This window comes from Streptomyces griseus (assembly GCF_900460065.1).
Taxonomy (GTDB): Bacteria; Actinomycetota; Actinomycetes; order Streptomycetales; family Streptomycetaceae; genus Streptomyces; species Streptomyces griseus.
In genome coordinates this window covers 1-55,828 of the sequence record NZ_UAVD01000006.1, presented here as the reverse complement: position 1 = coordinate 55,828, position 55,828 = coordinate 1, and the positions used below count along the sequence as shown (strand labels likewise).

The following is a 55,828-nucleotide window of genomic DNA, read 5'->3' as shown; positions in this document are numbered from 1 at the left end:
GTCGTGGGCAGCCCCCTGGACTTCACGTTTCCACAGCAGCCACCTTCCCGCGACGAACTCGCTTTCCTGCCGACGCAGTTCGCGGAGATGGCGGGTCGCGCCAAGGGGCGGCGCTGGTCGGATGCGGACCCTGAGGGGTACGCGCGCTGCGGCGATCAGCTCGACGCGCTCGCAGGCTTCCTCACCGGCCGGGGAATCACCGTCCACCGCCCGGACCCGCTGACCGAGGACGAGCAGGCGGTGTTGGCGGACTTCTCCCCCCTCTCCCTCCAGATCTTCGTACGCGACCCGATGATCGTCATCGGCGATCGGGTGATCGAGGCATCGCTGCGCCTGCCGCACCGGTTCAAGGAACGCTTCGGCCTGCGGCCGGTCATGGCCGAGCTGGTGCGACGGGGCGCCCGCCACACCGTGGTGCCACCCGGCTGTCCCGTGCCGTTGGCCGAGGTGGCGCGCGCCCGGGGCCCCTTCCTGGAAGGCGGCGACGTCATGATCTTCGGCGCCGACGTTCTCGTCGGTGTGGGCAGGGGCTGCTTCGCCACCGACGCCGGAGGCGTCGACTGGCTGCGCTCCGAACTCGGCGACGCCTACCGCGTGCACGCCGTGCCCCTGCACCCCCGGGTCCTCCACCTGGACGACGGCCTGGCCGCCGTCCGCGAAGGGCTGGCCGTCGTCGCCCCGGAGCAGTTCACCGACGGGCTCCCGCCCCTCCTCGCCGACTGGGAACTGGTCCCTGTGGGCCTCGATGAGGCGCTCGACCTGCTCGCTGCGAACGTGCTCGTCCTCGGCCCCGGCGAAGTCGTCATCGACAGCCGCGTCCCCTGGCTCGCCGACGCGCTGGTTCGCCACGACGTCACCGTCCACACCCTTGAGTTCGACGCGGTCACTCCCTTCGCGGGCGGCTTCCGCTGCTCCCACCATCCTTTGTTCAGGCGAACCCCTCCAGCGTGATCAGCCCGGTCGCTGCGGCAGCACGTGATCTTCGATGACGTGACGGGAGCGGGTCTGCGCCGCACGGGTGGATTCGCGACCTACCCGCCTCCTGTATGGCGCAGCAGGAGGTCGCCTCGGCCGGCACAGGTCTCGACGCTCGACGGGGCAGTGGGCCTCTCCTCCTGCGATCCGGGTGTCTGGCCGCAGACGGCGTTCGGGACGCCGAGGCCCGAGACCGCTTCTGGGCGGACGGGCGCGCACTTCTTGGTCCGGTACGCGCCTGTACGACGGGAAGTGCCGCTGTCACGCTGGAAGTCGGAGGTAGGTCTCGCTCGGCAGCTCCGACTGCCGGAATGGACTGACGGGGGAACAGCGGATGCCAGGCTTCCTATCCGATCTGCCCACTTTCTGGGCCTTCGCGGCAGTGTGGGGTGGTGCTGTTGCGATGTTCATGGTGTTCTCGTTGGTCCGCCTCCGCTTCGTACTCCGGCGTGACCGGCAGGCCATCAGCCGCTTCTTCGAGGCTGGTGAGGCGATGCCCCTCCTCGCGATGCATCACCTCGAAGGTGAGCGGGCCGCGACGTACGCGGGGATGCTGGTGCTCGCGTCCGAGCCACGCCCACGGGCGACCGGGCGCACGGAAGTGGAGGCGCATCCCCTGCTGGCCTCACTGCGGACGGCCGTCGATGACGCCGGAGGGAGCGGCACCCTGGCGGAGGTGAGGGCCTCACCCCGCTTTCCGGCCTTCCGCTCCGAGCTGCGGCGGGCAGCGGCGCGTGCACTTCCCTCACACCGGACACGCGACGTGCCCGGTGCGAGGGAGGGGTGGGCAGCGGTATGCGGTCTGATCGCCGTCCTGGCCCTCGGCGTGGGCTTCTACGGTCGCCAGGCCGGTGGGAGCGGGCTGTGGTTCATGATCGCCCTTGCGGTACACGCGCCGGTGGCGGTCTGGCTCTTTGTTGCGGACGGGCGGAGAGGACCGGATCAGTGGCCCGAGTTCACGGCGTTGTGCCAGCGCTGCGTCACCGAGGCGGGTGTTCGTTCCCCCGAACCGGAGCGAGCGGCCGGGAATGGCTCCCCGGCAGCCTCCGGCTGGGCCGGTGACGGTGGCGTCGGCGCGTCCAGTTCATGCGGCGGCGGATGTGGGGGCGGGACATGAGTCGGTTCCTGCAGACCAGCGTGTCCGGTGGACTCTCAGGCGGTGTGGGGCTGGTAAAAGAAGGCGTCGGCCGGACGGGTCCGTCACTCCCCCGCACGTCGACGCTCCGGGCCTGAAGGTTGTTGCGGAAGGTTGGGCGTGGGCAGGGCCGGGTGGTGTTTGACCTGGTGGTCCAGACTGTCATGGCGGGGTTGTGCATGGGGGCGACGGCTTGGACGGCGTGGTGGAGTCCGTCTGCTAGAACTCCACTGCAGCGACGACTCGGTGACGGTCACGTCCATTCTGTACCCGGGTCGATGACCCAGTGATGGGTGTCCAGAACGCGACCGGCGAACTCCAGGCTCTGCTCTCCGACGAAGGTGAAGCCGACGGCGCGGCAGATGCCGTTGGACGGCAGGTTGCTGGTAGCGGGGAAAGCGTGGATAAGCCCCCAGCGGCCATCCTCATTGGCCATCTCCAGCAGTGCCCGCACGGCTCGCTTGCCGTAGCCCTGCCCCTGGAAGGCGGGCAGAACCATCCAACCGACCTCGGAGATGTACTGGTCATCGACTTCGTGAGACCACAGGGAGACGGTTCCGGCGACGACCGATGGGTCAGCCGCTTCGGGGATGATCATTTTGGTCCAGGCGGTGTCCTCGGCAGCCAGGCGAACATCGCGCCCCACCTTCTCCTCCATGCCTTCTCGCGGCAGCGGACCCCCGAGGTCTTTCATCATGGCGGGATCGCACCGCATCCGGATATAAGCGTCGACATCCGCGAGCACCACATTACGCAACAGCATTCCGGACCTCCTGGTTGGCGGCAATGCCCGAAGTGATCACGCAGCTCGCACTGCCGGCGTCCATACTCCTCTCCCCTCTGTGATCCGGTGCGACAAGAGCCATATGAAGGCGCCGAAGCGAGCTGGGCGGATAGCGTGTGGAGGTTCATGGAGGCAGCGGTCTTTGGGGGAGAATTGAGACGCAGTCGGTTGCCTGTGGAGAATATGGGCGACGACGACCTCTGGATCTTCGTCGAGCCGTACGGTGAGGACTACTGGCTGAAACCCGGGGATGTCTTCACGGTCGCTCCGGAGGTTGAGGGGATCGATGTCTGGTTCTCTACCGCTGTCTGCCCGGAGGGCATCACGGTGTGGCTCTACGAGGACGGTGACCCGACCAAGGTCGTCCTGAAGTACACCGTGAGTGACGCGGACGGCACACGGCTGGAGTGCGGGCACCAGAGACCCCCGAAGCCGGCGGGCTGGAGCACGCCCGAGCCGGGCTGAACTCCTCGCTCATCGGTTGCGCGGCAAGTGTGTGCAGCTGGGCAAAGCCCAGCATCGCGTGGTGGACGCCGTTGCCTTGCAGATGGCAGTCGCGGAGGATCTTCCAGGTCCCGATGCGGGCGAAGGTGTGCTCAACTCGGGCGCGGTCGAGCGACGGTAGTTCTTGGACTGCTCCGCCACGCTGTGGTCCCGTGTCGGCACCATGTGCCGTCCCCGATCAGCACCGTGTCTCTGCGGAAGCCGCTCCGGGACCGCCCACTGGTCTACTGCGGGTTGGCCTGGAGCAGGGCCGAGGAAGCGTCGGCCTGTGCGGCAACCGTGGCGGAGCGCATGGGGCTGGTCTGCTTCGATGTGCAGCAGGACCGGCTCAGGCCGTGAGCAGGATCGGCGAACGGCGGTGGCCGATGAGGGTTGCGGCTATGCCGACGAAGGCGAGGAAGTCTTCGGCACGGCTCAACGAACGATCACGCCGAACGAAAAGATCTCACGGGGCGGTTCGTGAGCATGTGAGCGTTTCCTGTCTTGGAGGGCGCTCATCAGCGGCTACTTCGAAAGGCGCTGCCCGGTGGGGCCACAGGCGATACTCGTCCTGTGGACTGGTTGGAGCGAGCTCGGGCGGCGGAACAACTTCGACAGTGGGACGAGGCGATCGCGCTCGTAAGCGCTCACGCCGAATGCTTCTCCGACGATCCGGACATGCACGACAACCATCTGTGGCACATGGATCTGCTGGTCCGAGCGGAACGGATTTCAGAACTTACGAAGCGCGCCCTCACGGATAGCCACGCACGTCGAAGACTCAACAGATCGCTTCGAGAGCGGGGGATGGAGGCGGCACTGTGCGGCCGCGCCGAAGACGGCGACCGTGACGCCCTGTACGTCCTTGTTCGACTGATGTGCGAGACGGGTCGGGTACGAGAAGCTCAGAAGGTAGTTGCGGACATCGGCCCGGAGGACCAGTACGCACGCCAGATTGTGGCTGAGAGTTGCGGGACATAGGTGTCCGGCTAGGGCTTTCTCGCGAAGCTGCCGGTGCCGACCTCGGTGAGGATGCCGAGTTGACCAGGCGTTTCAGCTTGGCTCGGGTGCAGGTCCGGCACGACAGCCGGGAGCCGGTCGGCGAGGCCGGTAACGGTCCTGCGGGTGATCGCGAGGTGCTCCAGGTGTGTCTCGGACTCCCGCAACCGGCTCTGCAAGTCGTCGATCTGTGCACGGAGACCGTCCGCCAGGGCCCGCGCGGCGTCTTCCTGAAGGTCCAGCTGCCTGGGAATCCGAGCAGCCGTCACTGTCACTAGGCAGTGAGTGCCAGGTCATGGATCATGAAGTGGAGTTGCACATCGTCCATTGACTCCGCCCACAGTCCCTCGGCGTCGAGCACGGAAGCCGCGACCATCCGAGCCTCAGCGACGAGTTCGGGGTCGTACGTGAAGCCTGGCCATGGAAGGACGGGGTAGTCGTTCTCCTCGCCGAACTGCCGAACCCGCTCCATGTCGCCCAAGGCGGCGTGCGGGAGTGACTCGTTCGCCCAGGACCACAGCCAGGTCTGCTGGGCAACGCTGACGCTGCCGATCACTGTGAGCCGGCCGGTGAGGAACACCTTGCCGTCGCGCGACCACGTGATCTGCGCGTCGTCCATCGACCAGTCGTATTGCACGTCCCCGGACAGGCCGAAACGCTCGACCATGAGTGCCTGTCGCGAGCGGGCACGCTCCCGAGCCGCGAGCACGACCGCCTCCCAACCGGAGTGGTCATGCTTCGAGCGGTCGTCCACATTGCCTCCTCGTGCAGAACTGTCGGCAAGATCCTGCCACCCCCGCCCGTGGCCAGGACGACCGGGTGAGCCTGTTCAATTCAGCCGGCCGCTCCCACGGCCGGCGCAAATCCCGCGCAAGCGGGTGGGCGAGGCGGAGCTGAGCGTGCGCGGCCAGAAGGAACGCCTGTCGTCGTCCGGCCGCAACCACAGCGAGACGTCTGCGGCCGGCACCAGCCGACCGCCACCGGCTCGGGAAGAGGGACACGGGTTCATGTCCGCCGCAGTCCGGGCGACGTTGGATCCGACCGTGGTTGATCCCGGAGTGCAAGGCCTCGTGCCTGCGCCGATGCTCGGGAGCGAGCGCCAGCTCCACGAAGGTATGGAGAAGGAGACGCCTCGCCGCCCCACGAGCTCATTCTGAAATGATCGCTTGGGCAGCTTCTTACGGATCACTGCGCGACACACGAACTATTGGTGGTGTGATGACCTCATGCGACCTGAGCACTGTGTGACCAGGAACCACATCGAGGTGTGGCGAGGACGAGTGCTGCCGTCGGGGGCGGAACGGATCAGGTTCGGGACGGTGCTGCGCGGCTCGCTCCTGCCGATCCTGGTCTGGGCCGGAGTCGCGTGCTTGGCGTCCTTCGTCTACGACCCGCTCGTAGCGGCGGTCCTCGGCGGTCTCTTCGCGTTGTCGCTCATCGTGGGGTTCGCGTTGCGTCGCAGGGCGAAGCACTCGGTCCGCTGCAGCGTCTACGGTGCGCTGGGCGGAGTGCTCGACAAGTCCATGGCCGGTTTCTGAGGCGTTGCGGCACAGGCGGCCCGCCGTTGTTGAGCGTGACGGCCGACGCCCAGTGGGTCGGCATCGAGCCTCGGTTGCCGGACCGGACTCCACATCGCAGCCGTCCTCATCCGGTCAGCGCGATGATGCAAGAGAAACGGCCTGGGTGACGCGGACCCGCAGTACGTACGGTTCGCCGGACCGGATCGCCTGCGCCTGCTCCCTCAGGTCCGCGTCGGTGAAGCCGAGCAGCGCCTCGTCTGCGGCCCGGCGCAGCAGCGGTAGGACCTCCGAGACCGGTCTTCCCTGGTAGGTGTCGGCCAGCTCGGCGAAGGCCTCCTGGTACGGACGACGGGCCCGGACCTTTGTGCTGTCGGTGAGCAGCCGTCCCAGGGCCGTGCTGTTCACGCTGATCTCGCCCATGTGCCCGCTCCGCTCGCTCACTGGGGCCCGGTTCCTCCGGTACCTGTCTTCGACGGTACGGGCGGGGACTGACAATCCCGGCCGGCTCTGCGGTGCGGGCCTGCTGCCCTGCCCTGGTGAACAGTGGGCGGTATCGGGTGCAGCACGTGCAGCGCCGCTCGTGCTCGCTCGGCCCGGTCGACGGCCAGGCCGTCGGCATGCAGCGGTCATGCCGGTGTTCCCGACGGTCTGTCTGGCCCGGCTGATGCGCTGGACCGGCGTCACCGTCTGTGGGTCTCAGGTCACTGTGGACGGATCGGCTCTGCTACTCAAGAAGCACCTCGGGTGCTGATGGGCGCGGGTGCCACCCATCCTCCGAAATATCACTCTCCGTGGTGAATCGGGTGCGATCTGCTGTGAATTCTTGCGTGCGGGTTGCCCGCCTGGGTACAGGTATGAGGCATGACTTCCTCTTCGTCGGCGTCGAAGCCCGCGCAGCCCTTCATCGCCCGGCAGAACGCCGCTCTCCGCGAGCGCCTGCCGTTCTCGGACACGCAGGATTTCCAGGATGCCGCTCGGGGCCTGATCGGACGGCGGGAGCCGAACGCGGTGACAGCCCAGGACGGCCACGTCGTGTGGGACAACGACTCCTATTCGTTCCTCACGGGCGAGGTACCCGAGACGGTCAACCCCTCGTTGTGGCGTCAGTCCCAGCTCGTGGCCGAGCACGGGCTGTTCGAGGTCGTCGAGGGCATCTACCAGGTGCGGGGCCTGGACCTGTCGAACGTGACGTTCGTCGAGGGCACGACGGGCATCGTCGTGATCGACCCGCTGCTGTCCACGGAGACCGCTGCTGCCGCGCTCGCCCTGTACCGCGAGCACCGCGGCGAGCGCCCCGTCACCGGTGTGGTCTACACCCACTCCCATGTGGACCACTTCGCCGGCGTCAAGGGCGTCACCACCCAGGACGACGTGGACGCGGGCCGGGTGCCGGTGCTGGCACCGGAGGGGTTCATCGAGCACGCGGTGGCGGAGAACGTGTACGCGGGTACCGCCATGGCGCGGCGCGCCGCCTACATGTACGGGGCCGCGCTCGCCCGGGGCCCCCAGGGCCAGGTCGGTGCGGGCCTGGGACAGACCACCGCTACCGGCACCGTCAGCCTCATCGCTCCGACCCTGGAGATCACCACGACGGGCCAGGAGGAGACAGTGGACGGGGTGCGGATGGTCTTCCAGATGGCCCCGGACACCGAGGCGCCATCGGAGATGCTCATCCACTTCCCCGATCTGCGGGCTCTGTGCACGGCCGAGGACGCCACCCACACCCTGCACAACCTGCTGACGCTGCGCGGGGCCGTGGTCCGCGACCCGCACAACTGGTCGCGGTACCTCACCGAGACGATCGACCTGTTCGCCGACAGCACGGATGTGGCGTTCGCCTCGCACCACTGGCCCACCTGGGGCCAGGAGAACATCAAGCGGTTCCTCGGCATCCAGCGCGACCTGTACGGCTACCTCCACGACCAGACGCTGCGCCTGATCAACAAGGGCTGGACCGGAACCGAGATCGCCGAGCACCTCCAGCTCCCGCCCGCCCTGGAGAAGACCTGGTCCACCCACGGCTACTACGGCTCGGTCAGCCACAACCTCAAGGCCGTCTACCAGCGCTACATGGGCTGGTTCGACGGCAATCCCGCCCACCTGTGGCAGCACACCCCCACCGAGGCCGCCAAGCGCTACGTGGATTTCATGGGCGGCGCCGACACGGTCGTGGACAAGGCCCGCGCCTCCTTCGAGTCCGGTGACCTGCGCTGGGCCGCCGAAGTCCTCAACCACGTCGTCTTCGCCCGGCCCGACCACGCGGCGGCCCGTGAACTCCTCGCCGACACCTATGAACAGCTCGGCTACGGGGCGGAGAACGGCACCTGGCGCAACTTCTACCTCTCGGGCACTGCCGAACTCCGCCAGGGCCAGTTCGGCACCCCGACCGTCACCGCCTCCGCCGACATCATCGCCAACCTCAGCCCCCGACTCCTCTTCGACGCCCTCGCCGTCCAGATCAACGGACCCAAGGCGTGGGACGAGCACATCACCATCGCGGTCGCCCTGACCGACACCGGCGAGGAGTACCGGCTGCGGCTGGCCAACGGCGTGCTCACCCACACCGCCGCCCCTCAGCGGGACGCCGCCGACGTCACCCTCACCACCACCAGCCGCCGGCTTCCCGCGCTCGCCCTGGGCAAACTGATGCCCCAGGCACTGGCGGACGCAGGCATCCGGACCGATGGCGACACCTCAGTCCTCGAACGACTCGCGGCCGTTCTCGACCCCGGTGACAGCGACTTTCCGATCGTCACACCCTGACTCGGACGGACACGGAATCCGGGGCATCGCCCAGGCCGGCACCGCCGGGTGACCGGCCCCTGTCCCGCACCTGGCGCAGCGAGATGAATCGGCCGACCACAACGGACCGCGACCGGTGCGTCGTCGCCACCCGGTTCCCCCGAGGGTCCGGACGCGCGCCGTCACCCACCTCTTTCCCCTGGAGAACTTCATGAGCACGATCGTCACCCTGACCGACGGGACCTTCGACGCGAAGGTCGTCAAGGCATCAGGTCCCGTTCTGGTCTCCTTCCTCGCCGAGTGGTCCGGCCCGTGCAAGATGGTCGAGCCCGTTCTGAAGGAGATCGCAGCGGAGTTCGCCGGCCGGCTGACCGTCGGCAACCTCAACATCGATCAGAACACCGGCACACCACCGAAGTACGGCGTGACGGCCGTGCCCACACATCTGCTGTTCCGGGGCGGCAAGGTCGTCGGCACCAAGATCGGCCCGTGGAGCAAGGCCCAGCTGGTCGAATGGCTCAGGGAGAACAAGGTGTGAGCTGAGCGGGCGCACGCGGCTGCGATCCGCTCGCGCTCAGCCTCGCTCTCGCCCCAGGCCGACCCGCCCGCCCGGCACGGCGCCCGGCCGCAGATCCGTGACCGTCGGAGCGGCGGGTCCGCTTACTAAGTGAGCGGCGGCGGCAGGCCGGCCACCAAGAAGCTGCGGGCGGGAGCCGCGTCGGCCCATATGAGCGGAGTCCGTCGGGGTAGGCGAGGTCGGCACACGCTCCGGTCCGAGGCGACCCCTTCGAACCGCCGACAGGTGTCCGATAAACGTATCCCTGGTTCCTCATGGCGGTGACGCCATGCACTCAGCATCTTCACGCCCACTTCCCTGAAAAGTGACCTGTGTCACTAAAGATCAGGTAAAGGCCGTGGTGCAAAAGCACAACTTCCCCGGCGGAACCCCCGCCGAAGCGGAGCGCCGGGACCGCCCCGGCGGCAGGCCGGAGCGACCGTCAACGTCGTCCATTCCGTGGGACACGCCCGGTCGCCGACCAGGCAACCGCGTTCGCTCATCCTTCAAGAAGAGTCCCCCCATCGCACACCGAACGGCGAAGACACCCCACTTGTCCGTCGTTCCCGCGTCATCGAGGTAGCCAACGTGTCACTCGAATCCATAACCGAGAACGTCGACGATGCCGTCAGCGGGTTCTTCGAGCCCATAGCCAAGTGGCTCGGAGAGATCGTCTTCTACGCCGTCCCCGTCGGCGGGACGGACCTCCCGCTCATCGTCGCCTGGCTGGTGGTGGCGGGCCTCGTCTTCACCGGCTGGTTCGGGTTCGTCCAGCTGCGAAAGTTCCGCCTCGCCGTCGATGTGGTGCGCGGCAAGTACGACGACACGGACTCGGCGGGCGAGGTCAACCACTTCCAGGCGCTGACCGCCGCCGTCTCCGGCACGGTCGGCCTCGGCAACATCGCCGGTGTCGCGGTCGCCGTCTCCATCGGTGGCGCCGGGGCCACGTTCTGGATGATCCTCTGCGGCCTCCTCGGCATGGCCACCAAGTTCGTCGAGGTCACCCTCGGAGTGAAATACCGCGAGGTCCACTCCGACGGCACCGTCTCCGGCGGGCCGATGCACTATCTGCCCAAGGGGCTGGCGGAACGCTTCGGGAAGAACGGCAAGGCATTCGGCAAGGTCCTCGCCGTCCTCGCCTCGATCATGATCCTGTTCTTCGGCCTCTTCGGCGGCAACCTGTTCCAGGTCAACCAGTCCTACGCCCAGCTCGTCTCCGTCACCGGCGGCGAGGACGGGGCGATGGGCTCCTCGGCCGGGGCGCTCTTCTTCGGCATCCTCGTCGCCGCCCTGGTCGGCATCGTGCTCCTCGGCGGCATCCGCTCGATCGCGTCGGTCACCAGTCGGCTCATCCCCGCGATGGCGGGTATCTACATCGTCGCCTGCCTCGTCGTCATCCTCGTCAACGTCACCGCCGTGCCCGCCGCGATCGGCACGATCATCGAAGGCGCCTTCAACCCCGAAGGCGTCGCGGGCGGTGTGCTCGGCGCACTGATCATCGGGTTCAAGCGGGCGGCGTTCTCCAACGAGGCCGGTCTCGGCTCCGCGCCGATCGCCCACTCCGCGGTCAAGACCAAGCACCCCGCCAGCGAGGGCCTGGTGGCGCTCCTGGAGCCGTTCATCGACACCGTCGTCATCTGCACCATGACCGCGCTGACCATCGTCATCGCCAACCCGGCCAGCTGGGGCGAGGCCCGCACCGACGAGTCCATCGGTGGCGTGACGATCACCTCGGACGCCTTCGAGACCGTGCTGCCCTGGTTCCCGTACGTCCTGACGGTCGCCGTGCTGCTCTTCGCGATCTCCACGGTCCTCACCTGGGGCTACTACGGTCTCAAGGCCTGGACGTACCTCTTCGGCCGCAGCACCGTCAGCGAGACCGTCTACAAGTCCCTCTACACGCTGTTCGCCGTCGCCGGGTCCCTGCTCACCCTGCAGACCCTCATCGACCTGGCCGACGCGGTGCTCTTCTCCCTGGCCGTCATCAACATCATCGGCCTCTACCTCCTCGCACCCGTCGTCAAGCGCGAGTTGAACACCTTCCTCGCCTACGTCCGCGAGCGCGAATCGACTCCGGCCGCTCGCGATGAGGACGAAAGGCTCAAGACGGGTCACTGACCGCCCAACTCGCCTGCGGGCGCCGCCCTTCGGGCCGGTGCCCGCAGGGCCTGATGGCGCTCAGGACCAGAACCGGGCGAGGCGCTGTCGGACGGGTTCTGGCGGGACATCAGACGGGCTGGGCGCCGTGCCCTTCGCGGGCGGGGAGCACCGCACCGGTCCAGAGAGGACGCTCATCCCGTCAGCACCGCCGCCGGTGACGGTCCCGCAGGCATAGTTGAGGAGACTGTCGCCCCAGCAAGGGACACCTCATGTCTGCATCGCCCGTGTTCCGCAACTACGTCGAGATCATTCTCGACGGCCTGGCCGACGAACCCGGCCACCCGGTCCTCGTCTCCGACGAGCACCGACTGACCGCAGGAGAGTTCCGGTCGCTGGTCCATCGGCTGGCTCGTGCTCTGCGCGAGCGCGGAGTCGGCCCCGGTCGGACGGTGACGCTGTTGTGCGGGAACCTCCCGGAGACGATGGCCGTGCGGTACGCGGTCAACCTGCTGGGCGCGCATTTCAACCACCTCTACAACCGGCTCTCCGCCGATGTGCAGGCCCTGATGATGGCCGATGTCGACACGTACGCGTTCGTCGTCGATCCTCGAATGACCGGCCGGGCGGTGGAACTCCTCGGGCTGGTACCACCGGTGGAGCAGGTGCTGTTGCTGGGTTCCGCGCCCGCGCGTGCGGGCCGGGAGGCGGAGCAGCCGGGCGAGGACCTGCTCGCGCTCGCCGCGAAGCAGCCGGACACCCCCGTGGTCGGCGGGGCGCGCGCCGAGGACTTGTGCTTCATCCGTCATTCGGGGGGCACGACAGGTCATCCCAAGGGGGTCCGCAGTACGTTCGGCAGGATGCAGGAGGGTATCGCGCGGACTCGGGAGCTGTTCAGTGGCACGGGCCGGCGGGATCTGGTGTGCACGCCGTTGTCGCATGCCGCCGGGTTCATCGCGGACGGCACCCTGTCCGCCGGGGGCACGGTCGTGCTGCACTACTCCTTCGATCCGGCCGACATCCTCGCCACGATCGCCAGGGAGCGGATCACCAACGTGATGCTCCTGCCGCCGCTGCTGTACCAGGTGCTCGACCACCCGGACTCCGAGCACGCCGACCTTTCGAGCCTGCGGCAGATCACCTACGGCGGTACGCCGGCCTCACCGGCCCGGATCGCCGATGCCGTGCGCCGCCTGGGCCCCGTTCTCCAGCAGGGGTACGGCCAGTTCGAGGCCGGCGCGGTCAGCGTGCTGCCGGCCTCGGAGCACGACCCCGATCGTCCGGAGATCCTGCGCACGGCCGGACGCCCGGTACCCGGCGTCGAGGTCGAGATCCGTGACGAGACCGGACGGGTGCTGCCGGTCGGCGAGATCGGGGAGATCTGTGTCCGCTCCGGCCAGCTGATGGAGGGCTACTGGAAGAACCCCGAACTCACCGCCCGGGTGCTGCGGGACGGCTGGATGCACACCGGCGATCTGGGACTGCTCGACGAGCAGGGCTACCTGAGCGTCGTCGACCGGATCAAGGACATGATCCCGGTGGTCGGCGGCCATGTGTACACCACCGAACTGGAGGACTTCCTCAACACCCACCCCGCCGTACGGCAGAGCGCCGTCTACGGCGTGAAGGGCGCGGGCGGCCACGAACGCGTCCACACCACCGTGGTGGCCGCCCCCGGTGCCACCGTTACGCCGGAGGAGCTACGGACCTGGGTCAGGGACGGCCGCGGTGCCCTGTACGAACCCGATCACGTCAACTTCGCCGACGCCCTGCCGCTGACGGATGCGGGCAAACCCGACAAGAAGTTCCTGCGGGCCGCGGCCGTCGCCGACCGGACCTGAACACCGGAGTGCGGACGGGGCCCCCGAGCGCCCCGGGCCGACGTCTTCGGTCTCTTCACGGAGTGACCCCGAGCAGGACGCCCACGCACGCGCCGTCGGCGTACCGCGAGACGGGCGTGACGGGCTGTGTCACGGCTGGTCCTCTTTCGGGGTGTGGGGGCGGAGGGTCAGGCCTCGGTCGCGGTGGGACCGGTGGCGGCCGTCTCGGCGTTGCGGCGGGTCTTGGCCCAGCCGGTCTTCCCGCGCAGGAGGCGTACGGAACCGCGCGCGGAGACGATGAAGAGGTGGTAGGCGTACAGCCACAGGGTGATCCCCCACAGCACTCCCGTGAGGCGCGAGCGGTCGGGGGCGAACTCCTTCCGGTAGACCGGGCCCCACAGGACGAAGGGCACGACGGACAGGATCCCGAGCGCCAGCGCCAGGGGCCAGGCGGCGAACAGCACGGCGCCCGTGACACCGGTGAGGAGGATGAACACCAGGACGGCGGTCAGGGCGAGGACCGTGAGGTGTGCGATCGGCTGGAAGAACGTGTAGAGCGATTCCAGCACTCCGCGGGCGCGGTAGTGGCGTGAGCCGATGATCCGGCCCGCGTACCGTACGCACTGGATGTTGCCCTGGGCCCAGCGGGTGCGCTGGGTCAGGAACCGGCGGGTGCGGGGCAGGGCCTCCTGGGTCACCCAGGCGTCGGGAACGTGGGTGACGCGGTAGCCGGCCAGGCGCATCTGCATACCGAGTTCGTAGTCCTCCAGAAGGGCGTCCTGTTTCCAGGGGCGGCGTTCCGCGGCGGCGATCCTGTCGAGTGCGGTGAGCCGGGTGAACTGTCCGTTGCCGCCCAGGCCCACCGAACCGGTGCGGCGGCGCAGGAGCTGCATCGCGGTGTTGGAGGCGGCGAACTCCGCGTCCTGCATCCGGATCAGCAGCCGCGCGTAGGCGTTGGCGATCCGGCCGCGCTCGGGCAGCGGGCGTGCGTCGTCCACGTTCCGCATCCTCACACCGATCTGCACGCCGCCCGTCTCCGGGTCGGCGAAACCGTCCGGGCCGCTGACGTGCGCCGGGGCGTCGGGAGACAGCCGTCCGTCGGCGTCGACCACGCACACGACGACCCGGGAGCGGTCCGCCTCGCCGAGGTGGGCGTTCATCGCCTCGTACGCGGCGTTGAGCGCCGCGCCCTTCCCGATACGGGCGTCGGGGCGGCGGCGGGAAACGAGCCGCACGTAGGTGTCCTCAGCCGCGAGTGCGGACACGATCGGTCCCGTGCGGTCGTCGCTGGCGTCGTCGATGACCCAGACGTGGGCGGCGGGGAAGTCGGTCCGCAGACGGGTGACCGTGGTCGCGATCACGGTTTCCTCATCCCGGCACGGAACGAAGAAGTGCCAGTCGTGGTGGGCGGGATCGCCCGGCTCCGTGGGACGGCGACGGGCGTAGGCGTGCCGGGAGCCGGCCCAGTAGAGCAGGAAACCGCCGAGGAGGAGGAAGGGGAAGAGATAGAGGAAGAACTCCGGGATCACGCGAACCTCCAAGGGGTGTCGAAGTGGGGGGACGGCTTCTGTTCGGTCCCGGGCGGCGCCGAGCGCGCGGGCGCCGGGACGGATTCTTCGGCGGTCAGGCGGCGACCAGCGGACCGGGAACGGCGGTACGCGGCGTGTCGGACGGGATCACCCGGGTGATCAGCTCCGCTATGCGGCGGGAGGCCGTGCCGTCGCCGTACGGGCTGGGGAGGGATGCCAGGCGGCGCAGTCCCCGCGGTCCCTCGGCGAGGCGGCGGCGCGCCGCCTCGCCGATACCGGGGCCGGGTGCGACCAGTTCGGCGAAGTCGGCGAATGCCTCGGGCCGTTCGGTGGACCGGCGGACCACCACGAGGGGGCGGCCCAGTACGGTCGTCTCCTCCTGCACTCCCCCGGAGTCGGAGACCAGGAGCGCGGCGTGCCGGGCGAGCGCGAGGAACGTGCCGTACGCGGTCGGGTCGATCACCGTCATCCCGTCGAGGAGCGACCGCAGGCCCGCGGCCTCGATCCGGGCCGCGGTGCGCGGGTGCAGCGGGAGGACAACGCGCAGCGTTCGGCTGATCGCGCCCAGCTCGCCCAGCACCGCGCTCAGCGCGGCCGGGTCGTCGGTGTTCTCCGGGCGGTGCACGGTCGCCAGCACGTAGCCGTCCGCTTCCAGACCGAGGCCGCCGAGCAGTCGCGCGCGTTCCCGCCGCGGCGGGAGGTTGTCGCGGACCGCCTCCACGACGGTGTTTCCGGTCACCGCGATCCGCTCGTCGCTGACGCCTTCGGCCAGCAGCAGCGCCCGGTTCTGCGGGGTCGCCGCGCACAGGACGTCGGCCAGCCGGTCGATGACCACCCGGTTGTGCTCCTCGGGCATCGCACGGTCGTGGCTGCGCAGCCCCGCCTCGACGTGGATCAGCGGGATCGACCGGGCGTTGGCCACGAGGGCGCCGGAGAGGGCCGCGTTGGTGTCGCCCTGGACGACGACCGCGAGCGGCGGCTCGGCGGCGAATCGCTCGTCGAGCGCGGCCAGAGCCGCCGCGACCTGCACGGCTCGGGGCTGCCCGCCCACACCGGTCAGATACTCCGGTTCGGGGAGACGCAGCTCGTCGAGGAAGGCGCCGGACAACGCGTCGTCGTAGTGCTGTCCGGTGTGCACGACCCGGGCGGCGGGGCCGAGCAGGCGGATGAGCTCGGCGAGCTTGACCAGCTCGGGACGGGTACCGAGGACGACGGCGACCGTACGATCTGTGGAGGAAGTCATGACCCGAGCTTTGCTGGACACGGTTGCCGCAACCGGTGCGCTGGGGTTGCTCGAAGGTTGCTCAATCCGTTTCCAACTGATTCGGGACCTTGGTCCCGGTATTTCGTCCCGGAGATCAGGGGCCCTTCTCCCTGTCGGAATCGGCCTCTTCCGCGGAAATGAAGCGGTATCCCAGCCCCCGCACCGCCTCGACCGGGTCCCGCCCTCCCGGGCCGGCGGCCCCGCGCAGCTTCCGGCGCAGACGGAGCACTCCGAACTTGACCCGCTCGCCGTCCACGGCGCTCTCGTCGCCCCACACCCGTGTCAGCAGCTGTTTCGTCGTGACGACCCGGCCCCGGTTGCGCACGAGGAGCTGGAGCAGCCGGTACTCGATGTCGCTGAGCCGCACCTCACCGCCGTACCAGACCACGGCCCTCCGCTCGGGAACGAGCCGCAGGTGCTCGCCCACCCTCTCGCCGGCCCACTGCCGGTGCCCGGCACGACGCAGCAGCGCCTCGACGCGCGCCACCAGCTCCTCGCCGTGGAACGGCTTCACCACAAAGTCGTCGGCTCCCCCGCGCAACGCCCTCACCCGGTACCCGACCGCGTCCAGGGCCGAAACCACCAGAACCGGCAGATCGCTCATGTCACGGGCCCTGGCCATCACCCGCCAGCCGTCCAGACCGGGCATCATCAAGTCCAGGACCATCAGGTCGGGCCGCTCGGAGAACAGCAGGCGCAGGCCCTCACGGCCGTCAGCGGCGCTCGCCACCTCGTACCCCGCGCTCACGAGCAGTCCTCGCAGCGCCACGACGGTCGCGGCGTCGTCCTCCACGATCAGCAGCTTGGGCACCGTCCACCACCGGAGTCGAGACGGGCCGACCCGGGCCCCCGGTGCAACGGCCGGCCTCCTCCAGTCAACCAGCATGGGCACCCTCCCGCAGCCGGAGCGATGGGGGGCTCCGGCCGCTTTCCCCGACCGCTTCGTCCCGCAACGCTTTCCGGGGAGCCGCTCCTCCGGGACACTGCCCGAGGCCGCGACCCGGCGTGTTCGAGGGAGACGACGCGCCGGCCCTCCGGCAGACGCCACGGCGACCACGCCGTGGGACAGCCGCATCGCACCGACAGCAGCGTCGAGGGACCGGTCCGTCTGTTGTGGGGCGCCCAGGAGAGTGGCGCCCCACAACAGCCCCTCCCCACGAGCCTTCCACCGCGGGGAGGGAGGCGAGGCGCCCCGCAGCCGCCGGGGAACCTCGCCGTGCGCGGTGCCTCCTCCTGACAGCCGCTCACATCGGGTATTCGCCGCCGCCGGGACGCCGGATTGGTCGGGACCGGCACACCACCCGGTCGGCCCCATCCCCGGGCGGAGCACCAGGCGCCGGGGCATGACCGGATGAACTTTCTTCCCCGCCGACCAATCCGGTCGCGCGGCGGCTCCGGATAGCAGACATGACGATCAGAGCGGCACGCCCGATCCGCCCCACAGCGAACGTGGCCCTCGACCTGCTCCACGGACGAGCGCTCTGATCCCGAGTCACCCCCTGCCACGGGGCGACACCTGACCCGACATCAGCACTGCGGAGCATCGCCACCAGTCGCCGGACCACACCCCTCGGCGAACACGCAGAGTCATCAACCAGACACGCCAGGAGATAATGTCGTGACCGCCTTCCGTTACCGCCGCGCCGCCCTCGCCCTCACCGCGGCGACCGTCCTCCCCCTCGCCCTGAGCGCCTGTGGGGGCGGCGGTTCGTCCGACACCGCCGACAAGGCCGCGAGCTCCGCCCCCGCGGAGGAGAAGTCGAGCGCACCGGCCGAGGGCGCCGTTCCTGCGGACGGCCCGTTCGGGCCGGCCTGTGCCTCCGTCCCGAAGGACGGTGCGGGCTCCTTCGACGGCATGGCCCAGGACCCGGTCGCCACCGCGGCCTCCAACAACCCGGACCTGTCCACCCTGGTCACCGCGGTGAAGAAGGCCGGCCTCGTCGACACCCTCAACAACGCCCAGAACATCACGGTGTTCGCGCCGACCAACGACGCCTTCGCCAAGATCCCCAAGGCCGACCTCGACAAGGTCCTGGCCGACAAGGAGATGCTCACCAGCATCCTCACCTACCACGTCGTCGGCGAGAAGCTCTCCCCCACGCAGCTGGAGAGCGGCACCTACGACACCCTCCAGAAGTCCCCCCTCACCACCCAGGGCTCCGGCGAGAACTACACCGTCAACGACACCTCGAAGGTCGTCTGCGGCAACGTCCCCACCGCCAACGCCACCGTCCACATCGTCGACACCGTCCTCATGCCCAAGGCCTGACCAGCAGCGGTCTACGCCGAGCCCCGAGTCGCCCCCCAGCGGCTCGGGGCTCCTTCCGACGCCGACAAGGGCTGACGACGGCAGTGTGACGACAGGACCTGGGCCGCTTCGGTCCGGGTGGTGCGGCGCTCGCATGACTCTCACACCAGGGGGCGTGGCCGTGGCCGTGGCCGGCTCCGGTTTCGGGGGTAGATCCATTATCCCGGTGCGACGGGGTGCCTGTCACCGTTCTCCAGAATGATCTTAATACCCCATTTGCGCCCCTAGGCTTGGCGGGACGGTCACCAAGTACCGACCTGACAAGGGAGTTGAGAGTGGCGAACGACGTTGCCGCACTGACGGCGGAACTCACGGACATGGCTGCGGCCGATCACCGGTCGGCGGTCCACGCGAACAGCGACGACCCCGCCGAGCAACTGGCCTGGCGGCGGCTGACCGCCCGGCACGGTGACCGGCTCAACGAGATCATGGAGGAGTACGGCTGGCCGACGGCGGACCTGGTCGGCGAGGAGGCCGCACGCGCGGCATGGCTCGTCGCCCAGCACGCCGACCGGCAGCTCGACGTCCAGCGGCGCGCCCTTCAGCTGATGCGGCAGGCCGTGTCGGAAGGCTCGGCCGGCCCGCGCGAGCTCGCCTTCCTGCACGACCGCACCCTGGTCAACGAGGGAGGCAAGCAGATCTACGGAACTCAGATCGCCGGAGTGAAGGACGGGGCGCCGGTCCCGTGGCCCTGCGAAGATCCCGAGCGCGTGGACGAACTCCGTGCGGACGTCGGCATCGAGCCCTTCGACGCGTACGTGGCCCAGTTCTCCGTGGCGTGACGCCCCTCGCGGACGGCGGTTCGTCAGCGGCAACGGCACCGGGGGCGATGTGGACTTCCCAGCCGACGGTTGCAACGTCCTCGGCCTCCGGAGGCGCGCCCGTCCGGGCCGTAGCCCCCCGGTCCGCGTAGGGATGCCGGGGGGCCAGGGAGTGTCCCCCGGCTCCCCGAACGGGTGGGACCGCGTCGAGCGGCGGCAGGAGCTGGGGGACGTCGTGCCGGTCGGCACCGGTGATCGTGACGGCCGGCGGGGTTCCGTGCCGGTCGGCGATCGGTTGTCGAGGTGCGCGGTTGGTCTCAGGTCAGCGTGCTGCGGTGCAGCGGTTCGCCTCGGGTCAGCGTGCCGAGGTGTAGGCGGCGAAGAACGGGGTCTTCACCGGGGCGCCACCCGGGCCGAAACAGGCCACGTAGAGCCGGACCGTGCCGCCGGCCCTGTCCCACGGCGTGTGCAGGCCGCAGTATTCGGGGCTTTTCCCGTAGGCGGTGACCTGAGCGGTGTCCGACGGAACGGCGATCGACGGCAGGCTCACGACGAAGGGCGCTCCCGAGCCGCCGAGGGTGTTGGTGGCTCCGCTGGAGTTGTAGTTGGTCAGGGCGGGCAGCGATCCGTTGTACCAGAGGTAGCCGAAGGACCTCGGCGGAAAGGCCGGTCCGTGCACCGCTCGCTGGTAGGAGTAGCTCAGGGTCCACTCGGTGTCGTACGGAACGTCGGAGGCGTTGTAGCAGGCGACCACGACCGTCTGCCCGGCCGTGCCCGGCGCCCAGTCGGACACCTTGCACCGCGCGCCCTGTTTCGGGTCCACTGCCGTGGCCTGGAGGTTCCCCGCGTGGGTGGCCTGTCCGAGGCCGGGGAGCCACGCCTTCCAGAGACCGGTGGAGCCCTTGCTCACCGCGTTGGCGGCACCTGTCGAGTTGTACTGCGCGAGAATCGCACCGCTGCTGTCCGCGTTCACGTAGCCGTAGGAACCGGTGGGCGTGGTCGGGAGACCGCTGCTGCTGGTGTACAGGACAGTGAAGGTGGAGTTGGCCGGCGCGCCGCTGGGGAGGTAGCAGGTGACGTAGACGTCCTGGCCTGAGCCCACGGGCTTCCAGTCGGCGATCTGGCACCAGCGGGCCGAGCTGCTCACGGCGGTGGCGTGGGCGATGCCACCCGGTCCGCCGATCAGGGGGAAGTGCACGACATAGGAGCCGAGGCCGATCTGGTCGACCTTGACGGGGTTGGTGGACGGGGAGGCCCAACTGCCGTACTGCCGTGACGGGTCGGGGACGTAACCGGGCGGCGGGGTCGCGTTGTCCAGATACGAGAAGCCCCAGCGGTCCGGTACGGCGGCGTGGGCGGGGCCGGCCACGGGTACGGCCGCGGCCAGCAGGGCGGCCAACAGACCGAGTACGAGCAGGACGGCTTGGCCGGGTCTTCTCGACGGGGCTGAGGTGCGGACGTGCATGGGCGTGCCTCCTGTGCGGTGAGGGGGGTACTGCCTGCGCGATCCGGTGCTGTGGTCCCGAACGTCCGAGATGCGTCGTGGGGCGGGGAGCGCCCTGGTACGGCCCTCGGCGGCTCTGCGAGGACGGGCGGTGAGGGCTCTCCGACGGCGCCCCGGGGGCTCGAACACCGGTGCTCACTGTTCCAGAAGTACGGTGCTCCGCTGAGCGTTCGGCCAGCCGTTCCGGTGCTGTCCGCACCTGCCCCAATGACACCGCGGGCCAGTCTGTTCCCCAGGCACGCTGGGTGGATCAGCCGCTTCGGCCGCTGCCCTGTCACCGGGCGTATCACCCCGCCCCTCTCATCCCTGCTCCAGCCGCCGCGCGTCATCACCGCGCCTGGCCGAAAGGCGCCGGTTCCCTCCGCGGGGAGTGCGGCGCTCCGGAGTGGCGGCGGCCTCTCCCCTCCTCGTGGGCACGGTGCGCGGGGCGGTCGCCGGGCCGAGTAAGGCCCGGATCGGCACCGCCCCGATCCACCCATAATTGGTCTGTACCTGTCGGGGCAGACGATCGGCATGAGCGACAACACCATCTCGATCACAGTCGAACTCCACGGCGGACCACTGGACGGGCAATCCACCTCCGTGACCCTCACGGAGGAGGACCCCTGGGTCGCGCTTCCCAACGACGGCTGCACCTTTCCGGGCGGAAGAAGCATCTACGCGCCCGACACCAACGGCCGTTGGGTGTGGCAGGACGACCAGCCGGCCGATATCCCGTGACCCCGCCCGCATGCCGTTGGCACGGCAGCAACCGGAGGAGCAGTGGTGGACCGCATCCGCGTCACAGGCGCGTGGCCGACCGACCTCGCGGCGGCCTTGCCGTGCAGGGAGGAGGAGGCGCTCCTCGGAGCCCTTCGGCAACCCGACTACCCCGCGCTCGCGTCGTGTCCGATCTGCGACGAACCCCCGGAAAGCGTCGTGTCGTGCGTCGAGGACCCGACCGCCGACGGGTGCTCGGTGGTCCTCGTGGACTTCAAGCCCTGTCGGCACGGCATCCGGGTCCCCACGGACGCGTAGCGGACCTCCCGAGCGCGTGGACCATCGCGCGTCCCCCGCCCCGGGGCCCGGAGCAGCCGGGTGCTCGGCGGGATCGCCGTCACAGGGCTCCGTCCCGTGATGGGTGACGCTGCCCCGGTTCCGGCGACGCGCGGGGGAGCCCGCCCACCCGTGACCACCCCGGCGGTTGATCGTTGCCCACACGTACTGGCGGCCGTCACCGGCGGTCGGAGCCGCGAAGGCCGACGAACGTGAACAGGACAGCGAAGCTGATGAGTGTGGACAGGACAGCCTGCCCCGGACAACCGTCCGTGCCGCCCGGCGAGGGAATGCTCACCCACTCGCGCGCGCTGCGGTTCTGGCTGGACCCGGCCAACCTCGCGGCCCGCCGCGAACAGGCGGGCCCGGTCGTCCCGACCCGAACAGGCCCGGCGACCGCCTTCCAGGTCAACGACCCGGCACTCCTGCGTAAGATCGGCACCGACGAGGACACCTTCCGGTTCTGGGGCCCGGACCCGAGCCTGCGCGACTTCACCGAGGACGGGGTGGTCGGCCTCGAAGGCGCCGCCCACCGAAAGCGGCGCGCCGTCATGAGGCCCGCGTTCAGCGCGTCCCGGCTCACCACGCTCGGGCCCGCCGCCCAGGCCCGGACCCGGCGGCTGCTCGCCGGCCTGCCCGCGGACCGGCCCCTCGACATGCGGATGGAGATGAGCCGGCTCGCCTGCGGCCTCCTTGTCAGCTGCGTCCTCAACAGCGAACTCGCTCCCGACACCCTGTCCAGGATCGCGTCCGCCCGCTCCACCCTGTCCAGCGGCATGTTCTGGCGGTACGCCCTCGCGCCCTGGCCCTGGGTGCCCGTGCCCCGGCGCCGCGCCTGCCGCCGCGCGCTCGCCGAACTGGACGAGGCCGTCCGCCAGTTGCTGGCCCGCCACCAGCCCCACCCCGACGGCCGGGACCTGGTGTCCGTGCTCGAAGCCGCCACGCCCGAAAACCCCCGCGTGGTGCAGCGCGATGTTCGCGCGCTGCTGATCGCCGGCATGGAGACCAGCGCCTCCACCCTCGCCTGGGCCTGCTACGAACTGGGCCGCCATCCGCACTACCAGCAGGCGCTCCGGGACGAGGCCGACGCCGCGCCCGACCCGAGCCGCCTCCATGCAGACCAACTCCCGCTCGCGACGGCCTTCGTGCAGGAGGTCACCCGGCTCCACGGCATCCCGTTCCTGGTCCGCCGCACCCGCCACCAGACCGTCCAGGGCGGTGTCCGGATCCCGGCCGGAGCCGTGGTCACCCTGCCCCTGGGGGCACTGCGCCGCGACAGGGACCGCTACCGCGACCCGGACGCGTTCGACCCGAAGCGCTGGCTCCCCCACGCCGAGCCGCCACCGGCCCCCACCGCGCTGCTCGCCTACGGCCTGGGCCCCCGGTACTGCCCCGGCGCAGCCGCGGCCGACGCCATGCTGCCGGTCGCCCTGGCGACCCTGGCCGGCTCGCGTACGCTCCGCCCGGCGCGGCCGAACCGCAAGATCGGGATGAGCCTGGAACTCACGCCGACGCCCAAGGGCCTGACCATGTACGCCACACCTCGCTGACGACCGGGCCCGGTCGAGGCGGAGTCGCCCGCTCCCGGGCTTGGTGGGCGTCCACGTCGCGCTATAGCGTTGGCCCCGTCGGTCGGGACCGACGGCCATGACGAGGGACGGGGACGCAAGCATGCCGGGAGAGAGTCTGCCCTCCGGGAACCATGCCGGTCCGGGTTCCCCGCCCGAACTGCGGGCCTCTCACGCGGACCGGGACCGTGTCGTGGAAGTGCTGCGTGTCGCGGCGGGCGACGGTCGGTTGACCGCGGACGAGTTGGACGAGCGCCTGGACGGCGCCCTGTCGGCGCGAACCCTCGGCGAGCTGACGGCACTCACCGACGATCTGCCGTCGACGGCGGATTCGCTCGGTGCCGCGGTCGCGGAGGTCAAGGACGTGCTCCGCATCGAGCAGAAGCACAGCCCCGTCACGCGTTCGGGACGCTGGGTGGTGCCGCGGCGGTTGGTGCTCGACGTGAAGTGGTGCGCGGTGACGCTCGACTTCACCCGGGCGGTGATCACGCAGGACACCTTGCGGATCGACGTGGACATGCGCGGCAAGACCCTGACGCTGATCACCGGACCGGGCATGGTGGTGGACGCCGATGCCCTGAGGCTGGACTACAGCAGGGTCAGGATCCGTACCGCTCCGGACCACGGTGAGCCGATCTCGCTGCGTATCGAGCTGGTCGGCGAGAAGAAGCACGGTCGCGTCGTCGTGCGGCCGGCGCGGCGAACGCTGGGGCAGTGGCTTCGCGGGCCCGCTTCCCCCGGTGGCCGCGGCTGACTCCCCGGTCGCCACGGCTCGGATGGAGCGCGGTGGCACCGCGCTTCGCGTCGTGATCCGCACACAGGAACGGCCGATGCGACAACCTCGATAATTGACCGAACGGTCCAGATAGGGCTAGGGTCTTCACTGTGGCCAGGACCAAGGAATTCGATCCGGACGCCGCGCTGCAGTCTGCTCTCGAGCTGTTCTGGCGGCGGGGCTACGAAGCGACGTCGATGACCGATCTCGTCGAACACATCGGCATCGGCCGCGCCAGTATCTACGCGACGTTCGGCAGCAAGCACGAGCTGTACCTCAAGGCCCTCGACCGGTACACCGAGACGCACGACCCGCTCCTCGTGTCCGAGCTGTCCCAGCCCGGTCCCGCCCTGCCCGCGGTGCGGACGCTGGTGCGCCGCTTCGCCGCGGAAGCCGCGTCCCCGGAAGGGCGGCTGAACGGCTGCTTCGTCACCAACACCGCCGCCGAGCTGGCCCCGCACGATGCCGCGGCGGGCCGCCGGGTCGAGTTCAGCTGGGAGCACATCGAGACCCTGCTGCACTCCGCGCTCGTGCGGGCCCAGGCCCAGGGAGAGCTTCCCGAGGGGCGCGATCCGCGAGCGCTGGCGCGCATGCTGCTCGTCCTGCTGCAGGGCGTGCGCATCGTGGGCAAGGCGTCGAACGATCCCGCCCGGGTGCGGGACGCCGCCGAACAGGCACTGACCCTGCTGGACTGAGTCACACCCGACAGAGCCGACGGGTCGCTTTCGCGCGCCCGAATAATGGACCGATCAGTCAAATATCGGGGGGATCATGACGGTCACGGGCACCGCCCGCGTCACCGCCACGCGGCACGGGCGCGCCTTCGCCCTCCTCGGCTGCGTCCAGGCCACGCTGATCTACACGCTCACCGCGATCGCCGTACCGCTGCCCCGCCTCGCCCGGGAACTCGGCCTCCACCGCTCGGACGTGATCCTGCTCAGCACCGCCTACGGCCTGACCTTCGCCGGGCTGTTGCTGTTCGGCGGTCGTCTCGCCGACCGCTACGGCGGGCGGCGCATCCTCGTCGCGGGCCTTGCCCTCTTCGCCCTCGCCTCGGTCGCCGTCCCGCTCGCCCCCGGAATCGAAGCCCTGCTCGCGGCGCGCTTCGCCCAGGGCGCGGGCGCGGCCCTGGTCGCACCGGCCGCCATGGCCGTGCTGCGCGCCGTTCACCCCTCCCCCGCCGCGTACGGCAGGGCGATGGCCACCTGGGGCGGGCTCTCCGTGCTCGGCGCGACCGCGGGCAATCTGCTCTCCGGCGTCATCTCGGAACTGCTCTCCTGGCGCTGGGCGTTCGGCGTGCCCGTCGTGGTGGCGATCGTGGCGCTCGTCCTCACGCCCCGGCTGCTGCCGGACACCGCACCCGACCGGGGCAGGGGTCTCGACCTGCCCGGTGCGCTGCTCGCCACCGCCGGGATCGTCCTCGTCAGTTACGGTCTCGTCGCCACCGACGCCCGCCCCGCGTCCTCGGCCGGCGTGCTGGTGCCGTTGCTCGGCGGGGCCGGGCTGCTGGCCGCGTTCCGGTACGCCGAGCGCCATTCCCGCGATCCCCTGCTGCCCCCCGGTTTCCTGTCCGGCCGGCGGCGGTCCCTGGCCCTCGCCGCCGTCGCGCTGAGCGCCTGCGGGACCGCGATGACCTTCGTGGTCCTCTCGCTCCACCTCCAACAGGAGCGCGACTGGTCACCGTTGCAGACCTCGGCCGCCTTCGTACCGTTCGCCGTGGCGCTGCTCGCCTCGGGCCGGGCGGCGGGTCCGCTCATCGGCCGGTACGGCGCCCGAACGGTCATGACCGCCGGGCTGGGTACGGGCGCGGCCGGGCTCGTCCTCCTCGCGGTCACGGGGTTGTCCGCGCACACCTCGTACGCGTACGGGCTGCTGCCGGGCCTCGTGCTGCTGCCGGCGGGCACCGCGGCGTCCTTCGCCGGAGCCGCCGTGCTCGCCACCGACGGCGTACCGCGGCAGGAGACCGGGCTCGCGGGAGGCGTGCTGAACACCGCGATGGAGTTCGGCCCGACCGTCCTCTTCGCCGTCCTGCTCACACTCGACAGCGACCCCTGGTCCCTGGCCGCGACAGGGGCCGCCCTGGCCGTCGCGGCCCTCCTGAACCACCGCACCACGTAGCCCGTCACTCAAGGGAGTCACCGAAATGAACCGCTTCACCGGCAGGACCGTCCTCGTCACCGGCGCGGGATCCGGCCTCGGCCGCGCCATCGCGCTCGCCTTCGCCGCCGAGGGCGCGTCCGTGGTCGCCGCGGGACGTACCGCGGCGTCCCTGGACGAGACGGTCGGCCTCATCGGGGCGGCCGGTGGGACAGCCGCCGCCGTCACCGCCGATGTCACCGACTCCGGACAGCTCCGGGACCTCGTCCGGGAGAGCGTCGCCCGCTTCGGCGGCCTGGACGTGGCGGTCAACAACGCCGGGATATTCCGGGGCACCGTGCCCGCCGGCGAGGTGAGCGAGGAGGACTGGGACGCGGTACTGCGGACCAATGTCACCGGCGTCTGGCTGGCCATGAAGCACGAGATCGCCCACATGAAGGAGAACGGCGGCGGCACCATCGTCAACATCTCCTCCAACCTGGGCGCACACCTGAGGATTCCGAACGCCGCCGCGTACATCACCTCCAAGGCGGCGGTGTCCGCGCTGACGCGTGCCGCCGCGCTCGACCACATCCACCAGGGCGTCCGCATCAACGCTGTCAGCCCCGGCGCCTCCGCCGCTCCCATGTCGCTGCGTCCCGGAGAGACCGAGGCCGACCGTGCCGAGCGGATGAAGTCGGAGAACCCGCTCGGACGCGTCGCGGAGGCCGATGAGGTGGCGGCGGCGGTGCTCTACCTCGCCTCGCCCGCCGCCGGTGCGGTCGTCGGCACCGACCTGGTCATCGACAGCGGGTCGTCGGCCTGACGGTTCGCGGGCCGGGGCGCCTCCTCCCCGGGGAGCGGTGCGGCCGAGGCGGTCGCCCCCGCCGGGTGCCCCCCGCCGTGAGCCGGACCGGCGGGGGCAGGACCTTGCCCCCGCCTCTGTCGCACAGTGCCCCGGGACGCCTGAAGCGCCCCGGGGCGACGTCGGCACGGGGTTCTCGGCCGACGCGGCCCCCGTGGTCACGGCGTGATGTGACGTGGCGTGCAGGGCCGTGACCGGATGCGGCGACAGGTGGCGCGATGTGACGGGTTTCGCGGCCACCTGCCGCACCGGCCGATCAGAGGTGGCCGGCCAGGAGCTCCCGTACCTCGGCGACGGTCATGGGCCCCGTGCCGTGCGCCACCGCCTCGCCCTCCTTGAGCAGGACGCACGTCGGGGCTCCGGTGACCCCGTATCTCCGGGTCGCGGACGGGCAACGCGTGATGTCGGCGCGGACGACCGTCAGGCGCCCCGCGCAGTCGTCGGCGATGCCGCCCACGACGAGGTCCATCGCCCGGCAGGGCTCGATCGCCTTGGGCCAGCTACCGGTGAAGTACGCGAGGACCGGAACTCGGCTCATCCCGAGGATGAAATCGAACTCCGCGTCCTCACGGGGCCGGTGAACCCGTTGTGCCATGGAAGCTCCTGCCCTCACGATCCGTCGTTCCGTCCCATCATCCCTCGCGCGGTGCGCCGGCCGGCGCGGCCCGAAGACCGACGGCCAGCGTCAGTTCGAGGACCCGGTGTGGCGACGGGAGGTCCGGGAACAGTTCCCGCAGCTGCGACATCCGGTACCGGACCGTCTGGGGATGGACGAACAGTTCCGCCGCCACTTCGTCCCGTCTGCCCTGGTGCAGCAGCCACGCCCGCAGCGTCTCCTCCAGCCGCCGCGCGGTCGCGGCGGGCAGGGCCCGCAAGGGTGCGAGGGCGCGGGCGCGCAGGTCGGCGAAGGCGTCCATGTCGGCGCTCAGCACCAGCTCGGGCAGGTGGTCCTCGGTGTCGCGGATATCGGGGGAAAGGGAGCGGGCACGTGCGGCGCGGGCGTACGAGGCGGACGCACGCGCCCACGGCCGGGCCGGGCCGACCACGGCTGTGCGGTCGGTCAGCTGCCGCAGGAGATGTGATCGGTCGGCATCGGGGACGAGCAGGACACCCGTGGCATCCGGCAGATCGTCGAGCACCAGGGTGTTCGGGTCGAGCGTGCGGTAGGCGGGCCGGGCCTGGGGGGCGGGCAGCAGGACCGCGGTCAGCGAAACCGGAGGCTGCCACCCGGCCCGTTGGCCGGAGGCCAGCAGCACGTCCGGGCTCGCGCCCGCGAGGAGGTCGCGGGCCAGGTGTTCCAGGTGGCGCTCGTGGGCCCTGCCCCGGGCGGCCAGTTCGTCGGCGTGCCCCGCGGCGCTCGCGGCGGAGAGCTCGTCGATGTAGGCGAAGGTCAGCTCGGCGAACTTGGCGACCTCGGCGGCGGGCAGGCCCGCGGGTACCGCACCCGCCGCCAGGCACCGCCAGGCCACGCGGGCGCCGACGCGGTAGGCACTGAGGAGGGCGTCCATCGAACGTCCGTCGCGCACCTCGCCACGACCCAGCTCGTAGGCGGCGTCACCGCCGTCGCCGCCCGTGGCGATACCGCTCGCCAGGTCCAGGTAGTGCCCCAGGGCGGTGCGGACGGCCCGGCGAATGGTGGCGCCCATGCGGCCCGAGAGGGCGTTGGCGTAGGACGGGACCTCGTCGATGATCGCCTGGACGATCTCGTCGGCCGTGGTCCTCAGAGCGCTCCGAAGGGCGGTGACCGTCGTCTCGTCGAGGGCCAGTTCGCTGGCCCTCCGGATTGCATGGCTCACTTTTTGTTCCCTGCGAACAATTCAGCTGATCGGTTTCACGTCCTGCGGTCAGGACTTTACGCCATGGGGCGCAGCAAGCTGGGGCCATGACGAGTACAGCCCTCCGCAGTAGGGCGTGGAAACTACTGGAGATGGTCACGACGCCGCTGCTGCCGTCGGACTACCTCGACCTGGTCAGCCCGCTGCGTGCGGGGGCCGACCTGTGTGGTCGCATCGAGGCCGTGCGTCCCGAGACGGGTGACGCCGCGACCGTCGTGATCAGGCCGGGGCGGGGCTGGCGCGGTCACACGGCCGGTCAGTACGTGCGGATCGGGGTCGACGTCGACGGGGTGCGCCTGTGGCGTGCCTACTCCCTCACCTCGCCGGCTCACCGCCAAGACGGCCGCATCACGATCACCGTGAAGGCGATCCCGGACGGCCGGGTCAGCAACCATCTGGTCCGCAGGGCGAAGCCGGGCACGCTGGTCCGGCTCGACCAGCCGACCGGGGACTTCGTGCTGTCGCGGACCGCGCCCGCCAAGGTGTTCTTCCTGACGGCCGGCAGCGGCATCACGCCCGTGATGGGCATGCTGCGCGACAGGGAGCTCGACGACGTCGTCATGGTCCACTGCGCGCCGCGGCCGCAGGACGTGATCTTCCGCGAGGAGCTGCACGCTCTGGTCGCGGCCGGGAGGCTTCGGCTCACCGAGGTGCACACCGCGACGGACGGCGTGCTCGACATCGCCCGTCTCGACGAGCTCGTACCCGACTGGGCCGAGCGCGAGACCTGGGCCTGCGGGCCGACGGGCCTGCTCGACGCCGCCGAGGACCACTGGAGCGAGCACGGCGTCCAGGAGCGTCTGCACACCGAACGCTTCCGCCCCGGCGTCGTTGTCGCGGGCGAGGGCGGCGAGGTCACGTTCAGCGCCTCCGGCAGAACCGTCGCGGCGGACGGCGCCACGCCGTTGCTGGACGTCGGCGAGGAGGCCGGTGTGCTCATGCCTTCCGGGTGCCGCATGGGCATCTGCTTCGGCTGCGTCACGCCGCTCAAGGCGGGCGCCGTCCGCGACCTGCGCACCGGCGGGATCACCGAGGCCGAGCCGGGCGTCCTCATCCAGACCTGCGTGTCCGCCGCCGCGGGCCCGTGCGACATCGAACGGTAGGAGCACCTTGACCGCCATCGACCCCACCGCCCACCTGACCGCGGAGCAGATCGAGGAACTGGGCCGCGAGCTGGACGCGATCCGCGACGAGGTGATCGCCGACCGCGGCGAGAAGGACGCCGCCTACATCCGCAAGGTCATCGCGGCGCAGCGCAAGCTGGAGCTGGTCAGCAGGGGCGTGCTGCTGTTCTCGATGTTCCCGCCCGCGTGGCTGCTCGGCACCGCCGGACTGTCCGTGGCGAAGATCATGGACAACATGGAGATCGGCCACAACGTCCTGCACGGCCAGTGGGACTGGATGCGCGACCCGAAGATCCACTCCACCACCTGGGAGTGGGACCACGTCTCGCCGTCCGATCAGTGGAAGCACTCGCACAACGAACTGCACCACACGTACACCAACGTGATCGGCAAGGACAACGACCTCGGCTACGGCATCATGCGCGTCGACGAGGACCAGAAGTGGCATCCCTTCCACCTCGGCCAGCCGCTGTGGAACTTCCTCAACGCCTGCTTCTTCGAGTACGGCATCGCGGCGTACGATCTGGAGCTCGGCAAGAACCTCCACAAGCGCCGCCGCCGGAATCCGGAGTTCCGCACGCGGGCCAGGGCCGTGGGACGCAAGATCCGCAAGCAGGTGCTCAAGGACTACGTGATCCACCCGCTGCTGTCGGGCCCGTCCTTCCTCACCACACTCGGCGCCACGTTCACCGCCAACCTGGTCCGCAACCTCTGGACCCACTCGGTGATCATGTGCGGGCACTTCCCCGAGGGCGTACAGGTCTTCGAGCGCCGGTCCATCGAGGGCGAGACGCGCGGCCAGTGGTACCTGCGCCAGATGATGGGCTCGGCGAACATCAGCGGCAGCAAGGCCATGCACTTCATGACCGGCAACCTGTCGCACCAGATCGAGCACCACCTGTTCCCGGACCTTCCGAGCAACCGGTACGCCGAGGTCGCGGTGAAGGTGCGCGCGCTGTTCGAGAAGTACGAGCTGGAGTACGTCACCGGCCCCCTGCCCAAGCAGGTCTTCTCCGCGTGGCACAAGGTCTTCCGGCTCGCGCTGCCGAACAGGAAGCCCCTGGTCGGCACGGCGGACCGCGAGCAGGAGCTCGTCGCCGCCTGATCCCCGGCAGGGGTTCGGGCCGTTCGGCCGGACCCGGCGGCGCCGGGTCCGCTCCGAGGCGTCGGGCGCCCGGAGGGCCGAGGCCGTGCGATGGGGCCGAGCGGCGCGTGCCGCCCGGTCGTCCGGCCGGTCAGGCCGTCTCACGCGGTCCGCTGCGGCGGTATCCCTCCCAGACCGGGCCGCCGGCCGCGTCGAGGACCTCCGTGACCAGCGAGGTGAGGGCCGCCTGCTCGCCGCGCAGCGCGGCTCGCGCCGCCTCGTCCAGGCGCGCGGCCAGGTCCGGTGCGACGGGTTCGAGGCGCCGGGCCAGCCACTTTCCGCCGCCGAGCCAGGTCCCGTGGGTCAGCAGCGCCAGCTCGGCGCTCCGCCGGACGAGATCGGCCACGACGAACAGCCGCTCCCCCGCATCCGTACAGGCGCCGAAGTCGTCGAGCAGGTCCGTCAGCGCGTACCGGGCGTCTTCGAGCGCCGTCGCGGTGACCGGGGGCGGGCCCGCGGCGGCGAGGCGTTCGGCCGTATCCGAGATCCGTGCTCCGGTTCCGTCGGCGTCGAGCAGCAGCGCGCCGTCGGCGCACATCCACAGCAGGGGCGAGTTCCGCCGGACGATCTCCGGGGTCACGAAGTCGTGCCAGGACTCCTCGGTGTGCACGAACAGCTCCACCGGCCAGTCCCCGTACCGCAGGCTCGCGCGGTACGGGGCGGGCGGGCCGTCGAGCAGCACGACGACGTCCAGGTCGGACCGGGCGGTGCGCCGGCGCGTCAGGACGCTGCCGCCGAGGAACGCCGCGCGGGCATCGGGGTGGCGCTCCAGAACGAGAGCTCGGGCGAGTTCGATGACGTCCATGCCCACACTCTGCACCAGTCCGGGGGCCGGCCGGCCGCCTCAGAGGCAGGGGGGCACTCGTGCTGGGAGCTTCTACTCTGGGGACTCCTATGAACGATGCCTCCGAGGACAGCCGCTCCGCCCCCGACCTCTCCAGCGGGTGCACGGCCCCGCGGCCCCGATGCCCGGTGCGGGCTGTGACATCCGGATCCGACGGACGTGAGAGCTACCTGGTCACCGGATACGCGGAGGCCCGGGACGCCCTGAGCGACGTGCGGCTCTCCAAGGACACCGCCGCCTTCTTCGCCGGCAAGGGGTCGCGGCGGCGTCTGCATGCCGCCGTCGCGCACACCATGCTGGCCAGCGACCCGCCCCGGCACACCCGGCTCCGCAAGCTGGTCACCGGCGCTTTCACGAGCGGCTCCATCGCCGCTCTGCGCCCCTCCATCGCCCGGCTGACCGACGAGCTGCTCGACCGCTGGCCGGCCGGCGGGGCGGTCGACGTCGTGGCCGCACTCGCCGTCCCCCTTCCGGTCATGGTGATCTGCGAACTGCTCGGCGTGCCGGAGACCGACCGGCCGCGGGTTCAGCGCTGGTCCGCCGACCTGTTCGCGGCCGGGGACCCGGGCCGCACCGACGCCGCCTCGCACGCCGTCGCCGCGTACATGACCGGCCTCATCGTGTCGAAGCGCCTCCACCCGGGCGACTCGCTCCTCGATCGCCTCATCGCCGCACGCGAGCGCGGGGACCGGCTGGGCGAGGAGGAACTGGTCTCCCTGGCGGTGCTCCTGCTCGTCGCCGGCCACGAGACGACCACGAACTTCCTGGGCAACGCGGTCCTGGCGCTCCTGCGGCACCCGGCCGAGCTGAACCGCCTGCGCGGCGACCCGGGAACCATCCCGCGGGCCCTGGACGAGCTGCTCCGCTTCGACCCGCCGGTCAGCACCTCCACCTTCCGGTTCGCCACGGAAGCCATGTCCCTCGGCGGAACCGAGATCCCCGCGGGTGTCCCGGTACTCGTCGACATCAATGCGGCCAACCGCGATCCGGAGCGCTTCACCGCACCGGACCGGCTCGACCTGGACCGGGACGCGACCGGTCACCTCGGCTTCGGCCACGGCATCCACCGCTGCCTCGGCGCGCCGCTGGCGAAAGCCGAGGCGCACATCGCCCTGCGCGCGATCCTGACCCGCTTCCCCGACATCCGGCTCGCCGTGGCGGCGGACCGGTTGGACCGGCGGCGGACCCGGCTCATCAGCGGCTTGGACTCCCTTCCGGTCCTGCTCTGAATCCGCCGTACCGGTGAGTTCGCACCCCCCGCCGTGGACGCGGCCGGCGGCGAGCCGCGTACGGCTGCCACGACCGAGCGCTCCCTCGTCGCCGTCCCCCGCCGCGGCTGGTTCACCATGGACGTCATGGAGACGTACCGCGACCTCGTGATCCGCCTGCTGCCCGACGACCAGCAGGACGGACTCCTCACCTTCCAGGGACAGTTCCACCGCGTCGTCGTCGGGTCGGAGCGGGTGGTGTGCTTCGCCCGCACCGAAGCCGCCGCTGGGCGGCTGCCCGCGCGGGCAGCCGCCCTGCGCTCCCTCGTCGGGCTCGGCCTCGGCTTCCGCACCCCGCGCCCGCTCGCCCTGGGCGGCGGCCCGGGCACGGACGAACCGGCCTACCTGGTACTGAGCCGGATCCCCGGGGCGCCCCTGGACGCTGCCGCGCTCGAAGACCCCGAAGTCGCCGACGCGGTGGCCGAGCAGTACGCCGGACTCCTCTCGGGGCTCGTCGCCGCGGGCGGGGGCGAGAAGGCGCGCGCTGCGCTTCCGGTGGCTCCGCACCGCCGGTGGCAGGAGTTCGCGGCGGACGTGCGTGCCGAACTGTTCCCTCTGATGTCCGACAGCGGCCGGAAGCGTGCCGCGCGCGAACTCGCGGCGCTCGACGGCCTTCCGCCGCTCACGTCCGCCGTGGTCCACGGCGACCTCGGCGGGGAGAACGTCCTGTGGGAGCTCTCGGACGACGGGCCGCGCCTCAGTGGCGTCATCGACTGGGACGGGGTCGCCCTGGGCGACCACGCCGAGGACCTGGCAGCCGTCCAAGCCGCCTACGGAGAGGAACTGTTGGGCCGGGTGCTGACGCTCGGCGGTTGGGACGACGCTTCGACGTCCGGACGGATCAGCGCGATCCGCAACACCTTCGCCCTTCAACAGGCGCTCTCCGCACGGCGCGACGGCGACGAGGAGGAACTGGCGGACGGCCTCACGGGCTACCGGTAGGGCTCCGGCACCGTGCCGTGCGGCGCGGGCGCCGGCCGACGTTCGGTCTGCGCCGCCTCCCTCCTGCTCCCACAACCGATGGTTGTGGATCATGGGAGCGGAGTTGTTTGATCGTGAGGGGCGCGCGGTGGTGGGATCAGCGCATGTCCACACGCACGGAGCAGATCATGTATGTCCGGACGGCCGAGTTCACGCGTCACGCGGAGCGGATCGCGGAGGTGACCGATGCGACGTCGCGGCTGAACGTGCTTCCGTTCAGCGACAGCGCGGGTCGCGCGGAACTACTTTCGGTTGTGTTCGGTGGCCCGCTGCCGGAGTCGGTGGTGATCTACCCGCCGTTCTTCACCGAGTTCGGGCTGAACACGACGTTCGGGGAGAACGTCTTCGTCAACCAGGGATGCACCTTCATGGACAGGGGAGGGATCCGTATCGGGAACGGCGTCATGATCGCCCCGCGGGTCAGCCTCGTCACCGGGGGCCATCCACTGCCCCTGGCCGAGCGCCGCGAGTACCTCTCCTTCGCCCCGATCGTCGTCGAGGACGACGTCTGGATCGGGACAGCCGCCGTCATCACGCAGGGGGTGGCCATCGGCGCCGGGGCGGTGGTCGCCGCGGGTGCGGTGGTCACGCGCGATGTCCCCGCCGGCGCCGTGGTCGCGGGAGTGCCGGCCCGGGTGATCGAACAGATCGACCGGGCCCCGGCCGAGCGACCGGCCCGGTGGGGGAGAATGCGTCCATGAGAGACGTCGTTTTCACGCGCCGGAGCGGCTGGATACCGAACGTGGTCCGCGTGGACGGTGAGTTGAAACTGATGCTCGGTGCGGGGGCGGACGCCAACCACGAGCCCCGCACGTTCATGTTCCCGATCGAGGAGACCCATCGCGCGGTGATCCAGGAGGACCTGGCCAGACACCTGCTGTTGTGGTCCGCGGTCCTGCCGCTGTGCGACGCCGCCGGAACCCGGGGCCGGCTCGACGAGGAGGCGGCCGTCGCGCTCCTGGACCCGGTCCTCCTCTCCGCGCCCGGGGACGTCGACGCGATCTTCCGGCGCATCCCCTGGGCCCGCGGTCGGCTCGTCGCCCACGGGGCCGACATCGATCTGCTCGAACGCGGCCAGGTCTGGGCGGCGATGCGCGGGGCGACCGAGACGTCCGACGGGAAACGGGCTCAGAAGTACCACGCGGACCGCCGTCGCGCCGAGCGCGGAACGGTGCTCGGCCCGCTCGACTCCGCGATTCTGATGTACACGGGCCAGTACCTGCACGGCTCGACCGTCCCGAAGCGGAAGTCGGATGCCGTCGACCCCGCGCTGCTGCCCGAGGTCCTGCGGGTGGTCGCCACGGCGGAAGAGGCGTGCGCCGGGATGTGGATCAGCCGCGATCCACGGCGGGGCAAGCGCGCCACGGACAAGCGCGACTGGACCCGGATGGAGGCGGCGGTCGACGCGGCCGTCCGTCGTGCGCACCCTGAGCTCGTCGATGACGCGGTCCGCACCGTGACCTTCCTGATGTGCTCGGAGGCCGCCGACCGCTCCAGGAACACGCCCATGACCCCCATGGAGGATGACGGGAGAGCGGCCGGCGGCCCCGCCGCCTCCGGCGATCGTGCGGGAAAGGCGGTCCTGTCGTTCACCGACGACAAGGGCCTGGAGAAGAAGTGGCGCCGGGACCAGGGCCGTTCCGCCGACGCCGAGTTCTGGGAGTTCGTCGGCGACCGCTCCGCCGCCGACAACGAAGTGTTCACCATCGAGGACGAGGAGATGGGCGAGGGGATCCAGCTCCACTTCTACGCGGACTCAGCAGCCCGCATCACGACGGTCCGCGAGGGGGCGGGCGGGACGGATCCGGAGTACCGGGTCGAATACTGCCTGGTGGACGGCGTCCGCGGATACCGGAGCCTGGTGACCGCGTTCGTCCGCGGCGGCTGCGCCGCGCTCGAACGGCACGGCCCGTGGATGGCGGATGTCGCCGACTTCGAGAGGGCGCGCCGTCGGCGCGGCGCCGCGTAGTCCCGCCGGGAGACCGCGGACGCACCGACGAGGGTCGGCCGTGCCCCTGGTGCGCGGGGTGGCGGCCCGAGGGGCTACGTTGCTCGGATGAGCCTTCTCCATGATGTGGCCGAGCGCGATGGCTGGCTGTGCTGGGTGTGCGACGAACCCGTCGACCCCGACAGGTCGGTCAACGATGAGCAGGGTCCCAGCGTCGACAGCAGGACCGCCGACCGGAAGGCCAAGGTCGCCGAGCGACTCGCGCACCGCGGGTGCAACTCCCGCAAGGGCGCGGTCAAGGTGTCCATCGCCTGGCCGGACCGTCTGTACGTGGTCGAACCCGCGCCGCTGATCGCCGTGGCCTCCCGTCTGGAGCGCAAGGGGGGCCGCGAGACGGTGGGCCGCTGTCCGACCAGGCAGGACGCCCAGGAAGCTGCGGATTGGCTGGTGGACCGGTTCTCCCGACTGGTACCCGGGCTGCCGGTGACCGCCGGTGTCGAGTCGGGCGGCGGCCAGTTCCTCGTCGTCCTCACCGCCGGCCGCCGCTGACCGGGGATCACCGCGTCGGGCCGGGAGCCGGACGGTGTGGCCGGCCGACCGGCCGCGGCCCCCGGCCGGGGCCTCGCGCGCCGGTACGGGTCAGCTCCGGAGCGGCAGCAGCCGGGGCACGGCTCTGACGTAGACGACCATGCCGATCACCTCGACCAGGGTCTGGGCGACCACGACCACGGCGGCGACGGCCAGCGCGTCCGGCAGCGCCAGGGCGAGGGGCAGGACGACCAGGGAGTTGCGGGTCGCGCCCGTGAACACGATCGCCCTCCCGGCGGGGGCGTCCAGGCGGAAGAGGCGGGCGACGGCGAACCCGGCGAACGCCATCACGACGAGGAAGACCACGTAGAAGGGCACGACGCGGCCCACGTCCTCCAGGCTGCCGGCGTCGCCGAGCTTCGGCACCTGGGAGGCGACCACGGTCAGCAGGACGGCGGCCATCAACGGCACCATCGCCGTGCCCATCGCGTCGGCGACCCTCTGCCCGGCCCGGCGGCGCGCGGCCCACGCCTGGGTGAGCCACGCCAGCGCGAGCGGGATGACGATCAGCACGAGGAACGCCTCGACGAACGGCCCGGCGTCCACCACTTCGGCCAGGTCCGGGCCCATGAACAGGAACAGGTAGACCGGCAGCAGTGCCATCTGGGCGAGGAGCAGCAACGGGGTGGCGGCGAGCAGGCGTTCGCTGCTGCCTCCGGCGAGCCCGCTGAAGACGATCACGTAGTCGATGCAGGGGGCCAGGAGGACCAGCAGCACGCCGAGGCGCACCGCGCGGTCGTCCGGGAGGAAGGCGAACATCGCGGCGACCACCAACGGCACCACGACGAAGTTGACCACCAGCGTCGCGGCGAGGAAGCGGCCCGACCGCACCGAACGTGCCAGCTCGGCGGCGGGCACCTGCAGGAAGGTCACGTAGAGCAGCGCGGCCAGCACCGGGTTGATCGCGTGCTCCAGGCCGGGCCCGAGACCGGGCGCGGCCCAGCCCGCCAGGCCGCCGGCGGCCAGGGCTCCCACGTAGACGGCGACCTGGTGGCGTTCCATGGCGGCGACCGGGCCGGACGGTGACGGCAACGTAGGCACTCCTTGCAGAGGGAGGAAAAAGGGTAGTTGTCGGCGGGCCTCCAGCCGATGAGTTCTCCCGCCGGACACGGTCTCTATTTGTGTCCTTCGACCGGATTCGCCCAGGAGAGCATCATGACCGCGACCTACACGTTCGACGTTTTCTCCAGCCTCGACGGTTTCGGCTCCTACAACGGTGAAGGCGACTGGGGCGGCTACTGGGGCAAGCAGGGCCCCGAGCTGCTCGACCGCCGGCTGTCCCTGTACGGCGAGGAGCAGCGGATGGTCTTCGGCGCCCACACCTACCGTGCGTTCGTGCGGCTGCTGGCCCCGGCCACGCAGGAGTCCGGCGTGGGTGACGCGTGGGTGACGCGGATGAGGAGCCTGCCGGCGACGGTGGTCTCGACCACGCTCGAAGATCCCCTCGACTGGCCGGACGCGACCGTCGCGCACGGCGACGCCGTCGACGTCGTCGCCCGCCTCAAGGAGGCGTCCGATGTGCCCTTGCGCTCCCACGGCAGTCTGTCGATGAACCGGGCGCTGATGGCCGCCGGGCTCGTCGACCGCGTCCAGGTGACGGTCTTCCCCGTCATCACCGGTCGGACCGGTACGGAACCGGTCCTGCGCGGTGCGGCCGACTTCGACCTCGAACTGATCGAAAGCCGGACCCTCGACGGTCGCACCCAGGAGCTCACCTACCGGCCCACCCCGCACTGAACCACGCGGTCCGCGCCGATTCGCGCTCCTAGGCGCGGCGCGTCCGCCAGAGCCACACGGCGGTGCCGACCATCAGGGCGAGGACTCCGAGGTTGCCCAGCAGCGCCTGGGTCTCGCCCGCCGCCCAGCCGCTGATCACGTTCCAGCTGGCGATGACGGTGGTCGGCACGACGACGGTGAGCAGGACGCCGGTGGTCTTCTGGACAGCCGTCCAGTGCACGGAGGTGCAGAGGAGCACCGCGCCGGTGACGCGGAACAGGAAGCCGAACACCGGGCCGGGGTTGAACGTCGCGTCGGGGCCCATGTTGAAGATCATCGTGAAGGGCAGCGAGAGCGTGAGCATCAGGAGCGGGACCAGCGGGTGCACCTTGCCCCGCCGGGCGGGTCCGTCCCCGCCGCCCCCGGCCCGTGTGCCGGGGGTCTCCGTCCCCGCCTCGGCCAGCGCCGTCGCCGCGATCGTGCGGGGGTCCCCCAACTCCGCGAGTATCTCGCCGATCGTGGCCTCGGGGCGCTCCGTGCGGGTCACCTCGATGTGCTCGGCGAGGTCCGCGAGGAGCTCCTGGCGGCGGTCGGCCGGGAGTGCGGAGCTCTCCCGTTCGACGGCGGAGAGGTAGTTGCGTACGGGGTCGGCGAAGGACTTCATGCGGATTCTCCGTTGGAGGTGCGGGGGGTGGCGAGGAAGGCGTCGACGGCGTCCCGGAAGCCGGGCCAGACATGGGCGAATTCGTCGAGTGCCGCACGCCCCCCTTCGGTGAGCGCGTAGTAGCGGCGGGGCGGCCCGGAGTCGGACTCCTGCCAGGTGGTGGTGACCAGGTCGTCGCGGCGGAGCCGGGAGAGCAGCGGGTAGACGGTGCCCTGGCTGGTGGCCAGGGCACCGGACTCCTCAAGGGCGTGCAGGAGTTCCACGCCGTAGCGGGGGCGGTCCCGCATCAGGGCGAGTACGCAGTACTCCAGGACGCCCTTGCGCAGCTGGGCGGCCGCCCGCGCCTGTTTGCCTGCATCACCTGGTTCCATGCGATGCAAGATACCTTGCGGGGCATGATCCTTCGGCAGCGGGCCCCTCCCCCTCGGCCGCCCGGGGGGGGCGGGGCCATGGCATCAAACTCTGAATGGTGGTTCACTTCATTCATGGCCTACCGCAAGACACCCGCCGAGCTGCGCCGGCTCGAAGCCGCCCGGGAGCATCTCGTCGCCCGCGCCACCGAGGTCGTGGCCGAGGTCGGCTGGGCGCAGGCGTCCGTGACCGCTGTCGCCGACGCGGCCGGGATCGCCGCCGGCTCGGTCTACCAGCACTTCTCGTCCAAGTCCGCGCTGGCCGTGGAGGTCTTCCGGCGCGCCGCACAGCGCGAGGTGGACGTACTGGGTGAGGTGCTGGAGGGCGACGGGGACCCCGCCGAGCGGTTGCGCCGGGGGGTGGAGGTGTTCGCCCGCCGCGCCCTGGAGAACCACGGCCTGGCGTACGCGCTGCTCGCGGCGCCCGTCGAACCCGCGGTCGGGGCGGAGCGCCTCGCCTTCCGGCGCGGCTACCGGGCGCTGTTCGCCGCGGTGATCGGCGAGGGGGTGGCCGGGGGCCTGCTGCCGGACCAGGACGCGGAGATCACCGCCGCGGCGCTGACCGGCGCCGTCGGCGAGGTCCTCGTGTACCCGCTGAGCACCTCGGCCGCGTACGACACCGAGCGGCTCGTCACCCGCCTCACCGCCGTGGCCCTGCGCTGCGCGGGCGCGGTCCCCTGACCCCGGCGCGGCGCCCCGGACCGGGCCGCGCCCCCTCGTTCCCCCTGCCTCGTGTGCCGTTCGCACCGCTCCCGCCCCGCCGCCCGTCCCCCGGAGGAGAACCGATGTCCACGCCCGTCGCACCGCACAGCCGTCCCACCGCCGTGACGCACGAGGTGACGAACCAGCCGCCCCCGCTCACCGGGCACGACGCCGCCGACGACGCCGTGCTGCTCGAAGGGATACGCCGCGAGGGCGCCGCGTGGCACGTGGACGAGCTGCACCGCTTCGGCCGGTACGTCGGCAGTGAGGAGGCGCAGCACTGGGCCGACCAGGCCAACCGCCACGAGCCGGAGCTGCGCACCCACGACCGTTTCGGCCACCGGATCGACGAGGTCGAGTTCCACCCGGCCTACCACTCCCTGATGGAAGCCTCGGTGCGGGCGGGGCTGGCGGGCGCCGCGTGGGCCGACGAACGCCCCGGGGCGCATGTCGCCCGGGCCGGCGGCTTCATGCTGGCCACGATGCTGGAGCAGGGTCACCTGTGTCCGGTGTCGATGACGTACGCCGTCGTCCCGGCGCTGCGCCGCTCCCCCGACCTCGCCAAGACTTACGAGCCACTTCTGACGAACCGTGCGTACGAGCCGGGGCTGAGCGCCCCCACCGCCAAGCGGGGCCTGCTCGCCGGGATGGGGATGACGGAGAAGCAGGGCGGCACCGATGTGCGCGCCAACACCACGGCCGCCGTCGAACGGGCCGACGGCACCTGGCGGCTGCGCGGGCACAAGTGGTTCACCAGCGCGCCGATGAACGACCTCTTCCTGGTGCTCGCCCAGTCGCCCGGCGGTCTGTCGTGCTTCCTGGTGCCGCGCGTGCTGGCGGACGGGAGCCGGAACACGTTCCGCATCCAGCGGCTCAAGGACAAGCTCGGCAACCGCTCCAACGCGTCCAGCGAGCCCGAGTTCGACGACACCGTGGCCTGGCTCGTCGGTGACGAGGGCAAGGGGGTGCGCACCATCATCGACATGGTGACGATGACGCGGCTCGACTGCGTGCTCGGTTCGGCCGCCGGTATCCGCGCGGCGCTCGCGCAGGCGGCCCACCACGCACGCCACCGCTCGGTGTTCGGCGCCCGGCTGGTCGACCAGCCCCTGATGCGGAACGTCCTGGCGGACCTGTCCCTGGAGTCCGAGGCCGCCACGACCCTGGCCCTGCGCCTCGCCGGGGCAGCCGACCGCGCCCACCGGGGCGACGACGGGGAGCGGGCGTTCCTGCGTTTGGCGACGGCCATCGGCAAGTACTGGGTGTGCAAGCGGCAGCCGATGGCGGTGGCCGAGGCCCTGGAGTGCCTCGGCGGCAATGGGTACGACGAGGCGTCCGGCATGCCGCGCCTGTACCGCGAGGCCCCGCTCAACGGCATCTGGGAGGGCTCCGGCAACGTCAACGCCCTCGACATGCTGCGGGCGTTGACCAGGGAGCCCGCGTCGCTGGAGGCCTTTCACGCCGAGACCGAGGCGGCGGCCGGGGCGGACGCGCGCCTCGACGCGGCCCGGCGCGAGCTGCGGACCGAACTGGCGCGCGCGGAGGACGCGCAGCTCCGGGCCCGCCGGGTCGTCGAACGGGCCGCTCTCGTGCTCCAGGGCTCGCTGCTGGTGCGCCACGCGCCGACGGCGGTGGCCGACGCGTTCTGCGCGTCCCGCCTCGCCGGCGACCAGGGGCTCGCCTTCGGCACGCTTCCCGCGGGGACGGACTTCGGGGCACTGCTGGGGCGGCTGCCGGCCTGACGGTGACCGGTGCGGGCCCCCCCGCCCGCCGGGGGAGCCGGCGGGCGGCTGTCGCTCCGTCAGGGGCCGTCCTGGCCGTGGCGGAGGTAGGCGTCCAGCTCGGCGGCTCCGGCCAGCATCGCCCTCCCCCGGGCGGCCAGCCGGGCGTGCCAGTCACGCAGGGCGGTCGCCAGCGGCTCCGGACCGCCGGCCGCCCGGAGCCGGGCGATCAACGGTGCGATCTGGTCGAGTCCGTAGCCGCCCCGCCTGAGCTGGTGGGCCAGTCCGGCGTCCCGCACGTCGGCCTCGGCGTACACCCGGTAGCCGGTCCGCGGGTCGCGGCCCGGGCTCACGAGACCGGCGCGTTCCCACTTCCGCAGGGTGGCGGGCCTGATGCCCAGCTTCCCGGCCAGCGGCCCCACGAACATCCCTCCGGCGCCCGCCGATCCGTCGGGGGCGGGCACGCCGTCGGGACCCAGATCGCCCAGGGCCCTCTCGACCGCGCGCAGCGTGCGCCGGTCCTCCAGGAGCTGGGCGTGGCTCTCGTCCACGAGGCGGAACGCCTCCTCCTCATCCCCCCTGTTCACCGCCCGCATGATCGACGCCGCGGTCCCGTGCCCGTGCCCGGGGACCAGTGCGAGGAACGCCGCGAGGGCGAGCGCGTGCAGCGGCGCGTAGGTGCGGTAGCCGTGGGGGGTGCGGTCGGCGGCCGGGAGGATCCCCGAGGCCTCGTAGTTCCTGACGGCCTGGGTCGACAGTCCGTGCCCACGGGCCAGATCGACGGGCCGCAGCCGACCTGCTGTTTGAGGGTTCTTCCCCATGCTTCCCACGTTATCGCGTAAAAGTTTCCACCGAGGGTTCAACGATACGGTTGAACCCATGGCCAACGACATCAAGGACATCGCCCACGCCGTCGACGCGGCCGGCGTCATGAGGCTGTTCGCCTCCCCGCCCCGAGTGCTCGCTCTGGGCGAGCCCACCCACGGGGTGGACGCCCCTCTCCTGCTGCGCAACGCCCTCTTCCGGCAGCTCGTCGAACGGGAGGGGTACCGCACCATCGCCATCGAGAGCGACAGTGTGGCGGGACTGCTGGTGGACTCCTACGTGACCACGGGCTCGGGCACCCTCGACGAGGCGATGGGGCGGGGGTTCAGCCATGGCTTCGGCGCATCGGCCGCCAACCGTGAACTCGTCGACTGGATGCGCGCGTTCAACGAAGGGCGGCCCTCCGGTGACCGGGTCCGCTTCGCCGGCTTCGACGGCCCGCTGGAGATGGCGTACGCCGCGAGCCCGCGCGAGGCCCTCACCTCGCTGCACCGCTTTCTCGGCGACCACGTGGACCCGGATCTGCTCCCCTGCACCGCCGGGACGCTCGACCGCCTCCTCGGCGCCGACGACCGGTGGACCGACACGGCGGCGATGCTGGACCCGTCCGCGTCCTTCGGGCGGTCGGCCGAGGCCGGGCGGCTTCGCCTGCTCGCCGACGACCTGGGCGCGCTGCTCGACGCGTGGACGCCGCACCTGATCGCGGTGGCCTCGCGGGACGCCTTCGACCGGGCGCTGATGTACGCCCGGGCCGCATCGGGACTGCTGCGGTACCACTACTGGATGGCGGACACCTCACCGAGCCGCCTGGCACGCCTCACCGGCCTGCGGGACCAGATGATGGCCGGCAACCTCCTCGCGCTCGCCGAGCGGGGGCCCGTCCTGGCGCACGCCCACAACGGCCATCTCCAGCGTGACATCAGTTCCCTGCTGATGGGCGGCCGACGGCTGGAGTGGTGGAGCGCGGGCGCGGTCGCCGAGGCCCGCCTGGGCGAGGGCTACGGCTTCCTGGCCACCGCCTTCGGCACCCTGAGGCACCAGGGGGTCGGCGTTCCGCCGCCGGAGACCCTCGAAGGGGCCCTGTACGCCCTCCCGGAGGAGTCGTGCCTGGTGGACGCCGCCGAACTGGCCGCCGTCCTCGGCGCCCCGGGCCCCGTCCCGCGCACGTCCCCGTACTTCGGTTACGCCCCCCTCGACCCGGCGCACCTGGCCCGCGTCGACGGAGTCGTGTTCATGAAGGACGTCCCGGAGGACCGGCGGACGCCGCCGACGCCCTGACGCCCCCGCCGCCGTCCCGTGCCGTGCCCGGTGCCCCCGCCGTCGTCCGTCCCCCGCCCGGCGCCCCCGGACGGAGGAGTCTTGGCCCGGACAGGAATAGCCGGGCCGGGCCGTTGTTGATCCCACCATGACTTCTGAGATTTCCGGAACGGGCAGGACATTCGGGCGCGTGGGTGTCTGGAGCGGCGCGCTGCACACCTCGCGGGTGGACGACGCGGGCGGGAAGGCGATCGCGGAGGCGCTCGCCGAACTCGAAGAACTGGGGTACGGCACCGTCTGGATCGGGGGCAGTCCGACGCCCGAGGACGCGGCGGCCGTCGTGGCCGCCACCCGGTCGGTCACGGTGGCCACCGGCATCCTGTCCATCTGGAACCACACGGCCGAGGAGACCGCGGCAGCGGTCGCCGCGATCGATCCGGCGGCGCGCGGTCGCTTCGTCCTCGGTCTCGGCGTCAGCCACGGCCCGATGGTGCCGCAGTACGCGAAGCCGTACAGCGCGATGGTGTCGTATCTCGACGCGCTCGACGCCGCCGAACCGTCCGTGGGCCCCGGCCACCGGGTCCTGGCGGCTCTCGGTTCGAGGATGCTGAAGCTCGCGGCCGGCCGTTCGCTGGGGGCGCACCCCTATCTCGTCACCACCGAGCACACCGCCGAGGCCCGTGAGGCGCTCGGCCCCGACGCGCTGCTCGCCCCGGAGCTGACGGTGGTGCTGGACACCGACCTCGACCGGGCCCGCGCGACCGCGCGGACGATGCTGGGGATGTATCTGCGGCTGCCCAACTACACCGACAACCTGCTGCGCCTGGGGTTCACGGAGGGCGACTTCGACGGCGGCGGCAGCGCCCGTCTGCTCGACGCCCTCTTCGCGCTGGGCGACGCCGGGCAGGTGAGGAGCCGGACCCGGGAGTACCTCGACGCCGGCGCCGACCATGTCGCGTTGCAGGTGCTCACCGCCGACGAGGGCGGCTCGGGCCTGCCGCGGGCCGCGTGGCGTGAGCTGGCCGAGGCCTTCGGCGACGAGCTCTGACCGGCCCGGACCTCCACCGTCAACACGCTGCACCCGTAGCCCCGTTCGGGTGAGTTGCGGCGTGTCGGGAGGATCCCGGGGCGGCTCTGGGCAGCCTCCGTGCGACCGATCATGGAGGGGAAGCCGTGGGAGTGGTACGTGAGTACGGGCGCACCATCAGTGAGGGTCCGACACCGGCAGACGCGGCGGGAGCACCGGCCCTGCCCTATCCGAGCGGTTGGTCCGCCCTGGCCTTCTCGCACGAGCTGCGGCCGGGCACCGTGCTCACCCGGCCGCTCGCGGGGCGCGACGTCGTCCTGTACCGCACCGCCACGGGAGTGCTGCGGGCCGTCCGCCCGTACTGCCCGCACCTGGGGGCCCATCTCGGTCTGGCGAAGGTCGAGGGGGAGGACCTCACCTGCCCCTTCCACTTCTTCTCGTTCGGCCCCGACGGCAGTTGCGTGCGCACGGGGTACGGCACGCCGCCGCCCCGGTCCCCGCTGACCCAACTGCCCGTCCAGGAGGCGAACGGGGGCGTCTTCGTCTGGCGGCACCACGACGGCCGGGATCCGGACTGGTCCGTCCCGCGGTGGCACGAGATCGGGCACAGGCCCGCGCGCACGGCCGCGTGGGAGCTGGCGGGCAACGTCCAGGAGGTCATCGAGAACTCGGTCGACCTCGGGCACTTCGCCACCCTGCACGGCTGGGCCAAGGCCGAGATCGACGGGCCGGTGGCGTACGACGACGCGAAGTTCCACGTGGCCATGCGGGCCCACGAGTCGGCGCCGCTCATGGGCGACTTCACCGTCGACGTGAAGGTCGACGGCTACGGACTCGGCTGCCTGCACGCCGACGTCCACACGCCCCGCTTCGGGCTGCGGATGTGCACCATGGTGATGCCGACGGCCATCGGCCCCAACCGGATGCAGTTCCGCCAGCTGAACCGCATCTCCTTCGACGAGCCGGGCCGGCTGCCGCCCGGGCTCGCCCGGCTCGTCAGCCGCACCGCCGCGCGGCTGCTGGACCGCCCCGTCTTCCGGTCCAGTTGTGAGTTCACCGCCGCCGACTTCCCGATCTGGCACCACAAGCAGTACCAGCAGCCGCCCCGGCTGGCCTCCGGTGACGGACCGATCGGCCCGTTCCGGCGCTGGGCCAAGCGGTTCTATCCGGAGGCGCCGGGCAGGACCGCGGTGACCCGGCCCCACCGCGGCGAGGGCGAGGACAGCGCCGTCCTCTCCTGAGCCGTCCGCTCCGCCGCCCGTCCTCCCCGCACCCCTGCCCCGGCGTTCGCGCGCCGCTTCTTCCCCCGTCTCGCAGCACCTTGCCCCGACCTCCGCGTGTCGCTTCCCGGCGCCGCGGACGCCGGGGCTCCGCACTTCGGGCGCGATTCGGGCGGCCATCACGGGAAAGCGGGCGGACCTGGCGACCGGATCAGCGGCCCCTTCCGGCGTGACCAGCGCTGTTACCCCGAAGCAAACGGGCATGTTCGGGCTGAGGGGATCTGGTGAAGCCGCTGGTAGTCGCCCCGGGACAGCTTGTACAAACGACACATGAGCCCGAACGGACAGACGGGCTCCGCCCGCAACGGGCCCAGCAGCGACCAGGGAAGTGCGCCGTGGACACCGAGGAACGCCGTCGGGGAATTCTGGACACGGCCCGGCGGGAGGGGTCGGTCGGGGTGAACGCCCTCGCGGACCTGTTCAAGGTGGCCAAGGAGACCGTCCGCCGCGATCTGCACGTGCTGGAGGAACACGGGCTCGTCCGCCGGACCCACGGCGGCGCCTATCCGGTGGAGTCGGCCGGCTTCGAGACCACGCTCGCCGTCCGCACCACGCGCAACGTCCCGCAGAAGTCGCGGATCGCGACCGCGGCCGCCGATCTGCTCGGCGACGCCGAGACGGTCTTCGTCGACGAGGGCTTCACCCCGCAGCTCATCGCCGAGGCGCTCCCCCAGGACCGGCCGCTGACCGTGGTCACCGCTTCCCTGGCCGTCGCCACCTCCCTCGCCGGGGCCGAGAAGACCTCGGTGCTGCTGCTGGGCGGCCGGGTACGCGGCTCGACGATGGCGACCGTGGACCACTGGGCCTCCCGGATGCTCGCGGACTTCGTCATCGACCTGGCGTACCTCGGAGCCAACGGCATCTCCCGCGAGTACGGTCTCACCACCCCGGACCCCGCCGTCGCCGAGGTGAAGGCGCAGGCGCTGCGCGGCTCGCGGCGCAGGGTCTTCGCCGGGATCCACAGCAAGTTCGGGGCCGTGAGCTTCTGCCGGTTCGCCGGCGTCGGGGACTTCGAGGCGATCGTCACCGACGCGGGGCTCTCCTCGGCCGAGGCCCAGCGCTACTCCCTGCTGGGGCCCCAGGTCATCCGCGTCTGACCGGCCCCCGGTCGGCCCCGTCCGAGCGGGCCGCCCATCCGTACCGCCGACCGCACGGCTCCCGCACCCGCGTCACCGCCGGGGCCCGGTTCGCCATGCCCCGCAACGACCCGATCAACGCGCCGCTACGACTGATCAGGAGCCCCCATGCCCCATCCAGGACGCCGCAGCCGACCACGTGTACGCGGTCGGGCCTGTGCCGTGACCGCCGCACTGGCCCTGCTCGCCACCGGCTGTGCCGGGGCGGGCGGGACCTCCTTCGGGGGCGGCGACGCCCTGAACGTGCTGATGGTGAACAACCCGCAGATGGTCGAACTGCAGAAGCTCACCGCGAAGCACTTCACGAAGGAGACCGGCGTCAAGGTCCACTTCACGGTGCTGCCCGAGAACGACGTGCGCGACAAGATCAGCCAGGACTTCTCCAACCAGGCCGGTCAGTACGACGTCGCCACCATCAGCAACTTCGAGCTGCCCTTCTTCGCGAAGAACGGCTGGCTGCACCCTCTCGACGACTACGCGAAGGCCGACACCGCCTTCGACCAGGAGGACATCCTGGCGCCGCTGCGGGAATCGCTGACCGCCGAGGACGGCAAGCTCTACGCCCAGCCCTTCTACGGCGAGTCGTCCTTCCTGATGTACCGCAAGGACGTCTTCGAGGAGCGGGGCCTGACGATGCCCGACAGGCCGACCTGGCAGCAGGTGGCGAAGCTCGCCGAGCGGGCGGACGGGGCGGAGCGCGGGATGAAGGGCATCTGCCTGCGCGGGCTGCCGGGCTGGGGCGAGGTCATCGCCCCGCTCACCACGGTCGTCAACACGATGGGCGGCACCTGGTTCACCGAGGACTGGGAGCCGCGCCTGACCGCGCCGGAGTTCAAGAAGGCAACGAAGTTCTACGTCGATCTGGTGCGCGAGCACGGAGAGCTGGGCGCCCCGCAGTCCGGCTACGCCGAGTGCCTCAACAACATGACCCAGGGAAAGACCGCCATGTGGTACGACGCGACGGCGGGCGCCGGGTCCCTGGAGGCGAAGGGCTCCCCGGTGAAGGGGAAGATCGGGTACGTCCCCGCCCCCGTCGAGCGGACCGACAGTTCGGGCTGGCTCTACACCTGGGCCTGGGGGCTGCAGAAGGCGTCCAAGAAGGCGGACGACGCCTGGAAGTTCGTCTCCTGGGCCTCCGGCAAGGAGTACGAGGAGCTCGTCGGCGCCACCAGCGGCTGGTCCAACGTCCCGGCGGGCAAACGGGCCTCCACCTACGCCAACCCCGACTACCGTGCGGAGGCCGGCGCGTTCGCGGACGTCACCGAGCGGGCCATCTCCGAGGCCGACCCGAGGAATCCGGGTGTCCAGCCCCGCCCGACGGCGGGCATCCAGTTCGTCGGCGTGCCGGAGTTCACCGATCTGGGCACCCGGGTGGCGCAGGAGATCAGCGCCGCCATCGCGGGCCGTCAGTCGGTCGACGCCGCGCTCGACGCCTCGCAGAAGCTGGCCGAGAAGGTCGCGGAGGAGTACCGATGACCGTCACCGCGACCCGAGAGACCACCGCACCCACGGCTCCGGCCGAGAAGTCCGGCGGCGGCCGGCGGCGCGCCTGGGCGACCCGCGCGCCGCTGCTGCCGGCGCTGATCTTCCTGATCGCCGTCACCCAACTGCCCTTCGTGGCCACCCTGGTGATCTCGTTCTTCGACTGGAACTCCCTCAAGCCGGAGAAGCGGCACTTCACCGGGTTCTCCAACTACGCCTCCGTCTTCACCGACGAGGCGCTGCGCGAATCGGTCGTGACGACCGTCGTCCTCACCGCGTCCGTCGTGATCGTCAGCGTCGTGCTGGGACTCGTCTTCGCCCTGCTGCTGGACCGCGCCTTCTTCGGCCGGGGGTTCGTGCGCACCCTGCTGATCACCCCGTTCCTGCTGGTGCCGGTCTCCGCGGCGCTGCTGTGGAAGCACGCGCTCTACAACCCCGAGTACGGGCTGTTCAACGGGGCGCTCACCTGGTTCGGCGAGCTGTTCGGCATCGAGTCGGTCGCGCAGCCCGAGTGGACGTCCGAGATGCCGCTGATCGCCATCGAGGCGTCGCTCGTGTGGCAGTGGACACCGTTCATGATGCTGATCCTGCTGGCCGGACTGCAGAGCCGGCCGGCCGAGATCATGGAGGCCGCACGGCTGGACGGGGCCGGGCCCTGGCAGATATTCCGCCATCTGACCCTGCCGCATCTGCGCCGCTACCTCGAACTCGGCATCCTGCTGGGGTCGGTGTACATCGTGCAGAACTTCGACGCGGTGTTCACCATCACCTCCGGCGGCCTCGGTACCGCCAACCTTCCCTACACCGTCTACGAGACCTTCTACCGGGCCCACGAGTACGGGCTGGCATCGGCCGCGGGCGTGGTCGTGGTGATCGGCACGATCGTCATCGCCACCTTCGCCCTCCGGACGGTCTCCTCCCTCTTCCGTGAGGAGGCGAGCCGCGCATGAGCGCCTCGACCGCGACATCCGTACCCGCGTCCGCTCCCGCCGACGCCGCTGCGCGCAGGGCCCGCCGGCGCTCCGCCGCCCTGGGCGTGGCCGCCTGGGTCGTGGGGATCGGCTTCTGTCTGCCCGCCCTGTGGATGGTGCTGACGTCCTTCCACGCGGAGGCGGACGCCGCGACCAACCCGCCGTCGGTCGCCGCCGCGCTGACCCTGGACGGCTACCGCACCTTCTTCGGCGGCGGGGGCGGCCCGACGCCGTGGCCCCCGCTGGTCAACTCGCTCGCGGCCTCGTTCTTCTCGACCGTCCTGGTGCTGCTGCTCGCGCTCCCGGCCGCGTACGCGCTGTCCATCCGGCGGGTGCGCAAGTGGACGGACGTGATGTTCTTCTTCCTGTCCACCAAGATGCTGCCGGTGGTCGCCGGGCTGCTCCCGGTGTACCTGTTCGCGAAGAACACCGGCCTGCTGGACAACATCTGGCTGCTGGTCCTCCTCTACACCTCGATGAACCTGCCGATCGCGGTGTGGATGATGCAGTCCTTCCTCGCGGACGTGCCCGTCTCGATCATCGAGGCGGCGCAGGTCGACGGGGCCCGGCTGCCGACGGTGCTGCGCCGTGTCGTCGCCCCGGTCGCCGGTCCCGGGATCGCCGCGACCGCCCTGATCTGCTTCATCTTCAGCTGGAACGAGCTGTTGTTCGCACGGGTGCTGACCGGCGTGGTCGCCGGGACCGCCCCCGTCCATCTGACCACCTTCGTCACCAGCCAGGGTCTCTTCCTCGCCCAGCTGTGCGCGGCGTCCGTGGTCGTGTCCCTGCCGGTGCTCGTCGCCGGCTACGCCGCCCAGGACAAACTCGTCCAGGGCCTCTCGCTGGGAGCAGTCAAATGAGGGCAGCCATCGTCGAATCCGTCGGCAAGGTCTCCGTGACCACCGTTCCGGACCCCACGCCCGGCCCCCGCGACGTGGTGGTCAAGGTGGCCTCGTGCGGGCTGTGCGGCACCGATCTCCACATCCTCCAGGGCGAGTTCGCTCCGACGCTGCCGATCGTGCCCGGGCACGAGTTCGCCGGGGAGGTCGTCGGTCTCGGTGCGGACGTCACGGAGCTGTCCGTCGGCGACAAGGTGGCCGTGGACCCCTCGCTGCACTGCCACGAGTGCCGCTACTGCCGTTCCGGCCGGGGCAACCTCTGCGACAACTGGGCGGCGATCGGTGTCACCGTGCCCGGAGGCGCGGCCGAGTACGCGGTGGCGCCCGTCGCCAACTGCGTCAGACTGCCGGAGCACATCGACGTCCGGGACGCGGCGCTGATCGAGCCGCTGTCCTGCGCGGTGCGCGGCTACGACGTCCTCAACGGCAACCTCGGGGCCCAGGTGCTGATCTACGGGTCCGGGACCATGGGCCTGATGATGCTGGAGCTGGCCAAGCGCACGGGCGCGGCGTCGGTGGACATGCTGGACGTCAACGCCCAGCGGCTGGCCACCGCGACGACGCTGGGCTGCACGGGCTCGGCGGCCCGCGCCGAGGAGCTGGACCGTCCGGGCGGCTGGGACGTCGTCATCGACGCCACCGGCAACGCCGGGGCCATCCAGGACGGTCTGGGACGGGTCGCCAAGGGCGGCACGTTCCTCCAGTTCGGGGTCTCCGACTACGCCACCACCGCGGTGATCGAGCCGTACAGGATCTACAACCAGGAGATCACCATCACCGGTTCGATGGCGGTCCTGCACAGTTACGAACGGGCGGCGGCCCTCTTCGCGAGCGGGGTGCTGGACGCGTCGGTGTTCATCAGCGACCGGCTGCCGCTGGAGCAGTACCCGCAGGCGATCGAGCGCTTCCGGGCGGGGATCGGCCGCAAGATCGTGGTGGAGCCGTGACGGATCCGGGGCCGTCGCGTGCCGCGGATCCCGGGGCCGTCCTCGTGCTCGGTGAGGCGCTGGTGGATCTGGTTCCGGCCGACGGCGACACCGGGGTCCGGGCGGCCCAGCCGGGTGGCGGGCCGGCCAACGTCGCGGTGGGCCTGGCCCGTCTCGGCGGGCGGCCGTCCTTCGTGGGCGGGTTCGGCGACGACGCCTTCGGGGCCCGCGTCGCGTCCTGGCTGAGCGGTGCGGGCGTCGACCTCTCACTGAGCCGCCGGTCGTCGCTGCCGACGGCGCTCGCGGTGGCCGACCCGGGCGACCACGGGAACACGTACCGCTTCCACCTCGGTGACACGGCGACCTTCGAGCTGCCCGACCGGGCGGCGGAGGCCGGGCGGTTCGGCGCGGTGTACGCGGGCGGGCTCGCCGCGGTCGTGGCTCCGGCGGCCGATGCCGTGGCCGCCACCGCGCGGGCGGCCGCCGCCACGGGGCTCCTCGTGGTGGACCCCAATGTGCGCGAGGACCGCACCCTGGACCCCGTGGCGAGCCTCGGCCGGCTCCGCGAGCTGTGCTCGCTCGCCCGGGTCGTGAAGGCGAGCGACGAGGACCTGGCGCGCCTGTGGCCGGACGCGTCCCCGGAAGCCAGCTGCCGGGCGCTCGCCGCGGAGGGACGGCTGGTCGTGATGACCCGGGGGCCGAAGGGCGCCACCGCGTACGTCCACGACGCTCCCGCCGTCTCGGTCCCGGCCGTGCCGGTGCGGGTGGTGAACACGATCGGCGCGGGCGACGCGTTCATGGCGGGGATGCTGACCTGGCTGGGGGCGGAGGCGGGCTGGGATCCGGCGCTGTCCGCCGGGCGGACGCAGGCGATGCTGGAGTACGCGGCGGCGACGGCCGCGTCGGTCTGCGCCCGGGCGGGAACGGAACCCACGGCCCCGCCCGGGGTGTGAACCGGGCGCCGGCGGGCATCAGGAACGTGACCCGAGTTCCGCACGGCCCTCCCCCGGCCCACGGAAACCGCCGAGGCCCCGCCGGACGTCCTCCGTCCGGCGGGGCCTCGGCGCCGTCTCAGCTCTGCGGACGCTTGCCGTGGTTCGCGCCGTTCTTGCGGCGGGCCTTCTTCTTGCGACGTCGCTTCGAGGACATCGAACCCTCCTTCTCTGCTCGGGGTTCCAGTGCGGACGGACCTCCGGGCACGCCGCCCGGTGATCACCGGGCCGCCTACCCACGCACACCGTGGCAAACACCTGGTTACGGTGCAACCGGCGGCACGCCGCCGGGCGGCTGCGGACAGGTGTGCGGATCCGTCAGTTGGTCAGCTCGTCGACGAAGTCCTCCGCGCACCGGTCCTCGGCCGCCTGGCCGTTGGCCCGGTTCATGCAGTCCTCGAGGTTCTGGAACTCCTGGGAGTCGAACACGGAGACGGCCACCACGAGGACGATCACGGATCCGATGAGCCCGAGCGCCCCGAACGCGGCGCCGACTATCGCCATCACCCGGCGCGGCGCGCGGCCCTGGCGGGTACGGAGCGCGGCGATGATCCCGAAGACGACGGCGAGCAGGCCGAGCAGCAGCCCGCCCACCACGGTCCAGAAGAACAGGCAGGCGATCAGGCCGAGCACGAGCGCGGCGACCGCGAACCCGTTCGTCCGGGCGGGCGCCTGGCCGCCGTAGGGGTCGTGGTCGGCGGCGGGCTGCCCCGGGTACGGGGAGTCCGGGTACGAGGGAAGAGACATCGGGGAGGTGCTCCTGTTCTCCTGGCTTTCCGTCCACCTGCCCTGTGGGCCGCCCTCCATGCACGTCCTTGGTCACACTCCGGCAACTAAATGCCCTGGCCAGGGGCCTCCCTGCGGAGCCGTGCCGACAGGTGGTGCTGGAGCGGCCGGCCGACGGCCGCGAGGTCGTGGACGAAGGTGAGCGTGTCCGGATCCGTGAGGGTGTAGCGGCGGCGGGTGGCGTCGACCTCCTTGGCCGTCGGGGCGAGGGCCACCCGCTCCGTGGCGAGGTCGACGGCGCCGTCGCGGGCGTGGCCGACCGAGATCTCCGCGATGCCGGTGGGCTGGGTGATCAGGGCCTCCACCCGCCCGTCCGGCTGGAGGCGCCACCACCCCGTCTCGCGGGCGGACGGCCGCAGGGGCTGTCCGTCCGCGTCGAGCAGCCAGGCGCGGGCCTCGTACGCGAGGAAGGGCCGCCCGTCGTGGCTGAACGTGACCTCCTGCGCGTAGCTGAAGTCCGCGTCCAGCGTCGGGTATCCGCCGCTGCCCGTGCCCCGCCAGGTGCCGAGGTAGCCGGTCACCGGGGCGAGCAGCGGATGCGGTGCCGGACGGGCTCCGGGGCGGAGGGCGTCCGGGAAGGGGAGTTCGCGAGCGGGGTGGTGCATGCGGGTGCGCTCCTGGGTCGGTGTCGGTACAGGGTCGCAGCCTAGAGAGTGTCCGCGAAGTATCGTCGGCCGAACGAGACTTCGCGGACACGATCTGGGGGTTCCGCGGGTCGTCGCCGGCCCCGCACACGGGTGTGGCGGGGCCGGGGACGAGGGGCTCAGTTCTGGGCGATCAGGGCGTTCTCGTCGAGGCGGATGATGCGGGGAAGCCGTTTGATGGTGGCTTCCCGGTGGGCGATGACAATGAGGGTGCGGTCCGCCCGGAGGGTGTCGATCGCGGTTTCCAGGGTGCGCGCCGTATCGGGGTCGATGTCGGCGGTGGCCTCGTCGAGGACGAGGACCGCCGGGTCCAGGAGGGCCGCGCGGACCAGGCCGATCAGCTGGAGCTCACCGGCCGAGAGGCGGCCCGTACCGCGCCCGAGTGCGGTGTGCAGCCCCTCGTCGAGCGAGCCGGTCCAGTCGGCGAGACCCAGGTGTTCGACGGCCTCGGCGATGCTCCGCTCGTCGGGGTCGCCGGGCACCAGCCGGAGGTTGTCGAGGAGGGTGCCCTCGATCATGTGGACGCGCTGCGGGATCAGGACGATCCGGCGGCGGAGTTCGGCGGGGGCGAGGTCGGCGAGGTCGTGGCCGTCGTAGCGGACGGTGCCGCTGTCCGGTGCGTAGAGGCCGGTCATCAGTTTGGCGAGGGTCGTCTTGCCGGAGCCGGTGGGGCCGACGAGGCCGACCCGTTCGCCGGGCTCGACCCGCACCGAGATGCCTCCCAGGACCTCGGTGCCCGTCACGTAGGAGTAGTGGAGGTCCTCGATCTCCAGGACGCCGCGTTCGGCGGTGACCGTGCCGCCCCGGCCGGTGTCGTCCGGCGCCCGACGGGGCGCGTGGAGCCCCGCGCGGGGGGCCGTGGTGGTGAGCAGGTCCAGCAGTCGGGCGAGGCCGACGAGGGAGATCTGGACCTGTCCGACGAGGTTGGACGCCTGGGCCGCGGAGTCGAACAGCTGGCGGGTGGCGAGGATGAAGACGACGACCGTGCCGACGCTGATGGAGCCCCGGGCGGCGAGCCAGCCGCCGGCCAGGAGGAGCACGGCCGTCGTGAGGCTCTGGACGATACGGGCGAGGCTGATCAGGAACAGGCTGCGCTGGCTGCGCCGGGCCGCGCGGTAGCGCCGTTCGTTGTCGGCGAGGAAGCGCTCGCGCCAGAAGCCGATGCCGCCACCGGTCTGGAGCATCTCGCGGGACTGCACGAGCTCGCGGTAGGTCGTCGCGACGGTGCCTGCGGCGGCGGCCTCGGCGGCGAAGGCCGGGTTGGCGGCCTTCTTGAACAGCCGCAGGACGCAGACGATGGCGGGGACGAACACCAGGGCCAGGGCGAGGGTGAGCAGCGGCGAGTAGGTGAGCAGCAGGACGGTCGTGAAGAGGAGGTAGGCGGCGACGGTGAGGACGTCGGGCAGTTGGCCGCGGACGAAGTTGGCGAGGTCGGCGATCTCGGTGGTGGTGCGTCGGAGCAGGTCGCCCGAGGGATGTCCTTCGAGGAAGCGGAGGGGGGCCCGGGAGAGCCGGGTGACGGCCAGTTCGCGCAGGCCGCGGACGACGCGTTCGCCGACGGCGATGAGCAGCAGTTCGGACCGGCGGAAGAGGACCAGCCGCAGCAGCGCCAGCACGGTGAGGGCGGCGACGGCGGTGAAGAGGCCGGTGCGGTCGCGCTGGAGGATCTGGTCGACGCCCGCGCCGATGACGGCGGGCACGGCGACGGTGGTGGCGGTCGCGGCGGCGCCGGCCAGCAGCGCGAGGGTGATGCCGCGGCGCTCGGGCCGCATGTGGGGCCAGGCCCGGCGCAGCACGCGGCGCTGGTCGGGGGTCGCGGTCAGGCGCTGGTGCTCAGCCACCGGTGGTCACCCGCTCTTTCC

56 protein-coding genes and 1 pseudogene (1 of these 57 cut by a window edge) are annotated in these 55,828 nt (G+C 71.3%); 37 read left to right on the top strand and 20 right to left on the bottom strand.

What is annotated here, in order from left to right; all coding sequences use genetic code 11:
- Positions 1-951: the 3' portion of an amidinotransferase gene (locus DTB53_RS03410; protein WP_042495412.1), read on the top strand. 87 nt of this gene lie to the left of the window's left edge; the window shows 951 of its 1,038 coding nt (coding positions 88-1,038); its start codon lies beyond the left edge, outside the window; it ends in the stop codon at positions 949-951.
- Between the two features lie 1,412 nt (positions 952-2,363).
- On the opposite strand, the gene DTB53_RS03400 is transcribed toward DTB53_RS03410, so the two are convergent.
- Positions 2,364-2,873, bottom strand: coding sequence for a GNAT family N-acetyltransferase (locus DTB53_RS03400; protein WP_012377756.1), 510 nt, complete (start codon positions 2,871-2,873; stop codon positions 2,364-2,366).
- A 204-nt stretch (positions 2,874-3,077) separates the two neighbouring features.
- Here DTB53_RS03400 and DTB53_RS03395 point away from each other — a divergent pair, with 204 nt between their 5' ends.
- Positions 3,078-3,359 carry a DUF2917 domain-containing protein gene (locus tag DTB53_RS03395; RefSeq protein WP_236586444.1) on the top strand — a complete coding sequence of 94 codons (282 nt, stop codon included), beginning with the start codon at positions 3,078-3,080 and terminating at the stop codon, positions 3,357-3,359.
- Between the two features lie 22 nt (positions 3,360-3,381).
- On the opposite strand, the pseudogene DTB53_RS37230 reads toward DTB53_RS03395, so the two are convergent.
- Positions 3,382-3,504 (bottom strand): annotated as a pseudogene (locus DTB53_RS37230) (IS5/IS1182 family transposase); the annotation flags it as partial.
- A gap of 80 nt (positions 3,505-3,584) precedes the next feature.
- Here DTB53_RS37230 and DTB53_RS36775 point away from each other — a divergent pair.
- Complete coding sequence (locus tag DTB53_RS36775; protein ID WP_159402411.1) at positions 3,585-3,737, top strand: hypothetical protein; 153 nt, start codon at positions 3,585-3,587, stop codon at positions 3,735-3,737.
- A gap of 213 nt (positions 3,738-3,950) precedes the next feature.
- Positions 3,951-4,358 carry a hypothetical protein gene (locus tag DTB53_RS03385; protein ID WP_075025124.1) on the top strand — a complete coding sequence of 136 codons (408 nt, stop codon included), beginning with the start codon at positions 3,951-3,953 and terminating at the stop codon, positions 4,356-4,358.
- 8 nt (positions 4,359-4,366) lie between these two features.
- On the opposite strand, the gene DTB53_RS03380 is transcribed toward DTB53_RS03385, so the two are convergent.
- Both DTB53_RS03380 and DTB53_RS03375 read right to left on the bottom strand, forming a co-directional pair.
- Positions 4,367-4,645 carry a hypothetical protein gene (locus DTB53_RS03380; protein WP_012377760.1) on the bottom strand — a complete coding sequence of 93 codons (279 nt, stop codon included), beginning with the start codon at positions 4,643-4,645 and terminating at the stop codon, positions 4,367-4,369.
- 5 nt (positions 4,646-4,650) lie between these two features.
- Entirely contained in the window at positions 4,651-5,130 is a 480-nt protein-coding gene (locus DTB53_RS03375) for a DUF6882 domain-containing protein (protein ID WP_012377761.1), read from the bottom strand.
- 472 nt (positions 5,131-5,602) lie between these two features.
- On the opposite strand from DTB53_RS03375, the gene DTB53_RS03365 reads away from it, so the two are divergent.
- Positions 5,603-5,914, top strand: a complete 312-nt coding sequence (locus DTB53_RS03365; RefSeq protein ID WP_012377763.1) for a hypothetical protein — start codon at positions 5,603-5,605, stop codon at positions 5,912-5,914.
- 114 nt (positions 5,915-6,028) lie between these two features.
- On the opposite strand, the gene DTB53_RS03360 is transcribed toward DTB53_RS03365, so the two are convergent.
- Positions 6,029-6,337: a hypothetical protein gene (locus DTB53_RS03360; protein ID WP_236586446.1), complete on the bottom strand. Its 309-nt coding sequence runs from the start codon at positions 6,335-6,337 to the stop codon at positions 6,029-6,031.
- Between the two features lie 420 nt (positions 6,338-6,757).
- On the opposite strand from DTB53_RS03360, the gene DTB53_RS03355 reads away from it, so the two are divergent.
- The 4 genes from DTB53_RS03355 (at position 6,758) to DTB53_RS03340 (ending at position 13,132) form a co-directional block, all read left to right on the top strand.
- Entirely contained in the window at positions 6,758-8,659 is a 1,902-nt protein-coding gene (locus tag DTB53_RS03355; protein WP_012377765.1) for an alkyl/aryl-sulfatase, read from the top strand.
- A gap of 190 nt (positions 8,660-8,849) precedes the next feature.
- Positions 8,850-9,176, top strand: a complete 327-nt coding sequence (locus tag DTB53_RS03350) for a thioredoxin family protein (RefSeq protein WP_012377766.1) — start codon at positions 8,850-8,852, stop codon at positions 9,174-9,176.
- Positions 9,177-9,782: 606 nt separating this feature from the next.
- On the top strand, positions 9,783-11,312 hold the full coding sequence (locus DTB53_RS03345; RefSeq protein WP_012377767.1) for an alanine/glycine:cation symporter family protein: 1,530 nt from the start codon (positions 9,783-9,785) through the stop codon (positions 11,310-11,312).
- A 251-nt stretch (positions 11,313-11,563) separates the two neighbouring features.
- Positions 11,564-13,132 (top strand): AMP-binding protein, encoded by a 1,569-nt coding sequence (locus tag DTB53_RS03340; RefSeq protein ID WP_012377768.1) that lies wholly within the window; start codon positions 11,564-11,566, stop codon positions 13,130-13,132.
- Between the two features lie 167 nt (positions 13,133-13,299).
- Here the strand turns inward: DTB53_RS03340 and DTB53_RS03335 are convergent, their stop codons facing one another.
- The 3 genes from DTB53_RS03335 to DTB53_RS03325 form a co-directional block, all read right to left on the bottom strand.
- Positions 13,300-14,640: an XrtP-associated glycosyltransferase gene (locus tag DTB53_RS03335; RefSeq protein ID WP_012377769.1), complete on the bottom strand. Its 1,341-nt coding sequence runs from the start codon at positions 14,638-14,640 to the stop codon at positions 13,300-13,302.
- A gap of 94 nt (positions 14,641-14,734) precedes the next feature.
- Entirely contained in the window at positions 14,735-15,883 is a 1,149-nt protein-coding gene (gene wecB / locus DTB53_RS03330; protein ID WP_003964260.1) for a non-hydrolyzing UDP-N-acetylglucosamine 2-epimerase, read from the bottom strand.
- Positions 15,884-15,998: 115 nt separating this feature from the next.
- Entirely contained in the window at positions 15,999-16,715 is a 717-nt protein-coding gene (locus tag DTB53_RS03325; protein WP_032774239.1) for a response regulator transcription factor, read from the bottom strand.
- Between the two features lie 807 nt (positions 16,716-17,522).
- Between DTB53_RS03325 and DTB53_RS03320 the strand changes: the two genes are divergently transcribed.
- The gene (locus tag DTB53_RS03320; RefSeq protein WP_012377770.1) at positions 17,523-18,173 is read left to right on the top strand and encodes a fasciclin domain-containing protein; all 651 of its coding nucleotides are present in this window, start codon (positions 17,523-17,525) and stop codon (positions 18,171-18,173) included.
- Positions 18,174-18,487: 314 nt separating this feature from the next.
- Complete coding sequence (locus DTB53_RS03315) at positions 18,488-18,994, top strand: DUF6624 domain-containing protein (RefSeq protein WP_003964263.1); 507 nt, start codon at positions 18,488-18,490, stop codon at positions 18,992-18,994.
- 334 nt (positions 18,995-19,328) lie between these two features.
- On the opposite strand, the gene DTB53_RS03310 is transcribed toward DTB53_RS03315, so the two are convergent.
- Positions 19,329-20,438 (bottom strand): hypothetical protein, encoded by a 1,110-nt coding sequence (locus DTB53_RS03310; RefSeq protein WP_012377772.1) that lies wholly within the window; start codon positions 20,436-20,438, stop codon positions 19,329-19,331.
- A 552-nt stretch (positions 20,439-20,990) separates the two neighbouring features.
- Between DTB53_RS03310 and DTB53_RS03305 the strand changes: the two genes are divergently transcribed.
- From DTB53_RS03305 to DTB53_RS03275, 7 genes are all read left to right on the top strand, one after another.
- Positions 20,991-21,197 (top strand): hypothetical protein, encoded by a 207-nt coding sequence (locus DTB53_RS03305; protein WP_012377773.1) that lies wholly within the window; start codon positions 20,991-20,993, stop codon positions 21,195-21,197.
- Positions 21,198-21,242: 45 nt separating this feature from the next.
- Positions 21,243-21,494, top strand: coding sequence for a hypothetical protein (locus DTB53_RS03300; RefSeq protein ID WP_234345499.1), 252 nt, complete (start codon positions 21,243-21,245; stop codon positions 21,492-21,494).
- 251 nt (positions 21,495-21,745) lie between these two features.
- On the top strand, positions 21,746-23,062 hold the full coding sequence (locus tag DTB53_RS03295; protein ID WP_012377775.1) for a cytochrome P450: 1,317 nt from the start codon (positions 21,746-21,748) through the stop codon (positions 23,060-23,062).
- Positions 23,063-23,159: 97 nt separating this feature from the next.
- The gene (locus tag DTB53_RS03290) at positions 23,160-23,834 is read left to right on the top strand and encodes a DUF1707 SHOCT-like domain-containing protein (RefSeq protein ID WP_012377776.1); all 675 of its coding nucleotides are present in this window, start codon (positions 23,160-23,162) and stop codon (positions 23,832-23,834) included.
- A 131-nt stretch (positions 23,835-23,965) separates the two neighbouring features.
- Complete coding sequence (locus DTB53_RS03285; RefSeq protein WP_012377777.1) at positions 23,966-24,550, top strand: TetR/AcrR family transcriptional regulator; 585 nt, start codon at positions 23,966-23,968, stop codon at positions 24,548-24,550.
- Positions 24,551-24,626: 76 nt separating this feature from the next.
- On the top strand, positions 24,627-25,973 hold the full coding sequence (locus DTB53_RS03280) for an MFS transporter (protein WP_012377778.1): 1,347 nt from the start codon (positions 24,627-24,629) through the stop codon (positions 25,971-25,973).
- A gap of 25 nt (positions 25,974-25,998) precedes the next feature.
- Entirely contained in the window at positions 25,999-26,757 is a 759-nt protein-coding gene (locus tag DTB53_RS03275) for an SDR family NAD(P)-dependent oxidoreductase (RefSeq protein ID WP_012377779.1), read from the top strand.
- A 295-nt stretch (positions 26,758-27,052) separates the two neighbouring features.
- Here DTB53_RS03275 and DTB53_RS03270 read toward each other — a convergent pair whose 3' ends face one another.
- Complete coding sequence (locus DTB53_RS03270) at positions 27,053-27,391, bottom strand: thioredoxin family protein (protein WP_003964272.1); 339 nt, start codon at positions 27,389-27,391, stop codon at positions 27,053-27,055.
- Between the two features lie 37 nt (positions 27,392-27,428).
- Positions 27,429-28,592, bottom strand: a complete 1,164-nt coding sequence (locus tag DTB53_RS03265) for a PucR-like N-terminal domain-containing protein (protein WP_003964273.1) — start codon at positions 28,590-28,592, stop codon at positions 27,429-27,431.
- A 131-nt stretch (positions 28,593-28,723) separates the two neighbouring features.
- On the opposite strand from DTB53_RS03265, the gene DTB53_RS03260 reads away from it, so the two are divergent.
- Both DTB53_RS03260 and DTB53_RS03255 read left to right on the top strand, forming a co-directional pair.
- Positions 28,724-29,734 carry a ferredoxin reductase gene (locus DTB53_RS03260; protein ID WP_003964274.1) on the top strand — a complete coding sequence of 337 codons (1,011 nt, stop codon included), beginning with the start codon at positions 28,724-28,726 and terminating at the stop codon, positions 29,732-29,734.
- Positions 29,735-29,741: 7 nt separating this feature from the next.
- Positions 29,742-30,860: a fatty acid desaturase family protein gene (locus tag DTB53_RS03255; RefSeq protein ID WP_003964275.1), complete on the top strand. Its 1,119-nt coding sequence runs from the start codon at positions 29,742-29,744 to the stop codon at positions 30,858-30,860.
- Positions 30,861-30,990: 130 nt separating this feature from the next.
- Here DTB53_RS03255 and DTB53_RS03250 read toward each other — a convergent pair whose 3' ends face one another.
- Complete coding sequence (locus tag DTB53_RS03250; RefSeq protein ID WP_003964276.1) at positions 30,991-31,704, bottom strand: nucleotidyltransferase domain-containing protein; 714 nt, start codon at positions 31,702-31,704, stop codon at positions 30,991-30,993.
- Between the two features lie 89 nt (positions 31,705-31,793).
- Here DTB53_RS03250 and DTB53_RS03245 point away from each other — a divergent pair, with 89 nt between their 5' ends.
- From DTB53_RS03245 to DTB53_RS03225, 5 genes are all read left to right on the top strand, one after another.
- Positions 31,794-32,972, top strand: coding sequence for a cytochrome P450 family protein (locus DTB53_RS03245; RefSeq protein ID WP_012377781.1), 1,179 nt, complete (start codon positions 31,794-31,796; stop codon positions 32,970-32,972).
- Positions 32,973-33,089: 117 nt separating this feature from the next.
- Positions 33,090-33,953 carry a viomycin phosphotransferase gene (gene vph, locus DTB53_RS03240; RefSeq protein WP_012377782.1) on the top strand — a complete coding sequence of 288 codons (864 nt, stop codon included), beginning with the start codon at positions 33,090-33,092 and terminating at the stop codon, positions 33,951-33,953.
- 167 nt (positions 33,954-34,120) lie between these two features.
- The gene (locus DTB53_RS03235) at positions 34,121-34,693 is read left to right on the top strand and encodes a DapH/DapD/GlmU-related protein (protein ID WP_003964279.1); all 573 of its coding nucleotides are present in this window, start codon (positions 34,121-34,123) and stop codon (positions 34,691-34,693) included.
- A complete protein-coding gene (locus tag DTB53_RS03230) occupies positions 34,690-35,961 on the top strand; it encodes a DUF6357 family protein (protein ID WP_012377783.1) in 1,272 nt (423 codons plus the stop codon). Before DTB53_RS03235 ends, DTB53_RS03230 begins: the two co-directional genes overlap by 4 nt.
- 87 nt (positions 35,962-36,048) lie before the next feature.
- Entirely contained in the window at positions 36,049-36,489 is a 441-nt protein-coding gene (locus DTB53_RS03225) for a hypothetical protein (protein WP_003964281.1), read from the top strand.
- Positions 36,490-36,579: 90 nt separating this feature from the next.
- Here the strand turns inward: DTB53_RS03225 and DTB53_RS03220 are convergent, their stop codons facing one another.
- Positions 36,580-37,530, bottom strand: coding sequence for an arsenic resistance protein (locus DTB53_RS03220; RefSeq protein WP_106431752.1), 951 nt, complete (start codon positions 37,528-37,530; stop codon positions 36,580-36,582).
- Between the two features lie 153 nt (positions 37,531-37,683).
- Between DTB53_RS03220 and DTB53_RS03215 the strand changes: the two genes are divergently transcribed.
- Entirely contained in the window at positions 37,684-38,265 is a 582-nt protein-coding gene (locus DTB53_RS03215; RefSeq protein ID WP_003964283.1) for a dihydrofolate reductase family protein, read from the top strand.
- A 28-nt stretch (positions 38,266-38,293) separates the two neighbouring features.
- Here the strand turns inward: DTB53_RS03215 and DTB53_RS03210 are convergent, their stop codons facing one another.
- Together DTB53_RS03210 and DTB53_RS03205 are read right to left on the bottom strand one after the other, a co-directional pair.
- Entirely contained in the window at positions 38,294-38,908 is a 615-nt protein-coding gene (locus DTB53_RS03210; protein ID WP_012377785.1) for an HAAS signaling domain-containing protein, read from the bottom strand.
- The gene (locus tag DTB53_RS03205) at positions 38,905-39,279 is read right to left on the bottom strand and encodes a PadR family transcriptional regulator (RefSeq protein ID WP_012377786.1); all 375 of its coding nucleotides are present in this window, start codon (positions 39,277-39,279) and stop codon (positions 38,905-38,907) included. Before DTB53_RS03205 ends, DTB53_RS03210 begins: the two co-directional genes overlap by 4 nt.
- 114 nt (positions 39,280-39,393) lie before the next feature.
- On the opposite strand from DTB53_RS03205, the gene DTB53_RS03200 reads away from it, so the two are divergent.
- Positions 39,394-39,999 (top strand): TetR/AcrR family transcriptional regulator, encoded by a 606-nt coding sequence (locus DTB53_RS03200; protein WP_012377787.1) that lies wholly within the window; start codon positions 39,394-39,396, stop codon positions 39,997-39,999.
- Positions 40,000-40,103: 104 nt separating this feature from the next.
- Entirely contained in the window at positions 40,104-41,762 is a 1,659-nt protein-coding gene (locus tag DTB53_RS03195) for an acyl-CoA dehydrogenase family protein (protein WP_012377788.1), read from the top strand.
- Between the two features lie 59 nt (positions 41,763-41,821).
- Here the strand turns inward: DTB53_RS03195 and DTB53_RS03190 are convergent, their stop codons facing one another.
- Positions 41,822-42,562: a TioE family transcriptional regulator gene (locus DTB53_RS03190; protein WP_012377789.1), complete on the bottom strand. Its 741-nt coding sequence runs from the start codon at positions 42,560-42,562 to the stop codon at positions 41,822-41,824.
- Between the two features lie 58 nt (positions 42,563-42,620).
- Between DTB53_RS03190 and DTB53_RS03185 the strand changes: the two genes are divergently transcribed.
- The 9 genes from DTB53_RS03185 (at position 42,621) to DTB53_RS03145 (ending at position 52,497) form a co-directional block, all read left to right on the top strand.
- Positions 42,621-43,844, top strand: coding sequence for an erythromycin esterase family protein (locus tag DTB53_RS03185; RefSeq protein ID WP_012377790.1), 1,224 nt, complete (start codon positions 42,621-42,623; stop codon positions 43,842-43,844).
- 127 nt (positions 43,845-43,971) lie between these two features.
- Positions 43,972-44,871: a TIGR03620 family F420-dependent LLM class oxidoreductase gene (locus tag DTB53_RS03180; protein WP_012377791.1), complete on the top strand. Its 900-nt coding sequence runs from the start codon at positions 43,972-43,974 to the stop codon at positions 44,869-44,871.
- A 125-nt stretch (positions 44,872-44,996) separates the two neighbouring features.
- Positions 44,997-46,091: a Rieske 2Fe-2S domain-containing protein gene (locus DTB53_RS03175; RefSeq protein ID WP_003964291.1), complete on the top strand. Its 1,095-nt coding sequence runs from the start codon at positions 44,997-44,999 to the stop codon at positions 46,089-46,091.
- A 374-nt stretch (positions 46,092-46,465) separates the two neighbouring features.
- On the top strand, positions 46,466-47,227 hold the full coding sequence (locus tag DTB53_RS03170; protein ID WP_003964292.1) for a DeoR/GlpR family DNA-binding transcription regulator: 762 nt from the start codon (positions 46,466-46,468) through the stop codon (positions 47,225-47,227).
- 147 nt (positions 47,228-47,374) lie between these two features.
- A complete protein-coding gene (locus tag DTB53_RS03165) occupies positions 47,375-48,742 on the top strand; it encodes an ABC transporter substrate-binding protein (RefSeq protein WP_003964293.1) in 1,368 nt (455 codons plus the stop codon).
- Complete coding sequence (locus tag DTB53_RS03160; RefSeq protein ID WP_012377793.1) at positions 48,739-49,698, top strand: carbohydrate ABC transporter permease; 960 nt, start codon at positions 48,739-48,741, stop codon at positions 49,696-49,698. Before DTB53_RS03165 ends, DTB53_RS03160 begins: the two co-directional genes overlap by 4 nt.
- The gene (locus DTB53_RS03155) at positions 49,695-50,579 is read left to right on the top strand and encodes a carbohydrate ABC transporter permease (protein ID WP_003964295.1); all 885 of its coding nucleotides are present in this window, start codon (positions 49,695-49,697) and stop codon (positions 50,577-50,579) included. Before DTB53_RS03160 ends, DTB53_RS03155 begins: the two co-directional genes overlap by 4 nt.
- Positions 50,576-51,565, top strand: a complete 990-nt coding sequence (locus DTB53_RS03150) for a zinc-dependent alcohol dehydrogenase family protein (RefSeq protein WP_003964296.1) — start codon at positions 50,576-50,578, stop codon at positions 51,563-51,565. The genes DTB53_RS03155 and DTB53_RS03150 overlap by 4 nt, the downstream gene beginning before the upstream one ends.
- On the top strand, positions 51,562-52,497 hold the full coding sequence (locus DTB53_RS03145; RefSeq protein WP_012377794.1) for a PfkB family carbohydrate kinase: 936 nt from the start codon (positions 51,562-51,564) through the stop codon (positions 52,495-52,497). Before DTB53_RS03150 ends, DTB53_RS03145 begins: the two co-directional genes overlap by 4 nt.
- 118 nt (positions 52,498-52,615) lie before the next feature.
- Here the strand turns inward: DTB53_RS03145 and DTB53_RS37935 are convergent, their stop codons facing one another.
- The 4 genes from DTB53_RS37935 to DTB53_RS03130 form a co-directional block, all read right to left on the bottom strand.
- Complete coding sequence (locus DTB53_RS37935) at positions 52,616-52,693, bottom strand: 50S ribosomal protein bL37 (protein ID WP_370454205.1); 78 nt, start codon at positions 52,691-52,693, stop codon at positions 52,616-52,618.
- 161 nt (positions 52,694-52,854) lie between these two features.
- A complete protein-coding gene (locus DTB53_RS03140) occupies positions 52,855-53,283 on the bottom strand; it encodes a DUF4190 domain-containing protein (protein ID WP_003964298.1) in 429 nt (142 codons plus the stop codon).
- An 86-nt stretch (positions 53,284-53,369) separates the two neighbouring features.
- Positions 53,370-53,927, bottom strand: a complete 558-nt coding sequence (locus DTB53_RS03135; protein WP_012377796.1) for a nitrobindin family protein — start codon at positions 53,925-53,927, stop codon at positions 53,370-53,372.
- A gap of 158 nt (positions 53,928-54,085) precedes the next feature.
- Positions 54,086-55,807, bottom strand: coding sequence for an ABC transporter ATP-binding protein (locus tag DTB53_RS03130; RefSeq protein ID WP_012377797.1), 1,722 nt, complete (start codon positions 55,805-55,807; stop codon positions 54,086-54,088).
- Positions 55,808-55,828 lie beyond the last annotated feature (21 nt).

What these genes read in the sequence shown, in the direction of transcription:
- DTB53_RS03400 (WP_012377756.1), bottom strand. Translation starts at nt 2,873, where the DNA reads ATGCTGTTGCGTAATGTGGTGCTCGCGGATGTCGACGCTTATATCCGG.
- DTB53_RS03395 (WP_236586444.1), top strand. Translation starts at nt 3,078, where the DNA reads ATGGGCGACGACGACCTCTGGATCTTCGTCGAGCCGTACGGTGAGGAC.
- DTB53_RS03365 (WP_012377763.1), top strand. Translation starts at nt 5,603, where the DNA reads ATGCGACCTGAGCACTGTGTGACCAGGAACCACATCGAGGTGTGGCGA.
- DTB53_RS03355 (WP_012377765.1), top strand. Translation starts at nt 6,758, where the DNA reads ATGACTTCCTCTTCGTCGGCGTCGAAGCCCGCGCAGCCCTTCATCGCC.
- DTB53_RS03350 (WP_012377766.1), top strand. Translation starts at nt 8,850, where the DNA reads ATGAGCACGATCGTCACCCTGACCGACGGGACCTTCGACGCGAAGGTC.
- DTB53_RS03340 (WP_012377768.1), top strand. Translation starts at nt 11,564, where the DNA reads ATGTCTGCATCGCCCGTGTTCCGCAACTACGTCGAGATCATTCTCGAC.
- wecB (WP_003964260.1), bottom strand. Translation starts at nt 15,883, where the DNA reads ATGACTTCCTCCACAGATCGTACGGTCGCCGTCGTCCTCGGTACCCGT.
- DTB53_RS03310 (WP_012377772.1), bottom strand. Translation starts at nt 20,438, where the DNA reads ATGCACGTCCGCACCTCAGCCCCGTCGAGAAGACCCGGCCAAGCCGTC.
- DTB53_RS03305 (WP_012377773.1), top strand. Translation starts at nt 20,991, where the DNA reads ATGAGCGACAACACCATCTCGATCACAGTCGAACTCCACGGCGGACCA.
- DTB53_RS03295 (WP_012377775.1), top strand. Translation starts at nt 21,746, where the DNA reads ATGAGTGTGGACAGGACAGCCTGCCCCGGACAACCGTCCGTGCCGCCC.
- DTB53_RS03290 (WP_012377776.1), top strand. Translation starts at nt 23,160, where the DNA reads ATGACGAGGGACGGGGACGCAAGCATGCCGGGAGAGAGTCTGCCCTCC.
- DTB53_RS03280 (WP_012377778.1), top strand. Translation starts at nt 24,627, where the DNA reads ATGACGGTCACGGGCACCGCCCGCGTCACCGCCACGCGGCACGGGCGC.
- DTB53_RS03275 (WP_012377779.1), top strand. Translation starts at nt 25,999, where the DNA reads ATGAACCGCTTCACCGGCAGGACCGTCCTCGTCACCGGCGCGGGATCC.
- DTB53_RS03270 (WP_003964272.1), bottom strand. Translation starts at nt 27,391, where the DNA reads ATGGCACAACGGGTTCACCGGCCCCGTGAGGACGCGGAGTTCGATTTC.
- DTB53_RS03260 (WP_003964274.1), top strand. Translation starts at nt 28,724, where the DNA reads ATGGTCACGACGCCGCTGCTGCCGTCGGACTACCTCGACCTGGTCAGC.
- DTB53_RS03250 (WP_003964276.1), bottom strand. Translation starts at nt 31,704, where the DNA reads ATGGACGTCATCGAACTCGCCCGAGCTCTCGTTCTGGAGCGCCACCCC.
- DTB53_RS03245 (WP_012377781.1), top strand. Translation starts at nt 31,794, where the DNA reads ATGAACGATGCCTCCGAGGACAGCCGCTCCGCCCCCGACCTCTCCAGC.
- vph (WP_012377782.1), top strand. Translation starts at nt 33,090, where the DNA reads ATGGACGTCATGGAGACGTACCGCGACCTCGTGATCCGCCTGCTGCCC.
- DTB53_RS03235 (WP_003964279.1), top strand. Translation starts at nt 34,121, where the DNA reads ATGTATGTCCGGACGGCCGAGTTCACGCGTCACGCGGAGCGGATCGCG.
- DTB53_RS03230 (WP_012377783.1), top strand. Translation starts at nt 34,690, where the DNA reads ATGAGAGACGTCGTTTTCACGCGCCGGAGCGGCTGGATACCGAACGTG.
- DTB53_RS03225 (WP_003964281.1), top strand. Translation starts at nt 36,049, where the DNA reads ATGAGCCTTCTCCATGATGTGGCCGAGCGCGATGGCTGGCTGTGCTGG.
- DTB53_RS03220 (WP_106431752.1), bottom strand. Translation starts at nt 37,530, where the DNA reads ATGGAACGCCACCAGGTCGCCGTCTACGTGGGAGCCCTGGCCGCCGGC.
- DTB53_RS03215 (WP_003964283.1), top strand. Translation starts at nt 37,684, where the DNA reads ATGACCGCGACCTACACGTTCGACGTTTTCTCCAGCCTCGACGGTTTC.
- DTB53_RS03210 (WP_012377785.1), bottom strand. Translation starts at nt 38,908, where the DNA reads ATGAAGTCCTTCGCCGACCCCGTACGCAACTACCTCTCCGCCGTCGAA.
- DTB53_RS03205 (WP_012377786.1), bottom strand. Translation starts at nt 39,279, where the DNA reads ATGGAACCAGGTGATGCAGGCAAACAGGCGCGGGCGGCCGCCCAGCTG.
- DTB53_RS03200 (WP_012377787.1), top strand. Translation starts at nt 39,394, where the DNA reads ATGGCCTACCGCAAGACACCCGCCGAGCTGCGCCGGCTCGAAGCCGCC.
- DTB53_RS03195 (WP_012377788.1), top strand. Translation starts at nt 40,104, where the DNA reads ATGTCCACGCCCGTCGCACCGCACAGCCGTCCCACCGCCGTGACGCAC.
- DTB53_RS03190 (WP_012377789.1), bottom strand. Translation starts at nt 42,562, where the DNA reads ATGGGGAAGAACCCTCAAACAGCAGGTCGGCTGCGGCCCGTCGATCTG.
- DTB53_RS03185 (WP_012377790.1), top strand. Translation starts at nt 42,621, where the DNA reads ATGGCCAACGACATCAAGGACATCGCCCACGCCGTCGACGCGGCCGGC.
- DTB53_RS03180 (WP_012377791.1), top strand. Translation starts at nt 43,972, where the DNA reads ATGACTTCTGAGATTTCCGGAACGGGCAGGACATTCGGGCGCGTGGGT.
- DTB53_RS03165 (WP_003964293.1), top strand. Translation starts at nt 47,375, where the DNA reads ATGCCCCATCCAGGACGCCGCAGCCGACCACGTGTACGCGGTCGGGCC.
- DTB53_RS03160 (WP_012377793.1), top strand. Translation starts at nt 48,739, where the DNA reads ATGACCGTCACCGCGACCCGAGAGACCACCGCACCCACGGCTCCGGCC.
- DTB53_RS03155 (WP_003964295.1), top strand. Translation starts at nt 49,695, where the DNA reads ATGAGCGCCTCGACCGCGACATCCGTACCCGCGTCCGCTCCCGCCGAC.
- DTB53_RS03150 (WP_003964296.1), top strand. Translation starts at nt 50,576, where the DNA reads ATGAGGGCAGCCATCGTCGAATCCGTCGGCAAGGTCTCCGTGACCACC.
- DTB53_RS37935 (WP_370454205.1), bottom strand. Translation starts at nt 52,693, where the DNA reads ATGTCCTCGAAGCGACGTCGCAAGAAGAAGGCCCGCCGCAAGAACGGC.
- DTB53_RS03140 (WP_003964298.1), bottom strand. Translation starts at nt 53,283, where the DNA reads ATGTCTCTTCCCTCGTACCCGGACTCCCCGTACCCGGGGCAGCCCGCC.
- DTB53_RS03135 (WP_012377796.1), bottom strand. Translation starts at nt 53,927, where the DNA reads ATGCACCACCCCGCTCGCGAACTCCCCTTCCCGGACGCCCTCCGCCCC.